The organism is Corynebacterium sp. (genome assembly GCF_030538285.1).
In the GTDB taxonomy this organism is placed as follows: domain Bacteria; phylum Actinomycetota; class Actinomycetes; order Mycobacteriales; family Mycobacteriaceae; genus Corynebacterium.
The window spans coordinates 24,651-80,133 of sequence record NZ_JAUNUG010000005.1 but is presented as its reverse complement, the minus strand read 5'-3'; the positions used below and the strand labels follow the sequence as shown (position 1 = coordinate 80,133).

General features: G+C 65.2%; 57 protein-coding genes and 1 tRNA gene (1 of these 58 running past the window's edge). 31 read left to right on the top strand and 27 right to left on the bottom strand.

Going from position 1 to position 55,483, the window contains the following annotated elements; genetic code table 11:
• Together Q4G50_RS03180 and Q4G50_RS03175 are read left to right on the top strand one after the other, a co-directional pair.
• A protein-coding gene (locus Q4G50_RS03180; protein ID WP_303376195.1) for a hypothetical protein crosses the window boundary here: on the top strand, positions 1-116 show its 3' end. 466 nt of this gene lie to the left of the window's left edge; only the last 116 of its 582 coding nucleotides appear in the window; its start codon lies beyond the left edge, outside the window; it ends in the stop codon at positions 114-116.
• Positions 109-498 (top strand): carboxymuconolactone decarboxylase family protein, encoded by a 390-nt coding sequence (locus tag Q4G50_RS03175; RefSeq protein ID WP_303376194.1) that lies wholly within the window; start codon positions 109-111, stop codon positions 496-498. Before Q4G50_RS03180 ends, Q4G50_RS03175 begins: the two co-directional genes overlap by 8 nt.
• Positions 499-501: 3 nt before the next feature.
• Here the strand turns inward: Q4G50_RS03175 and Q4G50_RS03170 are convergent, their stop codons facing one another.
• Positions 502-1,506, bottom strand: a complete 1,005-nt coding sequence (locus Q4G50_RS03170) for a bifunctional NUDIX hydrolase/histidine phosphatase family protein (RefSeq protein WP_303376193.1) — start codon at positions 1,504-1,506, stop codon at positions 502-504.
• 140 nt (positions 1,507-1,646) lie between these two features.
• Between Q4G50_RS03170 and Q4G50_RS03165 the strand changes: the two genes are divergently transcribed.
• Together Q4G50_RS03165 and Q4G50_RS03160 are read left to right on the top strand one after the other, a co-directional pair.
• Positions 1,647-2,627, top strand: a complete 981-nt coding sequence (locus tag Q4G50_RS03165) for an NAD(P)H-dependent glycerol-3-phosphate dehydrogenase (protein WP_303376212.1) — start codon at positions 1,647-1,649, stop codon at positions 2,625-2,627.
• Positions 2,628-2,649: 22 nt separating this feature from the next.
• Positions 2,650-3,729: a D-alanine--D-alanine ligase family protein gene (locus Q4G50_RS03160; protein ID WP_303376192.1), complete on the top strand. Its 1,080-nt coding sequence runs from the start codon at positions 2,650-2,652 to the stop codon at positions 3,727-3,729.
• On the opposite strand, the gene Q4G50_RS03155 is transcribed toward Q4G50_RS03160, so the two are convergent.
• On the bottom strand, positions 3,701-4,633 hold the full coding sequence (locus tag Q4G50_RS03155) for a DUF3515 domain-containing protein (protein WP_303376191.1): 933 nt from the start codon (positions 4,631-4,633) through the stop codon (positions 3,701-3,703). The genes Q4G50_RS03160 and Q4G50_RS03155 overlap by 29 nt on opposite strands.
• A gap of 28 nt (positions 4,634-4,661) precedes the next feature.
• On the opposite strand from Q4G50_RS03155, the gene Q4G50_RS03150 reads away from it, so the two are divergent.
• The 8 genes from Q4G50_RS03150 to Q4G50_RS03115 are packed head-to-tail and all read left to right on the top strand — an operon-like array spanning position 4,662 to position 11,848.
• Complete coding sequence (locus Q4G50_RS03150; RefSeq protein WP_303376190.1) at positions 4,662-5,627, top strand: thiamine-phosphate kinase; 966 nt, start codon at positions 4,662-4,664, stop codon at positions 5,625-5,627.
• Positions 5,627-6,271 (top strand): uracil-DNA glycosylase, encoded by a 645-nt coding sequence (locus tag Q4G50_RS03145; RefSeq protein WP_303376189.1) that lies wholly within the window; start codon positions 5,627-5,629, stop codon positions 6,269-6,271. The genes Q4G50_RS03150 and Q4G50_RS03145 overlap by 1 nt, the downstream gene beginning before the upstream one ends.
• An 11-nt stretch (positions 6,272-6,282) precedes the next feature.
• Positions 6,283-7,710: a DAK2 domain-containing protein gene (locus Q4G50_RS03140; protein WP_303376188.1), complete on the top strand. Its 1,428-nt coding sequence runs from the start codon at positions 6,283-6,285 to the stop codon at positions 7,708-7,710.
• A gap of 1 nt (position 7,711) precedes the next feature.
• Positions 7,712-9,817 carry an ATP-dependent DNA helicase RecG gene (locus tag Q4G50_RS03135; protein WP_303376187.1) on the top strand — a complete coding sequence of 702 codons (2,106 nt, stop codon included), beginning with the start codon at positions 7,712-7,714 and terminating at the stop codon, positions 9,815-9,817.
• A gap of 10 nt (positions 9,818-9,827) precedes the next feature.
• Positions 9,828-10,037, top strand: coding sequence for a biotin/lipoyl-containing protein (locus tag Q4G50_RS03130; RefSeq protein ID WP_303376186.1), 210 nt, complete (start codon positions 9,828-9,830; stop codon positions 10,035-10,037).
• Positions 10,034-10,606 (top strand): 16S rRNA (guanine(966)-N(2))-methyltransferase RsmD, encoded by a 573-nt coding sequence (rsmD, locus tag Q4G50_RS03125; RefSeq protein ID WP_303376185.1) that lies wholly within the window; start codon positions 10,034-10,036, stop codon positions 10,604-10,606. Before Q4G50_RS03130 ends, rsmD begins: the two co-directional genes overlap by 4 nt.
• Entirely contained in the window at positions 10,607-11,092 is a 486-nt protein-coding gene (gene coaD, locus Q4G50_RS03120) for a pantetheine-phosphate adenylyltransferase (RefSeq protein ID WP_303376184.1), read from the top strand.
• Between the two features lie 9 nt (positions 11,093-11,101).
• Positions 11,102-11,848 (top strand): sulfite exporter TauE/SafE family protein, encoded by a 747-nt coding sequence (locus Q4G50_RS03115; protein ID WP_303376183.1) that lies wholly within the window; start codon positions 11,102-11,104, stop codon positions 11,846-11,848.
• A gap of 1,287 nt (positions 11,849-13,135) precedes the next feature.
• Here the strand turns inward: Q4G50_RS03115 and Q4G50_RS03110 are convergent.
• On the bottom strand, positions 13,136-13,840 hold the full coding sequence (locus Q4G50_RS03110; RefSeq protein ID WP_303376182.1) for an SDR family oxidoreductase: 705 nt from the start codon (positions 13,838-13,840) through the stop codon (positions 13,136-13,138).
• Positions 13,841-13,864: 24 nt separating this feature from the next.
• Here Q4G50_RS03110 and Q4G50_RS03105 point away from each other — a divergent pair, with 24 nt between their 5' ends.
• Both Q4G50_RS03105 and Q4G50_RS03100 read left to right on the top strand, forming a co-directional pair.
• The gene (locus Q4G50_RS03105; protein ID WP_303376181.1) at positions 13,865-14,536 is read left to right on the top strand and encodes a TIM barrel protein; all 672 of its coding nucleotides are present in this window, start codon (positions 13,865-13,867) and stop codon (positions 14,534-14,536) included.
• Positions 14,533-15,045 (top strand): NUDIX domain-containing protein, encoded by a 513-nt coding sequence (locus Q4G50_RS03100; protein WP_303376180.1) that lies wholly within the window; start codon positions 14,533-14,535, stop codon positions 15,043-15,045. Before Q4G50_RS03105 ends, Q4G50_RS03100 begins: the two co-directional genes overlap by 4 nt.
• On the opposite strand, the gene Q4G50_RS03095 is transcribed toward Q4G50_RS03100, so the two are convergent.
• From Q4G50_RS03095 to Q4G50_RS03055, 9 genes are read right to left on the bottom strand one after another with little or no spacing between them, the layout of a single operon-like run.
• On the bottom strand, positions 15,042-15,806 hold the full coding sequence (locus tag Q4G50_RS03095) for an amino acid ABC transporter ATP-binding protein (protein WP_303376179.1): 765 nt from the start codon (positions 15,804-15,806) through the stop codon (positions 15,042-15,044). The two genes, Q4G50_RS03100 and Q4G50_RS03095, sit on opposite strands and share 4 nt — an antisense overlap.
• A 1-nt stretch (position 15,807) precedes the next feature.
• Entirely contained in the window at positions 15,808-16,713 is a 906-nt protein-coding gene (locus Q4G50_RS03090; RefSeq protein WP_303376178.1) for an amino acid ABC transporter permease, read from the bottom strand.
• A complete protein-coding gene (locus Q4G50_RS03085; protein ID WP_303376177.1) occupies positions 16,710-17,597 on the bottom strand; it encodes an ABC transporter substrate-binding protein in 888 nt (295 codons plus the stop codon). Before Q4G50_RS03085 ends, Q4G50_RS03090 begins: the two co-directional genes overlap by 4 nt.
• Positions 17,597-18,514 (bottom strand): DUF368 domain-containing protein, encoded by a 918-nt coding sequence (locus Q4G50_RS03080; RefSeq protein WP_303376176.1) that lies wholly within the window; start codon positions 18,512-18,514, stop codon positions 17,597-17,599. Before Q4G50_RS03080 ends, Q4G50_RS03085 begins: the two co-directional genes overlap by 1 nt.
• Before the next feature lie 19 nt (positions 18,515-18,533).
• A complete protein-coding gene (locus tag Q4G50_RS03075; RefSeq protein WP_303376175.1) occupies positions 18,534-18,785 on the bottom strand; it encodes a hypothetical protein in 252 nt (83 codons plus the stop codon).
• Between the two features lie 20 nt (positions 18,786-18,805).
• Positions 18,806-20,437 (bottom strand): NAD(P)-binding protein, encoded by a 1,632-nt coding sequence (locus tag Q4G50_RS03070; RefSeq protein ID WP_303376174.1) that lies wholly within the window; start codon positions 20,435-20,437, stop codon positions 18,806-18,808.
• Positions 20,434-21,528 carry a thiamine pyrophosphate-dependent enzyme gene (locus Q4G50_RS03065; protein WP_303376173.1) on the bottom strand — a complete coding sequence of 365 codons (1,095 nt, stop codon included), beginning with the start codon at positions 21,526-21,528 and terminating at the stop codon, positions 20,434-20,436. The genes Q4G50_RS03070 and Q4G50_RS03065 overlap by 4 nt, the downstream gene beginning before the upstream one ends.
• A 1-nt stretch (position 21,529) precedes the next feature.
• Positions 21,530-22,774 carry a hypothetical protein gene (gene porA / locus Q4G50_RS03060; RefSeq protein ID WP_303376172.1) on the bottom strand — a complete coding sequence of 415 codons (1,245 nt, stop codon included), beginning with the start codon at positions 22,772-22,774 and terminating at the stop codon, positions 21,530-21,532.
• Positions 22,767-23,348, bottom strand: coding sequence for a 2-oxoacid:acceptor oxidoreductase family protein (locus Q4G50_RS03055; RefSeq protein ID WP_303376171.1), 582 nt, complete (start codon positions 23,346-23,348; stop codon positions 22,767-22,769). The genes porA and Q4G50_RS03055 overlap by 8 nt, the downstream gene beginning before the upstream one ends.
• 135 nt (positions 23,349-23,483) lie before the next feature.
• On the opposite strand from Q4G50_RS03055, the gene Q4G50_RS03050 reads away from it, so the two are divergent.
• A complete protein-coding gene (locus Q4G50_RS03050) occupies positions 23,484-24,302 on the top strand; it encodes a GDSL-type esterase/lipase family protein (RefSeq protein ID WP_303376170.1) in 819 nt (272 codons plus the stop codon).
• A 25-nt stretch (positions 24,303-24,327) separates the two neighbouring features.
• On the opposite strand, the gene Q4G50_RS03045 is transcribed toward Q4G50_RS03050, so the two are convergent.
• From Q4G50_RS03045 to Q4G50_RS03030, 4 genes are all read right to left on the bottom strand, one after another.
• Entirely contained in the window at positions 24,328-25,278 is a 951-nt protein-coding gene (locus Q4G50_RS03045) for a substrate-binding domain-containing protein (protein WP_303376169.1), read from the bottom strand.
• Positions 25,275-25,496, bottom strand: coding sequence for a hypothetical protein (locus Q4G50_RS03040; protein ID WP_303376168.1), 222 nt, complete (start codon positions 25,494-25,496; stop codon positions 25,275-25,277). Before Q4G50_RS03040 ends, Q4G50_RS03045 begins: the two co-directional genes overlap by 4 nt.
• Before the next feature lie 12 nt (positions 25,497-25,508).
• Complete coding sequence (locus Q4G50_RS03035) at positions 25,509-26,735, bottom strand: Na/Pi symporter (protein WP_303376167.1); 1,227 nt, start codon at positions 26,733-26,735, stop codon at positions 25,509-25,511.
• 141 nt (positions 26,736-26,876) lie between these two features.
• Positions 26,877-26,950 (bottom strand) — tRNA-Leu (locus Q4G50_RS03030).
• 86 nt (positions 26,951-27,036) lie between these two features.
• On the opposite strand from Q4G50_RS03030, the gene polA reads away from it, so the two are divergent.
• Positions 27,037-29,661, top strand: coding sequence for a DNA polymerase I (polA, locus tag Q4G50_RS03025; RefSeq protein ID WP_303376211.1), 2,625 nt, complete (start codon positions 27,037-27,039; stop codon positions 29,659-29,661).
• Positions 29,662-29,744: 83 nt separating this feature from the next.
• Here the strand turns inward: polA and Q4G50_RS03020 are convergent, their stop codons facing one another.
• The 3 genes from Q4G50_RS03020 to Q4G50_RS03010 are packed head-to-tail and all read right to left on the bottom strand — an operon-like array spanning position 29,745 to position 31,497.
• Positions 29,745-30,338: an HAD family hydrolase gene (locus tag Q4G50_RS03020; RefSeq protein WP_303376166.1), complete on the bottom strand. Its 594-nt coding sequence runs from the start codon at positions 30,336-30,338 to the stop codon at positions 29,745-29,747.
• Positions 30,335-30,742: a hypothetical protein gene (locus tag Q4G50_RS03015; RefSeq protein ID WP_303376165.1), complete on the bottom strand. Its 408-nt coding sequence runs from the start codon at positions 30,740-30,742 to the stop codon at positions 30,335-30,337. Before Q4G50_RS03015 ends, Q4G50_RS03020 begins: the two co-directional genes overlap by 4 nt.
• A complete protein-coding gene (locus Q4G50_RS03010) occupies positions 30,739-31,497 on the bottom strand; it encodes a class I SAM-dependent methyltransferase (RefSeq protein ID WP_303376164.1) in 759 nt (252 codons plus the stop codon). The genes Q4G50_RS03015 and Q4G50_RS03010 overlap by 4 nt, the downstream gene beginning before the upstream one ends.
• A gap of 194 nt (positions 31,498-31,691) precedes the next feature.
• Here Q4G50_RS03010 and rpsA point away from each other — a divergent pair, with 194 nt between their 5' ends.
• From rpsA to coaE, 3 genes are all read left to right on the top strand, one after another.
• Positions 31,692-33,155: a 30S ribosomal protein S1 gene (gene rpsA, locus Q4G50_RS03005; RefSeq protein WP_303376163.1), complete on the top strand. Its 1,464-nt coding sequence runs from the start codon at positions 31,692-31,694 to the stop codon at positions 33,153-33,155.
• A 350-nt stretch (positions 33,156-33,505) separates the two neighbouring features.
• Positions 33,506-35,494: a glucose PTS transporter subunit IIA gene (locus tag Q4G50_RS03000; protein ID WP_303376162.1), complete on the top strand. Its 1,989-nt coding sequence runs from the start codon at positions 33,506-33,508 to the stop codon at positions 35,492-35,494.
• A gap of 10 nt (positions 35,495-35,504) precedes the next feature.
• Positions 35,505-36,101: a dephospho-CoA kinase gene (coaE, locus tag Q4G50_RS02995; RefSeq protein WP_303376161.1), complete on the top strand. Its 597-nt coding sequence runs from the start codon at positions 35,505-35,507 to the stop codon at positions 36,099-36,101.
• On the opposite strand, the gene Q4G50_RS02990 is transcribed toward coaE, so the two are convergent.
• The gene (locus tag Q4G50_RS02990; RefSeq protein ID WP_303376160.1) at positions 36,088-36,654 is read right to left on the bottom strand and encodes an NAD(P)H-dependent oxidoreductase; all 567 of its coding nucleotides are present in this window, start codon (positions 36,652-36,654) and stop codon (positions 36,088-36,090) included. The genes coaE and Q4G50_RS02990 overlap by 14 nt on opposite strands.
• A gap of 66 nt (positions 36,655-36,720) precedes the next feature.
• Here Q4G50_RS02990 and Q4G50_RS02985 point away from each other — a divergent pair, with 66 nt between their 5' ends.
• Complete coding sequence (locus tag Q4G50_RS02985) at positions 36,721-37,314, top strand: TetR/AcrR family transcriptional regulator (protein ID WP_303376159.1); 594 nt, start codon at positions 36,721-36,723, stop codon at positions 37,312-37,314.
• Here the strand turns inward: Q4G50_RS02985 and Q4G50_RS02980 are convergent.
• Complete coding sequence (locus Q4G50_RS02980) at positions 37,281-38,003, bottom strand: YdcF family protein (protein WP_303376158.1); 723 nt, start codon at positions 38,001-38,003, stop codon at positions 37,281-37,283. The two genes, Q4G50_RS02985 and Q4G50_RS02980, sit on opposite strands and share 34 nt — an antisense overlap.
• A 20-nt stretch (positions 38,004-38,023) precedes the next feature.
• On the opposite strand from Q4G50_RS02980, the gene Q4G50_RS02975 reads away from it, so the two are divergent.
• A complete protein-coding gene (locus Q4G50_RS02975; protein WP_303376157.1) occupies positions 38,024-38,386 on the top strand; it encodes a DUF4259 domain-containing protein in 363 nt (120 codons plus the stop codon).
• Between the two features lie 15 nt (positions 38,387-38,401).
• On the opposite strand, the gene Q4G50_RS02970 is transcribed toward Q4G50_RS02975, so the two are convergent.
• Positions 38,402-39,004 carry a hypothetical protein gene (locus Q4G50_RS02970; RefSeq protein ID WP_303376156.1) on the bottom strand — a complete coding sequence of 201 codons (603 nt, stop codon included), beginning with the start codon at positions 39,002-39,004 and terminating at the stop codon, positions 38,402-38,404.
• A gap of 261 nt (positions 39,005-39,265) precedes the next feature.
• Between Q4G50_RS02970 and Q4G50_RS02965 the strand changes: the two genes are divergently transcribed.
• A complete protein-coding gene (locus tag Q4G50_RS02965) occupies positions 39,266-39,754 on the top strand; it encodes an FABP family protein (protein WP_303376155.1) in 489 nt (162 codons plus the stop codon).
• Here the strand turns inward: Q4G50_RS02965 and Q4G50_RS02960 are convergent.
• Positions 39,751-40,323 carry a hypothetical protein gene (locus Q4G50_RS02960; RefSeq protein ID WP_303376154.1) on the bottom strand — a complete coding sequence of 191 codons (573 nt, stop codon included), beginning with the start codon at positions 40,321-40,323 and terminating at the stop codon, positions 39,751-39,753. The genes Q4G50_RS02965 and Q4G50_RS02960 overlap by 4 nt on opposite strands.
• Before the next feature lie 97 nt (positions 40,324-40,420).
• Between Q4G50_RS02960 and uvrB the strand changes: the two genes are divergently transcribed.
• The 3 genes from uvrB to Q4G50_RS02945 all read left to right on the top strand — a co-directional run bounded on the left by uvrB (position 40,421) and on the right by Q4G50_RS02945 (position 43,477).
• Complete coding sequence (uvrB, locus tag Q4G50_RS02955) at positions 40,421-42,508, top strand: excinuclease ABC subunit UvrB (protein ID WP_303376153.1); 2,088 nt, start codon at positions 40,421-40,423, stop codon at positions 42,506-42,508.
• 9 nt (positions 42,509-42,517) lie between these two features.
• On the top strand, positions 42,518-42,973 hold the full coding sequence (locus Q4G50_RS02950; RefSeq protein ID WP_303376152.1) for a universal stress protein: 456 nt from the start codon (positions 42,518-42,520) through the stop codon (positions 42,971-42,973).
• 63 nt (positions 42,974-43,036) lie between these two features.
• Entirely contained in the window at positions 43,037-43,477 is a 441-nt protein-coding gene (locus tag Q4G50_RS02945; RefSeq protein ID WP_303376151.1) for a universal stress protein, read from the top strand.
• Between the two features lie 133 nt (positions 43,478-43,610).
• Here Q4G50_RS02945 and Q4G50_RS02940 read toward each other — a convergent pair whose 3' ends face one another.
• The 3 genes from Q4G50_RS02940 to Q4G50_RS02930 form a co-directional block, all read right to left on the bottom strand.
• Positions 43,611-45,800, bottom strand: a complete 2,190-nt coding sequence (locus Q4G50_RS02940; protein ID WP_303376150.1) for a UvrD-helicase domain-containing protein — start codon at positions 45,798-45,800, stop codon at positions 43,611-43,613.
• A gap of 194 nt (positions 45,801-45,994) precedes the next feature.
• Positions 45,995-46,900, bottom strand: a complete 906-nt coding sequence (locus Q4G50_RS02935) for a DoxX family protein (RefSeq protein ID WP_303376149.1) — start codon at positions 46,898-46,900, stop codon at positions 45,995-45,997.
• A 58-nt stretch (positions 46,901-46,958) separates the two neighbouring features.
• Entirely contained in the window at positions 46,959-47,561 is a 603-nt protein-coding gene (locus tag Q4G50_RS02930; RefSeq protein WP_303376148.1) for an MBL fold metallo-hydrolase, read from the bottom strand.
• 73 nt (positions 47,562-47,634) lie between these two features.
• Here Q4G50_RS02930 and uvrA point away from each other — a divergent pair, with 73 nt between their 5' ends.
• Positions 47,635-50,484, top strand: a complete 2,850-nt coding sequence (uvrA, locus tag Q4G50_RS02925; RefSeq protein ID WP_303376147.1) for an excinuclease ABC subunit UvrA — start codon at positions 47,635-47,637, stop codon at positions 50,482-50,484.
• Here uvrA and Q4G50_RS02920 read toward each other — a convergent pair.
• Positions 50,460-52,256 (bottom strand): hypothetical protein, encoded by a 1,797-nt coding sequence (locus Q4G50_RS02920; protein ID WP_303376146.1) that lies wholly within the window; start codon positions 52,254-52,256, stop codon positions 50,460-50,462. The two genes, uvrA and Q4G50_RS02920, sit on opposite strands and share 25 nt — an antisense overlap.
• 53 nt (positions 52,257-52,309) lie before the next feature.
• On the opposite strand from Q4G50_RS02920, the gene Q4G50_RS02915 reads away from it, so the two are divergent.
• From Q4G50_RS02915 to rplT, 5 genes are all read left to right on the top strand, one after another.
• The gene (locus Q4G50_RS02915) at positions 52,310-52,945 is read left to right on the top strand and encodes a hypothetical protein (protein ID WP_303376145.1); all 636 of its coding nucleotides are present in this window, start codon (positions 52,310-52,312) and stop codon (positions 52,943-52,945) included.
• Between the two features lie 25 nt (positions 52,946-52,970).
• Positions 52,971-53,738, top strand: coding sequence for a hypothetical protein (locus tag Q4G50_RS02910; protein ID WP_303376144.1), 768 nt, complete (start codon positions 52,971-52,973; stop codon positions 53,736-53,738).
• A gap of 211 nt (positions 53,739-53,949) precedes the next feature.
• The gene (gene infC, locus Q4G50_RS02905) at positions 53,950-54,516 is read left to right on the top strand and encodes a translation initiation factor IF-3 (RefSeq protein WP_303376143.1); all 567 of its coding nucleotides are present in this window, start codon (positions 53,950-53,952) and stop codon (positions 54,514-54,516) included.
• Positions 54,517-54,553: 37 nt separating this feature from the next.
• A complete protein-coding gene (gene rpmI, locus Q4G50_RS02900; protein WP_085549674.1) occupies positions 54,554-54,748 on the top strand; it encodes a 50S ribosomal protein L35 in 195 nt (64 codons plus the stop codon).
• Between the two features lie 50 nt (positions 54,749-54,798).
• Positions 54,799-55,185: a 50S ribosomal protein L20 gene (gene rplT / locus Q4G50_RS02895; protein WP_085549673.1), complete on the top strand. Its 387-nt coding sequence runs from the start codon at positions 54,799-54,801 to the stop codon at positions 55,183-55,185.
• Positions 55,186-55,483: the final 298 nt, after the last annotated feature.

Below are 55,483 nucleotides of genomic sequence, written 5' to 3'. Positions count from 1 at the left end.
ACGGCACTCTGCCCGAGCACGTCTCCGAGATTGCCAGCGGCATCATCCTCACCCTGTCCGGGGTGATTCTCGCCGTGGTCCTCATCAGTCGCGGGTATTCTCACAGCCATGACTGACAACCGTTATGAAGAAGGTATCCGCATCCGCCGCGAGGTCATGGGCGACGAGTTCGTCGACGCCGCCTTAGACCGCAACGCCGGCACCGACGGCGAGGACCTCCAGCACCACATCACCGCCACCGTGTGGGGATCCGTGTGGACCCGCGAGGGTCTGCCCAAGCGGGACCGCAGCCTGCTCAACATCGGCATGCTCGTCGCCCTGCGCGCCACCGAGGAACTTCGCGGGCACATCCGCGGCGGCCTGGCTAACGGCCTGACCCGCGAGGAGATCACCGAGGCCATCATCCACGCCTCCGGCTACTGCGGGGCGCCCGCGGCACTATCCGCGATGAAGGTCGCGCAGGAGGTCCTGGAGAACGAACTGGGGCCGAAGAAATAGTCCCTACTTCGCCGGCAGGGGGCTGGTGAGGTAATCCGCCCCCGTCAGCTGGCCCTCATTGAAAGACAGCACCCACACGGACGCCTTCTTCGACTCGATCTCCACGAGCGGGAGGCGCCCGTTGGCGCTCAACCAGGCGATCATGTCCGGGATCGCGGTGCCCTGGGAAACAACGACGGAGGTGCCGCCGGCGTCGATAAGCTCTTGGAAACGCTGCTGGCACTTCGCGGGCTGCTCCACATACGCCTGATCGCCGAACATCTCATCGACCGTGATCTCCACGCCGAGCTCATCCGCCAGAGGAGCGGCCGTAGCCTGGCAACGCTCCGGCTCGGCGGAATAGACAGCCACCGGCTTATAGGGCAGGAGCATGGGCACAAGCATTTCCGCCTGACGGCGGCCCTTCTTGTCCAGCGGGCGCAGGTTATCATCGCCGTCCCAGTTGCGCCGCTGATGCGCGCGGCCATGCCGGATGTAGAGCACCCGGGAGGTGGCGGGCAGGCGGAAACGCTTCTCCGCCTTATCCAGCACATGGCGGTCAACCTCATAGGAAAGCCGTTCGCGGGCCTGCGCGATGGGCAGCCAGACCAGCTCATCGACTTCGTCGTTGGGGGTGAACTCACCGCCGAGGACCTCACCCGTCCAGTAGTAGACCACCTTGGTGCGGTCGCCGACCGGATAGGTCACCTTGCCCAGCAGCTTGCCTAGACGGATCTCATAACCGGTCTCCTCGAGGATCTCGCGGGCCGCGGTGGTGGGCAGCGACTCACCCGGATCGACCTTGCCTTTGGCCAGGGACCAGTCGTCGTAGGAGGGACGGTGAATGAGCGCGACCTCGACGGAATCCAGGTCAGAGAGGTCACCACGCCACAGGACAGCCCCCGCGGCAAGCATCGAACGGCGAAACTCCTTCGCCGGGTCAGCGGGGATAACCTGGTGCCGACCGTTGACCAGCAGCTCGGGAACCTGATCCTTGTCAACCTCGTGCGGCTGCTTATTCTTCGGCATGATTTTCCTCCGACGTCGGTTCCGGTTGTACTTCCCACCCATTTTTCCCCACCTCCGGCTGATTCGCAGCACCAACCCATCCTCTAAGCTAGTTTGCAGACGAAACGGATAAGGAGCAGCGCGTGGTCAACGTAGCGATCATGGGTGCCGGATCATGGGGTACCACCCTGGCGAAGGTTTTCGCCGACGCCGGTAACACCGTCACATTGTGGGCCCGCCGGACGGAGTTGGCCGAGCAGATCCGCACCACCCGCGCCAACCCGGATTATCTGCCTGACATCCGTCTGCCGGAATCGGTGGTGGCCACCGATGATGCTCAGCGGGCCCTGGATTCGGCCGCTGTCGTGGTGTTCGCCGTGCCGAGCCAGACGATGCGCGACAACCTCACCTCGTGGACGCCCCTGCTGCCTTCGGATGCCACCCTGGTAAGCATTTCCAAGGGCGTGGAAACCGACACCCACCTGCGGATGAGCGAGGTCATCGCCGAGATCACCGGTGCCGACACCGGACGCATCGCCGTGCTCTCCGGGCCTAACTTGGCCCGGGAGATCGCCGAGGAACAGCCCGCCGCCACCGTCATCGCCTGTGCCGATGAGAACCGCGCCAAGCTCGTCCAGGCGGCGGTGGCCACCCCCTATTTGCGCCCTTACACCAACACCGATGTCGTCGGGGTCGAGCTCGGTGGCGCCTGCAAGAACGTCATCGCCTTGGCCTGTGGTGTGGCCACCGGCCTCGGATTCGGCGAGAACACGCTGGCCACCATCATCACCCGCGGTCTGGCCGAGATCTCCCGCCTGGGGCATGCGTTGGGCGCGGATCAGCGCACTTTCGCTGGCCTCGCGGGTCTGGGCGACCTGGTGGCCACGTGCTCCTCGCCACTGTCGCGTAACCGTTCCTTCGGGGTCCGCCTCGGTGAAGGCGGCACCCTGGAGGAGGCGAAGAAGGCCACCCACGGGCAGGTCGCGGAGGGTGTGATCTCCTCGAACTCGGTGTTCCAGCTGGCCCAGGCTAACAAGGTGGAGATGCCGATCACCCAGGCCGTGTACGCCGTGTGCCACCGCGGGCTGGATGTGCGGGATATGATCGCCGAGTTGATGGGGCGCTCCAAGAAGGCTGAGTGAGGTCGCGGTAGGCTTCCTGGCTATGGAACAGCGCATCACAGTCGGCGTCATCTACGGCGGCCGCAGCACCGAGCATGAGATCTCCTGCGTGTCCGCAGGCGCGGTCATGAGCCACCTCGATCCCGAGAAGTACCAGGTCATCCCCATCGGCATCACGAAGGATGGCATGTGGACGGTCGGGGAGTCCGACTACTCTCGGCTGCAGATCCGGGACGGTGAGCTGCCGGGCGTCGAGAAGCGGGAAGAACTGGCGCTGTCGCTGGACCCCGCCGATAACGGCCTGATCCTCAACCTGGATTCCGGCCAGCCGCACATGCGTATCGACGTCGCCTTCCCCGTCCTCCACGGCCCCTTCGGCGAGGACGGCACCATTCAGGGCATGTTGGAGCTCATCGGCCTGCCCTATGTCGGTGCCGGGGTGCTGGCCTCGGCCTGCGGGATGGACAAGGAGTTCACCAAGAAGCTCGCCGCCGCGGAGGGACTGCCGATCACCGCGGAACTGATCCTGCGCGGGGCCGAAACCGACATCCCCGAGGTGGAAAAGCAGCGCCTGGGGCTGCCGGTGTTCGTCAAGCCGGCGCGCGGCGGATCCTCCATTGGTGTGTCCCGGGTCACCGAGTGGGAGCAGCTGCCCGCGGCTATCGCCAGCGCGCGTGAATCCGATGACAAGGTCATCATCGAGGCCGAGATCATCGGCGATGAGGTAGAGGTCGGGGTCCTCGAGTACCCCGACGGCTCACTCGTGGCATCCGTGCCGGCGAAGCTCAACGGCACCGGCGACTCGGAGGAGGGTTTCTACGGCTTCGAGACGAAATACCTCGACGATGTCGTCAGCCCCACCATCCCCGCGCCCTACGCCGAGGACGTCAACGACTCGCTCCGCGCCTTGGCGGTGGAGACGTTCCGGGCCCTGAACTGCCAGGGCCTGTCCCGCGTGGACTTCTTCCTCACAGCGGATGGCCCGGTGCTCAACGAGATCAACACCATGCCCGGGTTCACGCCGATCTCCATGTACCCGCAGGTGTTCGCCGCCTCGGGGGTGGCCTACGAGGAGCTTCTCGACGTCCTCGTGGCTACTGCTCTTGAGTCTGCTCGGCGATAACATCACCGAGCTGCACCAGTACCTCGCTGCTCACATCCTGCGGGGTGCTCACGGCGATGTCGGTTTCCCGGCCCAACGCGAACCAGGTGCCCGCGGTCGTGCCGGACGCCAGGACGGTGTCCTCGAACCAGACGATGTCGTTGACCTGGTTGAGCTGGATGCCCGGCTCGTAGTTCTCCGGCGGCGCGACACCGCAGCGCAGCACGATCGGCTCGCGACCATCGGCGGTCCAGGCGACGGTATGGTCCTCGGGGACATAAATGCGCTGGTAGTCGGTGGCGACGGTTTCCGGCAGGGCGGTGAGCAGATCCCCACACACGTCCGTGTCGCCGGAGGCCAGCTGGGACAGCGGCGCGGGGAAAGGCTCGTGTGAGGCGGTGGGCAGTGCGGCGACGGCCTCGCTCAGCTCGCTGATCGGCTCTTCCGCCCGGCCCAGGCCCTCGGCATCGGCGGTCACGGCCACCACCTGCTTGCGGTCGACGGTGTACCAGGTCTGCAGGGTGGATCCGGGGGTGGCGTCGGTGATGCGCAGCCACTCCACCCCGTCGACCTGTTCGGTCGGGGCGTAGGCGGTGTACTGCAGGGGAAGGTCCACGCCGCAGCGCAGGGTGACTCGCTCGGTGGAACTCGATGCCCAGGCGGCGACACCGTCGGGAGCGGGTTCAGCGATCTCGGCGCGGTCATGGCCGATGAGCTCAGCGGGGAGGGTGTTTATGAAGGATGCGCATTCGGGGGAGTCCGCCAGGGGGGCCGGCAAGTCGCTCATGGGGACCGGCTGCTTGGCGGCGCGGTCGAAGACGACTTTCGCGCCGATGACAACACCGAGAACCAGAGCGACCGCCAACACCAGGGAGAGGTAGATGGCGGTTCGACCGGAACGACTAGGTTGGTAAGCGGAGCTCATGTATGTGAAGTCTATCGAAAGGGTCCGCGTGACCAGCTTTCCCGCCCACTTTAGGGGCCCGACGCTCGGTGACGTCGGTGAACACCGCGCCATCGAGGTGATTGTCGCGGCGGCACCCTCGCGACGCAACGGTGATGATGCGGCGGTCCTCAGCCATGCTTCCCCGAATTCCCGGGCGGTGGCGACGACGGACATGCTCATCGAGGGACGTCATTTCCGGGTCGATTGGTCCACGCCGGAGGAGATCGGGCAGAAGGCGATAGTGCAGAATTTCGCCGATATTGAGGCGATGGGTGCGCGCCCCATCGCGGCTTTGCTGGCGGTCTCCGCCCCGGCGCATACCCCGGTGTCCTATCTGCGGGGGATCGCCGAAGGCATCCACTCGAAGGTGGGGGAGTATTCCGCGGAACTGGTCGGCGGTGACCTGACCGCAGGTAATGATCTGGTGCTGTCAGTCACGGCGATCGGCTCTCTGGGAGGTTCGCGCCCGGAGCTCACTCTGGATCGGGCGCGGCCCGGGCAGCGCGTCGTCGCGCACGGCATGCTCGGTTGGTCGGCCGCGGGCCTGGCCTTGTTGGATCGTTTCGGCCGTGACGTGCCGGAGAACTTGCGCCCGCTTATCGACGCCCACTGCGCCCCCCGCCTCACCCCCGGCCGCGGGGTGGTGGCGCGCGCGACTGGCGCCACCGCCATGACCGATAACTCCGATGGTCTCATCGTCGACCTCACCACCATTGCGCGACGATCCGGGGTCGGCATCGATCTGCATTCCGCCGACATCGCCCCACCCACGTTGCTGTGGGAGGCCGCCGAGCTTCTCGACGCCGACCCCTGGGAATGGGTCCTCACCGGCGGCGAGGACCACACTCTGCTGGCCACCACCGCCGGCGACCCGCCCTCCGGTTTCTCGGTCATCGGCCGGGTCATCCGCGGCGAAGGAGTCACCGTCGACGGCCAGGACCCCAAGTACGGCCACGGGTGGGTGAGCTTTTAATGGCACTGCCTGTACATGAATCCTGGAGGGCGGCGCTGGCGGGCGTCGAGAAGCAGATCCATGACCTGGGGGATTTCCTGCGCGCCGAACCGGCCTACCTGCCGGCCGGGGACGATATCCTGCGGGCATTCCAGGACCCATTCGACGAGGTCAAGGTGCTCATCGTCGGGCAGGATCCCTATCCCACGCCCGGACATGCGATGGGACTGAGCTTCTCGACGCGCCCCGGCATCCGCCCCCCACGCAGCCTGGTCAACATCTACCGGGAGCTCAAGGAGGATGTGGGTGTAGAACCGCCTGCCGACGGGGACCTCACCCCCTGGTCCCGGCAGGGAGTGCTGCTGCTCAACCGGGTGCTCACCGTGCGCCCTGGTGAGGCCGCCTCCCACCGCGGGAAGGGCTGGGAGGCGGTGACGGAGGCCGCCATTCGGGCGCTGACTTCCCGGGACAGACCGCTGGTGGCCATCCTGTGGGGCCGTGACGCCCAGTCGGCCGCCCGCTTCCTGGGGGATACCCCACGTATTGAATCCCCGCACCCCTCACCACTGTCTGCCTCCCGCGGTTTCTTCGGCTCCCGCCCCTTTTCGCGGGCGAATGCCTATCTGGAGTCTGTTGGAGCCGAACCGGTCGACTGGCGGCTGTAGACTACGGCGTTATGCCCTATCCGCGAGAGCTCGACGGTCCCCGCCTGCACACCTGGGCGGCGCGCGCCGTCGCCGAACTGTCCGCCCGCCGCGCGGAGATCAACGCTCTCAACGTGTTCCCGGTCCCCGATGCCGATACCGGCTCCAATATGACCCACACCATGGAGGCGGCGCTGAAGGAGGCCGACAAGTTGCCCGCGGGCACTGGAGCCCCGGAGGTGGCCGCCGCCTTGGCCAGCGGTAGCGTGCGCGGGGCGCGCGGCAACTCCGGGCTGGTGTTATCTCAGGTCTTGCGTGCCGTCGCCGATTCCGCCGCCCGCGGTCCCATCGACGCAGCCAGCATTGCGCGTTCCCTCACACTCGCTGTCTCCCTGGTGGACCGGGCGATCGCGGAGCCGGTGGAGGGCACCGTCATCACCGTGTTGCGGGCAGCCGCCGGGGCCGCGGAATCCGCGGAGGGGGACCTGCATGCGGTTGTCAGCGCTGCTTTCTCCGCGGCCCGCACCGCCCTGGCGAAGACCCCCTCCCAACTGGACGTCCTGCGCGAGGCGGGGGTCGTGGACGCAGGCGGCGCCGGTTTCGTGGTCCTCCTGGAGACCTTGATCGCCGAGATCGAGGGCACCCAGGTGCAGGCACAGGTGGATATCACCCCCAATGGACCGGCCCCCGAGCTCGAGGTGACCTTCTTCTTCCACGGCGATCTCGATCAACTGCAGTCACTGCTCGGGCCGCTCGGTGACAGCCTGGTCATCGCCCGCGCGGACGATACTTCCGGGCGCGTGCACATTCACTCCCGCGACGCGGGCAGGGTCATCGAGACCGCCTTCGGGGCCGGCGCCGTCACTGACCTGCGGCTGGAGGTGCTTCCCGACGCCCCCCAAGTCGAGGCCCCCCGCCGCGTCGTCGTCGCCGTCACCCCACCCGGCTCCGTCGCGGAGCTCTACCGGGAGGCCGGGGCAGTGGTGGTCACGCCGGGCGACAACGTAGTCACCGAGATCCTCGCCCAGGTGCGCACCTCCCGCGCCCAGGAACTGATCCTGTTGCCTAACGGCCTGCTCGATCGCCGCCAGTTGGTCTCTGTGGAACGCTCCACCCACGCCTTCGAGCAGACTTTCACCATTGTGCCCACCAGCCGCTTGGTCACCGGAATCGCGGCGTTGAGCGTCCACGATCCGGAAGCCCCCATCGGGGTGGCCGCCTACACCATGACCGAGGCCGCCACCGCGATGCGCACCGATATCATCTGCGATGCCACAGGCAGCATCGAGGACGCGACCGAGGCCGCCTGCCGTAATCTCCTGTCCGCGGGCGGCGAGCACGTTATCCTGCTGACGGGGACGGAACTGGACGTCGATAAGCTTGATGCGGCGCTCGACGTCGATGTCATGTCCTTCCCCGCCGACGGCTTGGGGCATCTGGTGGAGATCGGGGTGGAGTAGCATGCTCGGGTGGCGTGATGAACGGCTTCTGAAAGACGTGCTGCCCGCGAAAGAGGCGAAGGCGCTGGATAAGGCCTTCGGTTACACCACCTGCATGGAAGTGCTGGAGCATTTCCCGCGCGCCTGGTCACGGCACGGATCCGAAGTGCTGGCTGACGACGCCGATGAAGGTGACATCATCACCTGCGTCGGTGAGGTGCTGTCGATTTCCGATTATCACCGGGACAAGCGCATCATCACCCGCGTGGTGCTCAGTGACGGGCACACCCGTTTCGTCGCCTCCTTTTTCAACTCGGCTTTTGTCAAACGCATCCTGAGCCCCGGTAAACGGGCGATGTTCTCCGGTAAGCTGCGCTTCTTCCGCAACGAACCCCAGCTGCAGCACCCTGATTTCCTCATCCTGCCCGCCCCGGGAGAGCGGATGGCCGGCACCGGATCGCTGAAGACACTGTCGCTCTACGGTGAGCCCGATGAGCTTTTCGACGGCCTCGACTTCATCCCCATCTATCCCGCCACCGCCAGTATGGCCTCGTGGCGGATCATGGCGGCGGTGCGCCACATCCTGGAGACGCTGCCGCCCGTCGCCGAACCCCTCGGCGAGGTGCCCACTGGTCTGCCGAGCTTCGATGAGGCCATCCGCGGCGTGCACTTCCCCGGACCGGAAGGCCCCGAGCCGCATAAACAGCGCCTGAAATACAACGAGGCGCTCACGCTCGGGCTGGTCATGGCGTTGCGTCGCCTAGAAACCTTGCGTCGCGACGCCCCGCCCCTTAACCCCATCGACGAAGGCCACCGCACCGGCCTGCTGCGCGCCCTGCCCTATGAACTGACCTCCGGGCAGCTCGATGTCGTCGCCGAGATCGCCGCCGACCTTGACTCCGGTGACCCCATGAGCCGCCTGCTCCAAGGTGAGGTCGGCTCCGGCAAGACGATCGTCTCGCTGATCGCCATGCTGCAGGCCGTCGACGCCGGTCACCAATGCGCCCTGCTCGCGCCCACCGAAGTCCTCGCCGTGCAGCACGCCCGCACCCTCACCACCTTGCTTGCCGACGCCGGCGTCACCGCCACCGTCGTCGCCCTCACCGGATCCATGCCGGTACCCGTCAAACGCCAGGCGTTGCTGGACATCGTGTCAGGGCAGGCCGACATCGTGGTGGGCACGCACGCCATCATCCAGGACACCGTGGAGTTCTTCTCCCTCGGCCTGGTGGTGGTGGATGAGCAGCACCGCTTCGGCGTGGAACAGCGCGCCCGCCTGCGTTCCAAAGGCCGCGACGGGCTCACCCCGCACCTGCTCGTCATGACAGCGACCCCCATCCCACGCACCATCGCCATGACGGTGTTCGGCGATCTCGCCGTATCGACCCTGCGGGAGTTGCCCGGCGGTAGGCGGCCCATCGAATCCGTCGTGGTACCCGAGGCGCGTCCCACCTGGGTGCGCCGCGCCATCACCCGCATCGGCCAGGAGGTCGAAGCCGGCCGCCAGGCCTACGTCGTCTGCCCCCGCATCGAAGGCGACGGCGGAGTGCTCGAGGTATTTGACATCCTCGGCATGGGGCCCTTCCGCAACTTCACCGTCGGCTACCTCCACGGCCGCATGCCCGGTGAGGAGAAAGACCTCATGATGCAGCGTTTCGCCGCCGGGGAAATCCAGATCCTCGTGTCCACCACGGTCATCGAGGTCGGCGTCGACGTCCCCAACGCCACCGTCATGCTCATCCGCGAATCCGAACTCTTCGGCGTCTCCCAGCTCCACCAGCTGCGCGGCCGCGTCGGCCGTGGCGGGCACGCCTCCCTGTGCCTGTTCCACACCAAAGCCAGCCCGATTTCCGATGCCGGGCAGCGGATCGCCGCCGTAGCCGCGACCTCTGATGGTTTCGAGCTCGCCGAACTCGACCTGGAATACCGGCAGGAAGGTGACGTCCTGGGCACCAGCCAGTCCGGCGCCGCCAAAACCGTCCGCCTACTTAACCTGCTGCGCGATCTGGACATCATCGACCGCGCCAACACCGACGCCACCGCCCTCGTCGACCGCCACCCCCTCCTCGCGCAACGCCTCGTTCTGGAGATCGACCGCGAGGATCGGGAGTATCTGGAGAAAAGCTAGTCTTGAGGGCATGAATATCTGCGCCCCCTTCGCTGGCATCGTGCGTTTCCACGTCGCCGCCGGTGATCAGGTCACCACCGGTGACCCTCTGGCCACTGTCGAGGCCGTGAAACTCGAGGCCCCCGTGCTAGCCCCCGGCCCGGGGACCGTTTCCCGAGTGGCTGCGGAGGACTTCGCAGACGTGCTCGGCGGCGACCTGCTCATGGAGGTCAGCGAATGACCCGCATCATTTCCGGGGAGGCCCGCGGCCGGAAGATCAAGGTCCCGCCCGCCGGTACGCGCCCCACCTCCGACCGCGCGCGTGAGGGACTGTTCTCCTCACTGCAGGTCCGTTTTGGTTTCACCGATGCCCGCGTGCTCGATCTCTTCGCCGGCTCCGGCGCGCTCGGCCTGGAGGCTGCCTCCCGTGGGGCCGCTGAGGTGGTCCTCGTGGAGAACAACCCTGCCGCGGTGAAGATCATTGAGCATAACGCGGGCGTCGTGAAGCATCCTCACGTGACCATCGAGGAGATGAAGGCCTCCACCTACCTGGCGCACGCCCCGCATAACTACTTCGACATGGTGCTGGCCGACCCGCCTTATGAGCTCAGCGACGAGGCTGTCGTCGAAATGCTGGAGGCCCTACGCCCCGTGCTTGTCGACGGCGCCGCCGTCGTCATCGAGCGCCACGTCTCCTCCCCGGAGACCGCCTGGCCGGCGGAGTACACCCCGACCACCCAGAAGCTGAAGAAGCGTACCTACGGCATCGCCCGTATGGACATGGCCGTCTACCACCGAGAGGACGAATAAGTGAAAGCCGTCTGCCCCGGATCCTTCGATCCGGTGACCATGGGTCACCTCGACATCTACCGGCGTGCCGCCAGCCACTTCGATGAAGTCGTCGTGCTGGTCACCGCCAACCCCAACAAGCACTCCGGATTGTTCACCGTCGACGAGCGCATGGACCTCATCCGGCGTTCCACCGCGGATGTGCCCAATATCAGCGTCGACTGGTGGGGTGGTCTGCTTGTCGACTACACCAACCAACATGGGATCTCCGCGCTGGTGAAGGGTCTGCGCACCGCCCTGGACTATGAGTATGAGTTGCCCATGGCCCAGATGAACCGGCGTCTCTCTGGCATCGACACGTTCTTCCTGCTCACCGATGAAAAATACGGTTATATCTCTTCCTCCCTGTGCAAGGAAGTCGCCAAATACGGCGGCGACGTCTCCGGTCTGCTGCCCGAACCCGTCGTCGAAGCAGTCAAGGCGAAGTACGCCGCAGTAGGGGAGTAGTCTGAGCGGGTGCTCGCCGAACTCCTTCTGCTCCTCCTCATCGTTCTCGTCGGATCCGCCCTCCAGCGGATCTCCGGCATGGGCCTCGGTCTCGTTGCTGGCCCGGTCCTGGCGGTGACGATGGGCCCGGTGGAGGGCATCCTCGTGGTAAATATCCTCGCGTTCCTCAACGCCGCCGCCACGACTGCCACCGTCCGCGAGTACGTCGACTGGCGCAAGTTCGCCCTGATCGCCTCCGTCCTGGTCATCGGTGCTGTGCCCGGTGCGTTGCTCGTGCGGGAATTCTCCCCGGCGCTGCTGCAGGCCATCGTCGGTGCCCTGCTGCTGCTGGCGCTGGCGGCCACGACCTTCGGGCAGAAATACGTCCCGCCGGTAACCGGAAACGCCCCCGCCGTGGTGGCCGGTATCGTCGGTGGCTTCATGAACACCCTGGCCGGTATCGCCGGGCCCGCGATCACGGTGTACGCGCAGGCGTCACGCTGGGCGCAGCAGTCCTTTGCGGCCACGCTGCAGCCGATTTTCATGGTGGCCGGAGCCATTTCTTTTGGCATCAAGATTCTCCTCGGTGCGGGTGACCTCTCAGACACCAACTGGCTCGTGTGGCCCGTGGGCATCATCGGTATGGCGCTCGGCCTGTGGATCGGCGTCCGCCTCAGTAAGAAGGTCAGCCGACCACGGGCACGCACCCTCGCCCTCCTGCTCGCCACCGCCGGCGGCCTGACTGCTCTCGTGCGCGGCATCAGCGGCCTCGTTTAGCTGGCGCCGGCGCTCCTGCGCTGCCGCCCGGACCCGCTCGTTGCGGGCGTTACGGCGCTGCCGGAAAGTCTGCACCCACTGGCGGTTCTCGCTGGCCAGCGGGCCATCGGACTCGTTCTCCACCCAGCTGCCGTCGGCGAAGAGGAAGATGGCGTTGCCGGTCACGGGGCAGATGATGTAGCGGAAATGGCCAGCTGTCTTGAGGTTGTGGTGTCGGCGGCACAGCTTCCGCAGATTACGGGCGGTGGTTGGCCCACCGTCGTCGTAGTTGACGATGTGGTCGTTGTCGCAGAATTCTCCCGGGGCCTCGCAGCAGGGGAAGATGCACTGGTCATCGATGCCTTCGACGCAGGCCTCGATGTCCTCCGGAGTGCTGTATCCCCGGCTGACCTTGTCGTAGATGATGTCCATATCTCGGATGGTCGCGGCCTTCGCCTCCCACTCCGCGGTACGCTGCGGGTTGAGCCAGCCGGCCCGGGGCAGGTAGGTGGGGGCGCCGGGCACATCGTGGGCCCGGTAGAGGTTGAGGTTGACCGTGACCCCCTCGTCCTCCCCGGTGACCAGCAGCGCGTGTGCCTCCGCGAGGCCGATACCCCGCCTCCGGGCCAGAGCCCGCACCCGCTTATCGACAGCCGCCGCTGAGGCCGCGTCCAGTCGAGCGGACAGGTCGGCGGTTCCGTCGGAGTTGAACTCCACGTGGTAGGTGAGCTGGGGAAGGTCAGGGTCTTCCTGGTCGGTGGTGATCGAGCAATCAAGCTCGTTAACCATCGCCTGGATCCGCTTCTTCATCGCCTTTGGCGAGGGCAGCGGCTGATTAGCGCGGGTGGAGGTGAGGTATGCGGTGATCAGGGAATCCAGCTGCGGGAAGTACTCCCGGTCGGCCATGGCCAAGGCGGATTCAACGGTGCGCAGGCGCTTCATGTCGAGGTGATAGAGCTCCTCAACAAGCGCCCGCAGCTGCGGCAACTCATCGAGGGTGGCGAGGGCGAAGAGGTTGTGTTCGACCGTCCATTTGCCCTCACCCGTGGAACGGACGATGGGAGCGTAGACGGCGTCGGAATCGAGTTGGTTGTCAATGGCATCGGCCTGGCTGCGCCACAGGGTGTACTGAGCTTTGGTGACGGCGGTGGCAGCCACGGCCAGGGGGTCGTCGGGGTTGTTGACTGTGTAGTAGGCGGACACGGGACACACCTCCCAGGGTGTCGCTAGAGTGTTCGTATCGCACTCTAGAGTGTCCACCGGACATGGCTACCCCCGGGGGGTGGAGAAATGCCGCTCTACCTGAGGCTATCCTCGTCCCAGGTAGGGCATGCCCGCGGCAGTCATGGTCACCTGATCGACGCTGACTTCGGCCGGCATCGACGCCACCGCGACCAGCAGGCGGGCAGCCTCCGCGGCGTCGAACATCGGCTCAGAACCGGTGAAGGAACCGAGCAGGGCGGTCTGCGCATTACCTATGTCGAGCTCCGTGGCGGTAATCCCGTAGGGTCGGCCGTCGAGGGAGGTGGAGACCGTCAAGCTGGCCACCGCCGCCTTCGACGCGGCATAGGCGGCGACTCCCGCGCGTGGGGCATGCCCGGCAATAGAACCGTTGTTGATGATGCGCCCACCACCGTTAGCCGCCATCCAGGCAAAAGCGGCTTGGGTGCACAGGAACACGCCGGTGGTGTTCGTGTCGAAGGTACGGCGCCACTCGGTTGCATCAATGGTGTGCAGCTCGCCGGTGGGGCCGGGAACGCCAGCGTTGTTGACCAGCAGATCAAGGCGGCCGAAGTGACCGGTGACCTCGGAAAACGCCGCAGCCACGGAGGACTGCGAAGACACATCGCACTCCACCACCAGGGTCTGAGGCATCCCCGTGGCGGTCTCCTCCAGGGTTTCCCGGGTGCGGCCCAGCAGGGCGACGGACCAACCGTCGGCACCCAGGGCACGGGCGAACATTCTTCCCAGACCACCGCCGGCGCCGGTGACCACTGCAACCTTATTGTCCATGCCGACCATCGTAGAGTGGAGCCCATGATCACCGCGACGAACTGCTCCATCGGACGCACCACCTACCTCGAGGGCCTTGACGCGGCCCCGACGACCAAGGTCGAGCTGTGGTGGCCTTTTGCCTACCCGGACCCTTCCGACGAGGAGATTGACCGTGTCGTTGCGGAGCTCGAACGACGGAACAAGCAGCTCATAGCCCTCAACATGTTCGGTGGGGACCTGGCTGCCGGTGACCGGGGCATCCTGCATGAGCAGGACATGCCCGCCGCGCACCTAGACGCCATCGAGCGTTTCCACGAGAAAACCGGGGTGCGGCGTTTCAACCTGCTACTCGGGCGCGGTGGCACCCAGCTCACGGCAGACCAGGAACGCAGGTTTAACCTGGTGGCGCGGGACGTCGATAAGCGATTCGGGGGAGTGGCCATGGTGGAGCCGATCTCAGCGACCCCGGACTACCCCGTGACCACCGTCGAGCACGCGCGGCCGCTGCTGGAACACGGCGGGTTGCTGCTTGACCTTTATCACCTGGCGGTCAACGATGCTGTCGAGCTGAGTATCACGCCGGAGCATGTGCAGGTGGCGGATAATCCCGGCCGTGGCGCCCCGGGGACGGGGAGCCTGCCCCTGCAGGACTGGATCGATCAGCTCCACGCGCAGGGTTATGCCGGTGAGGTCGCCGGGGAGTGGCTCCCGTGAGCGAACAGTGGGATCTTCTCGACGCCAACCGCCTCCCCCTCGGCCGGACCGCCCAGCGTGCCGCCGGGCTGCACGCTGGTGAGCTACACGTTGTCGTGCATGTGTGCCTGTTCAACCCCCAGGGCGAGATGCTCATCCAACGCCGCACCGACACGAAACCGGACTGGCCGGGCCTGTGGGATTTCTCCGTCGGCGGCAGCGTCCATGCCGGCGAAAGCAGCCGCGAAGGCGCACTCCGCGAAGTCCGGGAGGAGCTCGGCCTGGACATAGAACTGGCCCGGCCCAGCTTCACGTTCAACTTCGAGTACGGTTTCGACGACTTCTACTTGCTGCGTATCGACGTCCCGTTGCCCCTACCGGCAGTCCCCAACGAGGAAGTCGCCGAGGTCCGCTGGGCGGACCGCGACGACGTGATCGGACTGCTGCGCGCGGGAGAATTCATCAACTACCGGGAATCCGCGGTGCGTTTCGTGTTCGACTTCCTCGACCAGAAAAATATCTTCGCCTAGAACAGCGAGGACAAGAACGCGCGGGTGCGGCCTTCCTGCGGGTTATCCAACACCTCGGCGGGGGTACCGGCCTCGATGACGCGGCCGCCGTCCATGAAGACGACAGTATCAGCGACCTCGCGGGCAAACCCCATCTCGTGGGTGACCACGAGCATGGTCATGCCGTCATCGGCCAGCTCGCGCATGACCCGGAGGACCTCGCCGACGAGCTCGGGGTCGAGGGCGGAGGTGGGCTCGTCGAAAAGCATGAGCTTGGGGTCCATCGCGACGGCGCGGGCAATCGCCACGCGCTGCTGCTGGCCACCGGACAGCTGCAACGGGTAGGCGTTGGCCTTGTGCGCCAGGCCAACCTGCTCAAGCAGTTCCAGGGCCCGCTTCTTGGCGGTGGCCACCGGGGTGCCCTTGACGTGGACGGGCGCTTCGATGATGTTGTCCAGCACGGTGCGGTGGGGGAAGAGGTTGAACTGCTGGAAGACCATGCCGATGTCGGCGCGCTGGCGGGCGGCCTCCTTCTCGGAGATCTCGTAGAGCACACCGTCGCGCTCGCGGTAGCCGATCAGATCACCGTCGACGTAGAGGCGACCGGCGGTGACCTTCTCCAGGTGGTTGACACAGCGCAGGAAAGTGGACTTGCCGGAGCCGGAGGGGCCGATGAGGCAGGCCACCTCACCGTGGCGTACCTGCAGGTCAATGCCCTTGAGCACCTCCAGGGAGCCGAAAGATTTGCACACCTGCTGGGCGTCGATCATGAGCTCGGACATGTCAGTTCTCCTTCACGACAGTGACGTTGCCGGGGACAGCACCCTCGGCGTCGGCGAGTGCGGCCAGCTGGCGGGCGGTGAGTTCGCGGCGCGCGCCCTTCTCGAAGTGCTTCTCCAGGTAGTACTGGCCCACCATGAGCACGGAGGTCACGGCCAGGTACCAGGTGGCGGCCACCAGCAGCATGGGCACCGGGTCGAAGAGTGCGGCGGCGATGTCCATGGAGCGGCCATACAGTTCCAGGGTGTAGGGCACGGCGACGACGAGCGAGGTGGTCTTGAGCATCGAGATCAGCTCATTGCCCGTCGGTGGGATGATGATGCGCATGGCCTGCGGCATCACGGTACGACGCATGGTCATGGTCCAGCTCATGCCCAGTGCCTTGGAGGCCTCCATCTGGCCCTCGGGGACCGAGGAGATGCCCGAGCGGACGATTTCGGCCATGTAGGCGGCCTCGTTGAGACCCAAGCCGAGGACCGCGAGGAGGAAGGCGTTCTGCAGCATGGTCTGCAGATCGATCTCCGCGAAACCGACGTTGATACTTTGATAAAGCGAGCCGAGCAGACCCCAGAACACCAGCTGGACGTAAACCGGTGTGCCACGGAAGACCCACAGGTACACCCAGGCCACACCGCGCAGTACCGGGTTCGGCGACATGCGCATGACGGCCAGCGTCGCGCCGAGGACCACGCCGATGAGCATGGCCAACACAGTCAGAGCCAGGGTGTGCAGAGCGGCGGTGGCCACGCGCGTGTCGAAGAGGTACGCCCGGTAGGTGTCCCAGCCGTAGGCTTCATTGCGCAGCGCGCCGATGATGAACCAGGCGAACAGGGCCAGCACGATGGTCGCGAGAATCCAGCGACCCGGGTGGCGTAGCGGCTTCGCCTGGATAGGAGCGGGGGTGCTCATGCGATCTCCTTCTCGTTGATCATGGCGCGGTCGATGAGACCGGTGGTCACGCCCCACTGGGCGAGGATGCGTTCGTAGTCGCCGGTATCGATGAGGTGTTGCAACGCCGCCGCCATCGCTGGGCCGAGCGGGGAGTCCTTCGGTACGGCCCAGCCGTAGGGGGCGGCGTCGAACATGTCGCCGGTCAGTTCCAGTCCACCTTCGGAGCGCTCGACGGCCCAGGCGGTGACGGGCGAGTCGGCGGACAGGGCATCGGCGCGGCCCATGAGGGCGGCGAGCGCCGCGTTGTCGGAGGTGTCGTAGGCGAGGATGGTGATGGGATCTTCCCCCGCCTCCTCACAGGCCGCCGACTTCGGGCGGACATCATCAGTGTCGGACACCGTGGTGCGCTGCACCGCGACCGTCAGGCCGCAGGCGTGATCCGGATCGACCGTTTCGCCGGTGGGCTGGGCCCATTGGATGCCCGCGTAGAGGAAGTTGACGAAGTCGAAGTTCTGCCGCCTTTCCTCATTATCCGTGAACCCGGAGGTGCCGACATCCAGGGTGCCAGCCTGCACAGCGGGCAGAATCATGGCGAAATCCTGGTCAACCGGTTGGAACTCCAGGCCCATGACGGCAGCGGTGGCCGCCGCCAGGTCCATCTCCAGGCCGATGATGGAGCCGTCGGAATCCTTTAACTCGAAAGGCGCGAAGGGAGGGTTGGTGCCGCCGGAGAGCACACCATCCGCGGCGACCGCTTCCGGCACCAGCGCGGCAATTTCGGGGACCTCCGCGGGGACGATCGGCTCCCAGCCTTCCGGATGCCCGTCCTCGACGTTGGTGACACACGCACTGATGCTTATCGACGCCGCGACCGTCACCGCCGCCAGCATTGTGCGGCGCATTATGCCGGTTGCTCCGTGTTGATGATTTCGGACTCGCGGCGGGTGTTGGCCACGCGATCAGCGATGATGAAGGTGGCCACAACCGCGCCACCGAGCACGACGAGGCCGAGGACGGCCAGCACATTGTCGCCCGGGGAGAGCAGATCGGCGTTGGCGGACTGCCAGGGCCACAGGGAACGCAGGGAACCGAGCATGAGGCCGGCCATCAGGGTCAGCGTGACGGTGCGGTGCTTCTCCAGTGCCCAGGTGAGGATCTTGACGAACAGGGCGATACCCACCAGCGCGCCCGCCGCGAAGGTGGCGATTACCGGCCATTCCCTGTTGGACAACGCCCCCATGATCGGGGTGTAGAGTCCGACGGCCAGCAGCATGTAGGAGCCGGAGATACCCGGCAGGACCAGTGCACACACGGCGATGGCGGCGGCGAAGAAAACGATCGGCAGAGCGGGATCCTCCCGCGGGGCAGAGACGAAGCTGGTGCCCAGAAAGCCGATCACCGCAGCACCGAGGAAGAGCGGGATGACCATGCCTGCCCGGCGACGCAGGTCGCGGGGGTCCATCATGGCCAGCGGCACCCAAATGGAGACGGCGACCATGCCGAGGAAGAGAGCGCGGGCGTACTCGGGGGAGTTCTCCACGAAGTTATGCAGCACGGTCGACAGGGAGAACACTGCAAGCACCATGCCGACGCCGACGGCGATGAGGAAGAACCAGTCCACCTTGCCGAACTCGCGGCGCAGCAGCTGGTTGCCGGTGTTGAGGGCGCGCTCGTAGATACCGACTACGAGCGCGACAGTGCCGCCGGAGATACCCGGCACGAGCTCCGCCATGCCGATGAGGCCGCCGCGGATGACATTCGCCAGGATGTGCAGCGGGGTGCGCGGCGTCTTGGCGGGGTAATGATGGGTGGTCGTCATGGCCACTCACATTACGGCACTACCTCAGGTTGGACGCGACAGCCTGGATGATGGTGCCGATCACAGCTACGGCGACCACGCCGACGAGCCAATCGCGGCCGACAAGCAACGCGCCTTCTTTCTTCTCCTCATCATTGTTGGAGGAGAGCATCTCGAATCCGGAGGAGCCGCTGGTGACTTCCTCCGGCACATCCGAGCTGGCATGAGCGGCCGGGGCCACCGAGAAGGTCAGGGCGGTGGCAGTGGTGAGGGCAATAAGAGTCTTTCGCACGGGAGAAATCATACTGCAGATCAATTCTCCTCGGGGATCATGGAGATCGCCCCGCATGGACATTCCTCGGCGCAGATGCCGCAGCCCTTGCAGTAGTCGTACTTGAACTCATATTCACCGGCAGCCAGTTTGGTCACCGCGTTGTCGGGGCACACCCCGAAGCAGTTGTCGCATCCGAAGCAGTTGCCACACGACATGCAGCGGCGGGCCTCCAGCAGGGCGGAGTCCGCGTCGAGGCCTTGTACCACCTCGTCGAAGGTGTCGGCGCGGCGGGCACCCTCCAGGCGTTCGCGCACCTGGTGGGGAGCCTCAGAGTAGTACCAGGTCTCCATGCGATCCAAAGTCGCGTCTGCAGGCTTGATTGCGGGGGTGTAGGGGACATCGCGCAACCAACCGTCGATGTAACGGGCGGCCTTCTTACCATGGCCGATGGCGACGGTGACGTTCTTCTCACTCGGCACCATATCACCGCCGGCGAAGACCCCGGCGCGCCCCGTCATCATCTGCTCATCGACCTGGACTACACCACGGTCGATCTCGACTCCCTCGGTGCGCTCCAGCAACGTGAGGTCGGATTCCTGGCCGAGTGCCATCACCAGGGAATCCGCCTGCAGATCCTCGTACTCGCCGGTGGGGGTGAGGTTGCCATCCTCATCGATGGCCATCTTCTCGACCTTCACCGTGCCCTCGTCGACGTGGTTGACTGTCGACAGCCAGCGCATGGTGATGCCCTCCTCCTCGGCCTCCATGACCTCCGAATCATGGGCCGTCATCCGATCGCGGGTGCGGCGGTAGAGGATGACCGACTCAGTGGCGCCCAGGCGGCGGGCCGTGCGGGCAGCGTCCACCGCCGTGTTGCCACCGCCATAGACCACCACGCGGCGACCCAGCAGGGGAGCCTCCCCGGACTCCGTACCGCGCAATAGGTCGACAGCATTCAAGATGGTGGCCGCCGAGCCAGCCGGCACCTCCACATTGCGTCCCAGCTGGGCACCGACGGCGGTGAACACGGCGTCGAAAAGCTCTAGTTCGGCGTCGACATCGGTGACAGTGACGCCCTGCTCGAAGGTGACGCCGAGGGCAGCGATGCGGGCGATCTCGGCGTCGAGAATGTGCCGCGGCAGGCGGTAGGAGGGGATGCCGTAGCGCATCATGCCACCGGGTTTATCACCTTGATCCCGCACGGTGACCTCATGGCCCAGGCGCGCCAGATGGTAGGCGGCGGACAGCCCGGAAGGACCGGAACCGACAACGAGCACCTTCTTGCCGGAAGGATCCTTGAGCGCTTCGACCTGCCATCCTTCCTCGATGGCGCGATCGCCGAGGAAACGCTCGATGGCGTTGATGCCGACAGCCTCGTCGACCTCCGCGCGGTTACATGCGGTCTGGCACGAGTGGTAGCAGACGCGCCCCATGACCGCAGGCAGCGGATTGTTCACCATGATCTCGCGCCACGCGGCCTCATAGTCACCCTCCTCCGCGTGGTAGAGCCAGCCCTGGATGTTCTCACCGGCGGGGCAGGCCTTGTTGCACGGTGGGAGAAGATCGACGTAGACGGGACGTTCGCTGCGCCAGGAGCCGGTCTTGTTGGCCAGCGACGAACCGGTCTGCAACGTGATGGCGAAGGGCATGCCCAGGTTCTGACTGCTCACTTGTCGTCTCCTTCGTACTTGATGAACTCATCCAGTGACTGCTCGTCGATGAGGTTGTAACGGCGGATGTTGCGGTCGGCGACCGCCTGCAGGCGCTCAATGACCTCCGGTGCGCCGCCCTTGCGGAACAGATGCGCGTATCGACGCTGCAGCTTCAGGTACTCCTCCACCGGTGCCGGCCGGCGGATCTTCTTCACCGACGTGACCTCGCCGTACTCCGCCTCGAACACCGGGAACAGGCCGGTCTGGGTGGCCAGGCGGGCCAACTTGATGGTGTCCTTTGACGCCGAACCCCAGCCGAGTGGGCAGGGTACGAAAACATGCAGGTAGCGAGCGCCGCGCATCTCCATCGCGCGGGTCACCTTGTACTCCAGGTCATGCAGATCGGCGACGGTGGCGGTGGCGACATAGGGAATCTCGTGCGCCATGGCGATCCGCGGCAGGTTCTTGCCCTGCCCGAAGACATTGCCCGGCTCCGGGCCCACCGGCTGGGTGGTCGCGGTGCGCGCGGCCGGCGGGGTGGCGCCGGAGCGCTGCACGCCGGTGTTCATGTACGCCTCGTTGTCGTAGCAGATGTAGAGGACATCGTCATTACGCTCGAACATGCCGGACAGGGGCCCGAAGCCGATGTCGACGGTGCCGCCGTCACCGCCTTGGGCGACGACGCGGACATCCTCGCGTCCCTTTGCCTTGAGCGCCGCGGCCACACCCGTAGCGACGGCCGGAGCATTGCCGAACAGCGAGTGGATCCACGGCAGGTTCCAGGACGTCTCCGGATAGGGGGTGGAGAAAACCTCCAGGCAGCCGGTGGCATTACACGCGATGAGCTGGCCGTCGGTGGTGGCGACCGCGGCGTCGAGGGCGTAGCGGGCACCGAGTGCCTCGCCACATCCCTGGCAGGCGCGGTGACCGGAGGTCAGCGAGTTGAAGCGGTCCGGGCCCGACTGAATCGACAGTAACTTGTCCTCGATAAGTCGATTACCGACGGCGAAAGAGCCCACCTGATAGAACTTCGTGTCCTCCGAGCCGGGGATTTCCGTTTCCGGGAAGCTTGGCATGGGCAGGGCTGTGGTGTAGCGAAAATCAGACATGTCAGTTCTCCCTCGCGGCTAGGTCGCGGAGCATGTTCTCCGGAATGGCACCGGAGCGGCGTTCGGTGTTCTCGCGGTTAAGCTCGGCGTCGACAAGCTCGTGATCAAGGTCCAGGAAGGTCGTATCCTCCACCTCGTCGACGACAGCCTTGTCGAGGTAGGCGTGCAGCGAATCCTTCGTGATGTCACGGCCGCCGAGCCCGGCGATGAGTTCGTGGCAGATAAAGCGCTTGCCCCGCATTGCGGCGCGGCAGTGCGAGGAGACGATGCCGCCGATGCCGACGGAAAATGCCTTCTCCAGCACGATGAAACGCGTGCAGTTGCTCAGCGCCGCGCGGACCGCGGCGGCGGGGAAGGGGCGGAAGGAAACCAGTGAGAGCACGCCGATCTTCTCGCCCCGCCCGCGGCGCTCATCGATAACATCGCGCAGCGTGCCGGTGACCGACCCTAGACACACGATGATCGTCTCAGCGTCCTCGATGCGGTAGTGATGCATGAGCCCACCGGAATCGCGGCCGAAGATCTCGGCGAATTCCGCGCTCACCCGCGGGATCACATCCAGGGCCTGCAGCTGCTTGTGATGGGCCAGGTAGCGCACCTCAGTGAATGCTTCGGGGCCGACCATCGCACCAATGGAGATCGGGGCGGCCGGGTCCAGCACCTGGCGCGGTTCATAGGGAGGAAGGAACTTATCGACGTCCGTCATTTCCGGGATATCCACCTGCTCCATCGCGTGGGTGAGGATGAAACCATCCATGCACACCATCACCGGCAAGGAAAGCTCCTCGGCGATCTTGAAGGCCTGGACGTGCAGGTCGGCGGCCTCCTGGTTATCAGTGGCATACAGCTGTAACCACCCGGAGTCGCGCTGAGACATGGAATCAGTCTGGTCGTTCCAGATGTTGATCGGCGAGCCGATGGCGCGGTTGGCCACCGTCATGACGATCGGCAGACCCAGGCCGGAGGCGTTGTACACCGCCTCGACCATAAACAGCAGGCCCTGCGAGGCAGTCGCAGTGTACGAGCGGGCGCCTGCCGCCGACGCGCCGATGGAGGCGGACATCGCCGAGAACTCACTCTCGACGTTGACGTACTCGCAACTGCCCAGCTCTCCCTTCTTACTCATCGCGGATAGGGCCTCCACGATGTGGGTCTGCGGGGAAATCGGATAGGCGCAGATGACCTCCGGACGGCACGCGGCGACGGCCTGGGCCACCGCCTGGGAACCCTCGATCTGCTTAAGCATGGCTTGCCTCCTGCTGCTTGGATACGACCAGGTCATAAGCCGCCCGCGCGGCAGCGACATTCATCTCGCCGACCTTGCCCGGGAAACGGGCCATGATGGCGTGGGCCACCGACTCCATCCGGTAGAGACCGGTCAACGCCGCCACCCCGCCGAGCAGCACTGCATTCGGCACGGTGCGGCCCGTGTGCTCGCGGGCGATGTCGGTGGCCGGGAGCGTCATGAAATGCCCCGCGGGCTGGCGGGCCTGCAGATCGCTGAGCCCCAGTTCAGCGCTGCGCTTCGAGGAATTGATGAGTACATAACCTTCCTCCGTCAATCCCGAGATGACATTGAGGATCGGCAGCAGCGTGCGGTCCTGCACCACCACTAGATCCGGGTGCAGCACCGGCTCCCGCGTGCGGATCGGGGTGTCGCTGATGCGGCAGTACGCCACCACAGGAGCCCCCGTGCGCTCCGATCCGAAGGAGGGAAACGCCTGCGCGTGACGCCCCTCCTGGAAAGCCGCCATCGCAATGAGGTCGGATGCGGTGACCACGCCCTGCCCGCCTCGACCGTGAATTCTTACTTCGACCATATGGTCCACTCTAAGAGCCGGGCCCCCGAAATGTGCGGCAACTGCGCAGGAGAGGGAAGCGGAGGAGTGTGTTTTTCGCCGCTGACTAAGAGAATGTGAAAGTAGTTGTCAGTTCAACCCTCCTGGGAGTAATCCATGCTCCGATTCCGCCGCCTGGCCACCCTGCTTGCCGCCGCCCCCGCCCAGGCCCAGCCGGGCAACGCCGTCGTCTTCGGTGACTCCTATACCGCCATGCCGGACCAGTTCTACAACCACTATCGGAGCAGCTCGTTGTCCTCTGACATGGTGCCCGCGGATTACCCGCGCGCCTCGGGCGGCTGTCTGCAATCCCCCCACAACTGGCCCCGCAAGATGGCCCGGCAGACGGGTGTTCCCGTCGTGGACCGCTCCTGTACCGCCGAGACCTCCCGATCCATGCTGGGGAAGATCGACGCCGCCATCCGGGAAGGCGATCTTACCGGCGGTACCCGCGCCGTCTACCTGGCCATCGGCGTCAATGACTGGGGCCCCTTCGGCCGCAGCGAAGGCGCGGACTCCAGCAACGTGCCGTCGATGACCGAGCGCTTCTCCCACAACCTCTCCATCGCCGCCGCCAAGATCCGCAGCGTTGCGCCGGGTGCCCGCATCATCGTTGCCGGCATGCTGGAGGTGACCAATGGCACCGGCCTGTGCCCCATCCAGGTCATCCCGAACCTGCCGCTGGGCATCCCGGTCCCGGGTCATCAGGTGGAAAACAACATCCGTGAAATGCAGCGCGTCGGCGCCGAGCGCAACGGCATGATCTTCGTGGACTACTACGCGATGACGCGCGGCCACAACACTTGCGCCCCCGATGCCTCCCGTTACATCGCTGGCGTCATCGACTTCACCAGCCCGGGCTACACCATGTCGCTGCACCCCACGGACCTGGGCAATGAGGTTTTGGCCCGCAACAACGGCGCCGCGATGCTCTAAAACGCGCACCTTGCTGGCGTCGGGGTTAGAGCAGCTCTTCGATGTCGGCCTCGGCGGGATCCACACCATCGAGAAGCGTCCCGGTGACGCGCTCCTCAAATCGAGCGCGCACCTTGTCATAGGTCTCTGCCTCGAATCGGTAGTAGTACACCAGCGGCAGATGATCGTAGACCTCGTCGAGGTAGCCGGTGACAAACTCCTCCACGTCCGCGCGTTCCTCGAGCGCCGGGACCGAGACGTAGAGGAACAACGGGCGGGTGAGTGCCTGGTAGGAGCCGTCCTGCACGCCGGCCAGAGACGGCTCAACACCGTCCACGGCCAGGGTTGCCATGACGTTGCGGTCTGCTTCGTCGGCGGCCAGATAGTTACCGATACCCATGAACCCGAGGGCATTACTGTCGTCGGCGATCCACCCGGTGAGCTCATCGATGTCGTCGGTGGAACGGTAGTCATCGCGGATGGCTCCGGCCTCACCATTGACGGCGCCGGTGAAATAGTCGTAGGTACCGGAACCTGCGGGGCGCCCCACCAGGACAATCTCCTCGTCGGGCCACTCAGTGCGCACGTCTGACCAGGTGGTGACCTGGGAATCCGGCGCCCAGATTTCCCTCAGCTCTGCCAGGGTGATGTCTTGGACGGCGCCGTTGGCGGAGTTGCGCACCACGGACAGAGCATCGAGCGCGATAGGCAGCTCGATGAACTCAATATCATTGTCGGCGCAGAGGTCAACGTAGTCCGCAGGGATCGGCACGGAGGCGTTGTTGAGGTGGGAATCGCCCCGGCAGAACTCCTCGAAACCGTCGAGGGTGCCGTCGGTGGTCTGCTCGATGGCCACCTGCTCGGCGCGGGCCATGTGCGCGGTAATGGGCGCGACCGTGGAGGAACCGGTGATACGGATGGGGTCGTCGCTTGCGGTGCAGCCGCTGAGCATCAGGGTGGCGGCGATCAGCGCGGCGGTGGCACGGTGGGACATCATGCCTCCTCCTCGTCCTTGCGGCCGCGCAGATCAGTCATCAGTTCGTCGATGAACAAACGGATGTTGAGCCACCGGCTGCTGGTCGCGGCGAACAGCTCGGGCAGACGCTCGATCTCTTCGCGCTGGCGCTGCTCCTGCAGTTCCTGCAGACGGCGTTCGGTGTCGGCGAGGATCTCCTCGAGCTGCTCTTCCAGGGTGAGCTTGGGATCAGTGGTCATGGTGGGCTCCTTCTAGAAAATCACGGTGAGGAAGATGAGCAGGGCCGGCAGTGCCAGGAAGACGCCGAGGACCCACCCGGCTATGTAGAGCTTGTTCTCGGCTCCCAGCCGGGCCAGGGTGGTGGCGCCGAAGATGGGGATGTTGCGCAGGAACGGCAGACCATAGATCAAAACCGTGGCGAAAAGGTTGAACAGCAGGTGCACCAGAGCTGCCTGGATCGCCAGGCGTGCTTCCACACCGGTGAAGGCGAAGGCCGCAATGAGGGCGGTGATGGTGGTGCCGATGTTCGCGCCCAGTGTGAAGGGGTATACCTGCTTGAGGGAGAACGTGCCGGAACCGGCCAGCGGCACCATCAGCGATGTCGTCGTGGAGGAGGACTGCACCATGACGGTGATGAGGGTGCCGGACAGGATGCCGGACAGCGGGCCACGGCCGATGGCGTTGTGAAGGACCTTCTTGGCCTTGCCCACCATGACGACCTTGAGCAGCACGCCGATGAAGTTGATCACCGCGAGGATCAGGCCGATGCCGATGACGATCAGCAGGATGCCACCCCACGGGGCGGGCAGGAGATCACCGATCATGCCGATGAGGTCGGCCAGCGGATCGGTCACGGTGGTCACCGCGGTGCCGATGCCGGCGAAGATGGTGGCGAAAAGCCCACCATCAGAACCGGCGAGTCCATCGGCGAGGAAAGTGGAGGTGCGGTCGAGGATGCCGAACATCATCTCCAGCGGCAGGAAGATGACCACTGCCAGGAGGTTGAAGAAGTCGTGCACGGAGGCGGCGGCGAAGGCGCGTCGGAAGTCTTCCTTCTGGCGGACCATGCCCAGGGAGACCAGCGTGGACGTCAGTGTCGTACCGATGTTCGCGCCCATGAGCATGGGGATGGCGGTGGCCATGGGCAGACCACCGGCGACCAGGCCGACGGTGATGGAGGTGACAGTCGACGAGGATTGGATAAGCGCGGTCGCCAGCACACCGATCATCAGGGCGATGAGCGGGTTGGAGGCGAAGGCGAACAGTTCCTCCGCCTGGCCGCCGGTGGCTGCCTTGAATCCATCACCGATCACGCTGACGGCCGTGATGAGCAGGTAGATGCCCAGGGCTACGGCGACCCAGTTGGCGATGTCGAGGGCCTTGCCCTGCAGTCCGAAGCGTTCCAGGGGGCTGCGCGCTGCGGCCTCGACCTGGTCTGCGGGAACCTCGGGGGCGTCCGGCATAGTGGGGGTGGACACGTCATTGTCTCCTGTGGTGTGCGCGGGTCGGGGGTGGCCCGACGTGGAGCGCTCTCACTCTAGGATCAGGTGGTGTCCACGAGGAAACCCCCTGGTGAACCGGTAGTTGACCAGGGGGTAATTCTGCGTGAGTTAAAAGGGTGCCCCCGGTGGGATTCGAACCCACACTGTACGGGTTTTGAATCCGTTGCCTCTGCCAGTTGGGCTACGAGGGCGTGCCTAATCATCTTAATCCATGCTCCCCCTGCTCCGGCAATCAGGCTGGCTACACTGGGATGGCGTGACTGAGAACAACCGCCTTTTGCTCATTGACGGGCACTCGATGGCCTTCCGTGCCTTCTATGCTCTGCCCGCCGAGAACTTCTCGACGACCGGGGGACAGCACACCAACGCCGTCTACGGTTTCCTCTCCATGCTGGCTAATATCCTCGCCGAGGAACGTCCGAGCCACATCGCGGTGGCTTTTGACGTCGGGCGCCAGACTTTCCGTACGGAGATGTTCCCCGAGTACAAGGCGCAGCGTGAGGCTTCGCCGCCGGAGTTCAAGGGGCAGGTCGACATCCTGCAGGAGATCCTGGAGGACCTGGGTATCCAGACTCTGAGCATGGCGAATTACGAGGCGGATGACATCCTCGCCACGCTGACCACCGCCGCGCAGCCCCTGGGTTTTGAGACGCTGATCATCACCGGGGACCGCGATTATCTGCAGCTGGTCTCCGATGAGGTCACGGTGCTGTATCCGATGCGCGGGGTGTCCACGCTGCATCGTTTCACCCCGGCCGCGGTGGAGGAGAAGTATGGGCTCACCCCGGCGCAGTACCCGGATTTCGCGGCGCTGCGCGGAGACCCGTCCGATAACCTGCCCAACATTCCGGGCGTGGGGGAGAAGACGGCGACGAAGTGGATCCAGCAGTACGGCACGCTGGATAACCTGCTGGAGCATGCCGCGGAGATCAAGGGCAAGGCCGGCGATAATTTTCGCGAGCGCCTCGACCAGGTGCGTCTCAACCGCCAGCTCACGCACATGCTCACCGATATGGAGCTGCCCGTCGGCCCGGATCAGCTCACCCAGCGTCCCGCGGATGTGGCGCAAGTCGCCGCGCGTTTCGATGACCTGCAGTTCGGCGCCAACCTCCGCGAACGGATCCTCGCGGTGGTGCCCACGGAAGGCACGCTGGAATCCACCTCCGAAGAGCTTATCGACGTCACCGTCGACGACCAGCCCCTCTCCGAGTGGTTGCCCGCCCGCGCGGGGCAGGGCCTGGCCTTGTTCGCGGTCGGTGACGCGCGCCCGAATCAGGGGGATGTGCAGGCGGTGGCGATCGTCGATAAGCAACGACATGCCGTCAGCGCCGAAGTCGCCGAACTCGACCCGGCCGACGATAAGGCCCTGGCCACGTGGCTGGCGTCGGAGGACCCGAAGTACCTGCACGGCGCGAAGGCGGCGTTCCACATGTTCGCCGGTCGCGGGATGGAGCTCGGTGGCGTCACGCACGACACGGCCATCGCGGCATACCTGCTGCGCCCCGGCCAGCGCACCTATGAGCTCAAGGATGTCTACCAGCGCCATCTGCAGCGCCAACTCGCCGAGCCGGAGGGGCAGCTGTCTCTGCTGGGCGATACCTCGCTAGTGGATTCCGCGGCGGCCGTACTGGAGCTGTCGGAGGAGCTGGCCAAGCAGCTGCAGGAGATCTCCGCCTATGAGCTGTACGCGGATCTGGAGATCCCGCTCTCCGCGATCCTTGCCCGGATGGAGGCGACCGGTATCGCTGTGGACGTGGACACGCTGGAGGATCAGCTGGCCACGTTCATCGAGCAGGTCAAGGAGGAGGAAGCCGCCGCGCGGGAGCTGGCAGGCGACCCGAACCTCAACCTGTCGAGCCCGAAGCAGCTGCAGGTGGTGCTTTTCGATACCTTCGGCATGCCCAAGACCAAGAAAACCAAGACGGGTTATTCCACCGCCGCCGCCGAGATTGAGGCGCTGGCTGCGAAGAACCCGCACCCTTTCCTGGATCATCTGCTCGCGCACCGTGAGTACCAGAAGATGAAGACCACGTTGGAGGGCCTGATCAAGACGGTGCAGTCGGATGGGCGCATCCACACCACTTTCAATCAGACCGTCGCCTCCACCGGGCGTCTGAGTTCCACGGATCCCAACCTGCAGAACATTCCGGTGCGCACCCCGGCGGGCCGGCGGATCCGTTCGGCGTTTGTCGTCGGCAAGGGCTATGAATGCCTGCTCACCGCCGACTACTCCCAGATCGAGATGCGTGTCATGGCGCATCTGTCTGAGGACCCCGGGCTCATCGAGGCCTACCGGGATGGCGAGGACCTGCACAATTACGTCGGTTCGCGCGTGTTCGACGTCCCCATCGACGAGGTCACCCCTGAGCTGCGGCGTCGCGTGAAGGCGATGTCCTATGGTCTGGTCTACGGCCTGTCCGCCTTTGGGCTTTCCCAGCAGCTGTCGATCCCCGCTGGGGAAGCGAAGGGCATCATGGAGAACTACTTCGAGCGCTTCGGCGGGGTGAAGCGTTACCTCGCCGAGGTGGTGGAGCAGGCACGCAAGGACGGCTATACCTCGACGCTGTTCGGACGGCGGCGCTATCTGCCGGAGCTTACGTCCGATAACCGCGTCGCCCGCGAGAACGCCGAGCGCGCCGCGTTGAATGCGCCGATTCAGGGCACGGCGGCGGACATCATCAAGGTCGCCATGATCCGCGTCGATCGCGCGCTTATCGACGCCCGCGTGAAGTCCCGCGTCCTCCTTCAAGTCCACGATGAGCTGGTGGTTGAGATCGCCCCCGGCGAGCTGGGGCAGGTGCGTGAGATCCTCGAGCGCGAGATGGATTCGGCGATCACCCTCCGCGTCCCGCTGGAGGTCTCGGCCGGGTCCGGGGCGAACTGGGACGAGGCGGCGCACTAGATCGGGGGTGGCCTGATTCTCTTACATCAAGATTTTACTGACCTGGGGTTATGCCGCCCGGCACCCTCGCGGACGTAAGATTTTCAGGGATCCAGGTGGGTCAGGTCCGGAATGATCTCGAAGCCCGCCAATTGCTCCGGGGAGTGGGAGGTCGCCACGGCGATGACGCGGCAGCCGGCGCGTGCACCAGCCTCGAGCCCTGCGGGGGCATCCTCCACGACGACGCACTCGGCGGGGTCCGCCCCGAGGTGGCGGGCCGCGAGGAGATAGCCGGCCGGGTCGGGTTTGCCCACCTCCACATCCTCCGCGGTGACCAGCACGTCCGGCACCGGTAATCCGGCGGCCGCGAGGCGGGCGCTCATGAGTTCGCGACCTCCCGAGGTCACCGCCGCCCAGCGCTCGCGGGGGAGTGAGGCCAAGAGTTCTGCAGCGCCCGGCAGCGCCACGACCGAGTTGAGGTCAGCCATCTCGAGGGCGAGCAGGCGGTGGTAGGCGGCGTCGATACGCTCGGGAGGCAGGAAGTCCGCGAGGGTGTCCTTCGCCCGACGACCGTGGCTGACCTGCAGGATAGCCTCGCCGTCGACTCCGTTCTCGGCGGCCCAGATGCGCCAGGCGCGCTCGACGGCCGGGGTGGAGTCGACGAGCGTGCCATCGATGTCGAAGAGCCAGTAGGTCATAGCGCGGTGTAGTACTCGTGAAGCTGGGCAGGATCAGACTGCACGCCTTCGATCTCGTCGAGGATGAGGTGCCAGCCGAGGGCGTAGTCGACGGCCTCCTCGCCGAGCAGTCCCTCGTGGGTGAGCCGGATGTTGCCTTCGCCGATTTTCCAGGTGACGAAGGACTCCGGCAGGCCCGGCCAGGTCCACGTGTGCACCAGGGCCCGCGGCGGATCGGAGTGGGTGACCTCGCCGGTGGCACGGCCCTCGTCCCCGAAGTCGTAGATGACAGTGTCATCGTCGACGGGCGCGGTCACGGCCTCCCAGAGTTCTTCCACGGAACCCGGCAGGGTACGGTCGAAGCGGATGGTGCCGTCGGTGATGGAACCGGCGCCAGCGGGTGTGATGTCAGGACTCAGGTTCATGCCCCCGAGCCTAGTTGCGCCACGAAGATCGCGGTGCCGGGGAAGATGCGACCCCGCTCCGGAGACCACTGGCCCCAGTTCTGTTTCAGGTGCTCCGGCCACTCCGGTTCGATGAGATCGACGAGGTGGAACCCGGCCGTATCGAGGGCCCGAACCCAGTCGCCGAGGGTGCGGTGGAACTCCGCGTAGGTGACAGTGCCGTTGGCGTCGTGCTCGACGTACTCCCGCTCGAAGTAGCTGATCTGGGCCTCGAAAGCCTGCGGATCATCGGGGAAGATCCACCGCATGGGGTGGTTGACCGAGAACACCAGGCGGCCGCCGGGGCGAAGGACGCGGGCGACGTCGATAAGCACCGCTGTAATGTCGGGGACGAAGGGGAGCGCGCCGAAGACGGAGAAAGCGACGTCGAAGGAGTCGTCGCGATAGGGGAGTGCCTGGGCGTCGGCCTGGGTCAGCGGGACGCGACCGTCGGCGTGGGCGAGCATCGCGGGCGAGAGGTCGAAGCCGGTGACGAACGCGCTGGAATGCCGCGCCAGCCACGAGGCACAGGGCGCGGAACCGCAGCCGATCTCCAGCACGGTGAGCCCGGAGACGTCGCCGAGCAGGCGGGCCTCGGATTCGGCGAGCATCTCCGGACACCAGTGGAATCCGTCGAGGTAGGAGGCGTGCCGGTCATGATAGTCGGCGGCGTCGAGGTCCCACCACGAACGGTTCGCACGAGCTGCCTGTGAGGCGGATGTTTCCGGTGTGATCATGGACTTCCGTCGCTTCCCGTGGTATTTGCCCTTGACTGGTCAAGGCACTAGTGTGTATTGGGCGTGTCTGTGTCTTGCGGTGCAGTGGACTGTAATAGGAGGGTCCGCGCATGCGCGGGGTGAGATCGGACGAAGCCGAGAGATACGTTCCTGTCCACTTTCTATCTCCTATCCAATTCGGAGCAACTGAACACATGCCCAACACCACTACACCTCAGGTTGCCGTCAACGATATCGGCACCGCTGAGGACTTCCTCGCAGCAGTCGACGCCACGATCAAGTACTTCAACGATGGTGACATCGTCGAGGGCACCGTCGTCAAGGTCGACCGCGATGAGGTTCTGCTCGACATCGGCTACAAGACCGAGGGCGTCATCCCGTCCCGTGAGCTGTCCATCAAGCACGATGTTGACCCGGACGAGGTCGTCGAGGTCGGCGATCAGATCGACGCACTGGTCCTCACCAAGGAGGACAAGGAGGGTCGTCTGATCCTCTCCAAGAAGCGTGCACAGTACGAGCGCGCCTGGGGCGCCATCGAGGAGCTGCAGGAGAAGGACGAGCCGGTCACCGGTACCGTCATCGAGGTCGTCAAGGGCGGCCTCATCCTGGACATCGGCCTCCGCGGCTTCCTGCCGGCCTCCCTCGTCGAGATGCGTCGCGTCCGCGACCTGGATCCGTACATCGGCCAGGAGCTCGAGGCGAAGATCATCGAGCTGGACAAGCACCGCAACAACGTGGTCCTGTCCCGTCGCGCATGGCTCGAGCAGACCCAGTCCGAGGTCCGCTCCGAGTTCCTGCACCAGCTACAGAAGGGTCAGGTCCGCAAGGGCGTTGTCTCCTCCATCGTCAACTTCGGCGCCTTCGTCGATCTCGGCGGTGTCGACGGCCTGGTGCACGTCTCCGAGCTGTCCTGGAAGCACATCGACCACCCGTCTGAGGTTGTCACCGTCGGCGATGAGGTCACCGTTGAGGTTCTCGACGTCGATCTCGACCGCGAGCGCGTCTCCCTGTCGCTGAAGGCGACCCAGGAGGACCCGTGGCGCGTCTTCGCCCGCACCCACGCTGTGGGCCAGATCGTCCCGGGCAAGGTCACCAAGCTCGTCCCGTTCGGCGCGTTCGTCCGCGTCGAGGAGGGCATCGAAGGCCTCGTCCACATCTCCGAGCTGGCTCAGCGCCACGTGGAGGTCCCGGACCAGGTCGTCACCGTCGGCCAGGAGGCCATGGTCAAGGTCATCGACATCGACCTCGAGCGTCGTCGTATCTCCCTGTCCCTCAAGCAGGCTGACGAGGACTACACCGACGAGTTCGACCCGTCCAAGTACGGCATGGCCGACTCCTACGACGAGCAGGGCAACTACATCTTCCCGGAGGGCTTCGACCCGGAGACCAACGAGTGGCTCGAGGGCTTCGACGAGCAGCGTCAGGCCTGGGAGGCCCGCTACGCCGAGGCAGATCGTCGCCACCAGCTGCACACCGCTCAGATCGAGCGTCACCGTGCCGCTGCCGCCGAGGCTGCCGAGCAGGCTGCCACCAACTACTCCTCCGAGTCCGAGGACGCAGCTCCGGCGTCCACCGAGGCTCCGGCAGAGACCACCGGTGGTTCCCTGGCTTCCGACGAGCAGCTCGCTGCTCTGCGCGAGAAGCTGGCCGGCAACTAATTTAGCCGCCTGAAAGGCCCCGTCCTTCCCCTTGAGTGGGGAGGGCGGGGCCTTTCTGCGTCCCCTGCGTTCCTAGCGGGAAGGGTCGAAAGCAGTGCCTTTAGGGCGGGTGGCGGCCTGCTTTCGACCGCGTCAATTCGATGTGCAGACTGGTCATGACCAGTGTTCGGCGACACATCTTATGATCCCTTGTGTTCTTTTCCGGTTGAGGCCTATGATGGGCATAATGCCAATACTCCGGGATAAACCGGACAGGATCCACGGCCCATCGGACATGAAGTGGTCATGACAACAGCCCGGACGGAGCAGACGGCAGCCACGTAGCTCTGACATCCGAAAGGGAAGCGTCCATGGCATCAACGACCACAACGGCGCAACACATCATCAAGGAGATCGGCGGGGCCGAGAACATCACCTCGCTGACCCACTGTGCGACCCGACTCCGCATGCAGCTGGCCGACCAGTCGCTCGTCGACCAGGAGGCGCTGGAATCAGATCCGGCTGTCCTCGGTGTCGTCAAGCAGGGCACCACCGGCCTGCAGGTCATCATGGGGGGCGGCGTCGCCGAGTTCTATCAGGCGATGCTCAAGGAACCGGGCGTCCAGCAGGACGGCGGGACGAAGGCGGCGTCGACAAGCAAGGAATACGGGGGAGTGCGCGGCAAGTACTCCTATGTGGACTATGCGTTTGAGTTCCTGTCCGATACCTTCCGGCCAATTCTGTGGGCGCTGCTGGGTGCCTCGCTGATCATCACCTTGCTCGTGCTGGCCGACACCTTCGGCCTGCAGGATTTCCGCGCGCCGATGGAGGAGCAGCCGGACACCTATGTGTTCATGCACGCGATGTGGCGCTCGGTGTTCTACTTCCTGCCGATCATGGTCGGCGCGACCGCGGCCCGCAAACTCGGCGCCAACGAATGGGTCGGCGCCGCCATCCCCGCCGCGCTGCTCACGCCGGAGTTTCTGGCGATGGGTTCCGCCGGCGACACGGTGACGGTGTTCGGCCTGCCGATGGTGCTCAACGATTACGCCGGCCAGGTCTTCCCGCCGCTCATCGCCGCGATCGGGCTGTTCTGGGTGGAGAAGCTGCTGAAGAAGATCATCCCCTCCGCGGTGCACATGGTGTTCGTGCCCTTCTTCTCCCTGCTCATTATGATCCCGGCGACAGCCTTCCTGCTCGGTCCCTTCGGTATCGGCGTGGGTAACGGCATTTCCGCCCTGCTGGAGAATGTGAACAACTTCTCGCCGTTCATCCTCTCCATTCTTATCCCGCTGCTCTACCCGTTCCTGGTGCCGCTGGGTCTGCACTGGCCTCTCAACGCCATCATGATCCAGAACATCAATTCCCTGGGCTACGACTTCATCCAGGGCCCCATGGGCGCATGGAACTTCGCGTGTTTCGGCGTGGTCACCGGTGTCATGATCGTCTCCCTCAAGGAGCGCAACAAGGCCATGCGCCAGGTCTCCCTCGGCGGCATGATGGCCGGCCTGCTGGGCGGTATCTCCGAGCCGAGCCTCTATGGTGTGCTGCTGCGCTTCAAGAAGACGTACATGCGTCTGCTGCCGGGCTGTTTCGTCGGCGGCGTGGTGATGGGCATCTTCAACATCAAGGCCTACGCCTTCGTGTTCACCTCCCTGCTGACCATCCCGGCGATGGATCCGTGGTTGGGTTACGTCGTCGGTATTGCCGCCGCGTTCTTCACCTCCATGTTCCTGGTAATCTTCTTCGACTACCGCGGTAAGGAGGAGAAGGCTGAGGCTCTCGCCCAGATTGAGGCGGAGCGCACCGCCGCTTCCGAGGCGGAGGAAGAGCGTATCGACGCCGCGTCCGCCCCGGTCGCCGGTGCCGCCGCCGCTGGTGGTGTTGCGACGCTGACGAAGACCGAGATCGCGGCCCCGCTGGAGGGGCGCGTGGTGGCGCTGAGCGAGGTTCCCGACGCCGCGTTTGCTGGCGGCGCCCTGGGTAATGGCGTGGCCATTGAGCCGAGCGGCGATACGGTCGTCGCCCCGGCTGATGCCCAGGTGCTCACCGTGCAGAAGTCCGGCCACGCCGTTGGCCTGCGCCTGGAAAATGGTGTGGATCTGCTCATCCACATCGGCATCGATACCGTCCAGATGGGTGGCGAGGGTTTCGAGGTGCTCGTGGAGAAGAAGCAGCAGGTGAGCGCCGGTACGCCGCTCATCCGCTTCGACCGTGCCGCCATCGAGGCCGCTGGCTACCCGGCGATCACCCCGGTGCTGGTGTCCAATACCCGCAAGTTCGCCTCCGTCGAGGGCCATCCGGATGCCGCGGCGGGCGAGCCGATCATCACCGTCACGCCGAAGGAGGAACGCGCCTAGTATCGGGCGCATGAAGATCATCGGACTCACCGGCGGGATCGGCAGCGGGAAAACTTCCGTTGCCGATCTCCTGCGTTCTCATGGCCTGCCCGTCATCGACGCCGACCAACTCGCCCGCGATGTCGTCGAACCCGGCCGGCCCGCCCTCGCGGAGCTGGCCGAGGCTTTCGGCACCGACATCCTGGCAGCGGACGGCACCCTTAACCGCGGCGAGCTCGCCGCCCGCGCCTTCGCCTCGGAGGAGGCGACGCGGCGACTCAACGACATCACGCATCCCCGCATCATGGCCCTGCGCGATGAGCTTATCGACGCCGCCCGCGACGCCGGTGAGCCCGCCATCATCTACGACATGCCGTTGCTGGTGGAAAAGGGCCAGCACGAGGACATGGACCTGGTTGTGGTGGTGCACGTGGACGTCGAAAAGCGGGTTCAGCGACTGGTGAACGGCCGCGGATTGGGGGAGGACGATGTACGCCGCCGCATCGCCGCGCAGGCCAGCGACGAGGAGCGTCTGGCGGTGGCCGATGTGGTCATCGATAACAACGGGGCACGGGAGGAACTGGAGGCGCAGGTTCAGACGCTCGTTGATCAGGTCACTGTGCTGTAGCGTCCTGATGCGCCAGCGCGGCGACCTGGTCGATCCATTCGGCGCGCTGATCCGGGGTGCTCTTGCGGACGGGTGCCAGGAATGTGAATCCCTTCTGCTTGATGCCGCAGAAGGCAAGCGTGCCGGCTCGTAGCGAGCGCAGGCGCGTGTCCGGCATGAACCACGAGAGAATCCCGGGAGTGTCCGACGTGGCAATCACGCGTCCGGTCCGTCCTGCGAGGAGACCTTCCGGAAAGCCGTTGGGCTTGTATCGGTAGTCCTCGCCCCGCAGCAGTGTGCGGTCGAGGAAACCTTTGAGTAGTGCGGGGATGGAACGCCACCACACGGGGGTGATGACGACGATGTGTTCTGCCGCGCGAATTGCCGCGCGGGCGTCGACGAGGTCCGGCTCCAGCTCCATGTCGCGCGTGTATCCGTAGCGCATGTCAGGGTTGAAGTCGAGGTCACGCACGGCGATGAGCCGGGCGTCACCGTGGGCTTGTGCGTAGGTGGCAGCGAGGGTAGCGCACAGGGAGTCGGGGTTCGGGTGGGCGTCGATGACGAGGGTGAGCATGGCGATGGTCCTATCTTGACGGTGTCAACTTGGTGGACAGTGTCAAGATTACCTAATGTGGGACTCATGTCAACCGGTTCGTATCACCACGGTGACCTCGCTACCGCACTCGAGTCCGCAGCCATGGGGCTCCTGGAGTCGCAGTCAGCGGCGGCCCTCTCCTTGCGAGCCATCGCTCGCGCAGCGGGCGTCAGTCACAACGCCCCCTACCACCACTTCGGTGACCGCACAGGCCTACTCAAGCGACTCGCCGAGATGTCCCAGCAGGAACTCCTCGATGGCCAACGCCGCGCCGTGGACAAGGAAGCCGGTGGGGCAGTAGAACGCCTGTTGGCCTGCGGTGAGGCCTACGTCCACTACGCCGTGAGACACCCCAACCGTTTCTCCGCGATCTTCAACCCTGAGATCTGCGAACCGGGGTCCCCGACCCCCGGCATGGCGCCACTCATCGCGGCCAACGAAAATCTCCTGTCCTCCCTGGTCGAAGAAGTATGGCCGGGAGCTGCGCCGACCCGGGCCGCAGCGATGTGGAGTGCCATCCACGGGCTGGCCACGCTGGTTGTCGCCGGGCACCTCCCCGAGGATGCGGTCCCAGGCATTCTGGCTGACCTCCTCCCTGAGACCTCTCATTCCGGAAACCAGAACACCGCGTCGCGGTAGGTCCACTTCGGAACGCGCATGCCCTCCGGTGGGTCATCCGGGGAGCCGAGCCCCGCGACCCCTGAGCCGAAAGCGAGGGTGAAGTCCACGACCGCCCGTGGCAGATGGTTCTCCGAGGTCACGACTATGACGGACGTGGCCGCGGGCAGCAACTCGCGGGCGAAGCGGGCACTGTCGACGGTGGAGGTGGACCGGTCCTCGACCCGGGCGACGGTGATGCCGTGACGGAGAAGCCAGTCACGCATCGCGTGGGCCTCGGTGCCGCCGGGGCCCGTGGGGCCACCGGTGACCACGACCTGCACCGCGGGGCGGGCCTGCGCCAGCTGCCGAGCCGTCTCGAGTCGGTGGATGAGGTTGGAGCGCAGAGTACCGTCCTCGTTGAGGCGCTCCCCGAGGACGATGATCGGGGAGTCGACCGCGACCGCCTCCGGGTCGACGACTGGGGAATGGAGGGCGTCGAGTGCCAGGGTGACCTGCCCGTGATGGGCAGGAGGCAGCGCTACGAGCGCCGCGCTCCGGAATTCATCGTCTCCCGCGTAGTCCGCGGAGAAGGCGGCCGCGGCCGGGAGGGGGTCGTCCGGAGCAGCGATCGAAGACAGCGAAAAGCTGGATGCCTGCGCCGGGGCGCCGGAGAGCAGAGCGGTGCTGAACAGGGCCGCGAACAGGGCCCGCGGGACGTCGATAAGCATGGCGACTACAGTGGTGCAGCATGGGAACCTGGAACACCGGACCGTTCGACAACGATGACGCCGCGGAACTGCTCGCCGACATCCGTGAGGGCCACATCTACTTTGATGAGGTACTGCCCGGAGTCAACAACCGCTACATCGAGGCGGACCAGGGCGCGATGATCATCGCCCTGGCACACCTGGCTGCCGGTGACGTGCCCGAAGGCATCGACGAATCGCACCTGCAGACCCTCCGCACCCCGGAGACCCGCGAGCGCCTCCGCCAATGCCTCGAGGCCGTGCTTTCCGACGGTGCCGTCTCCGAACTGGCCGGACAGTGGGCTGAAAGCGGCCAGGAGGAACTGCTCGAATGGAAGGCAAAGTCACACGTGCAGTTGGTGTAGCGGCTGCGCTTTGAGCTACACCAGTTCAGAGGTTTCAGTCGCATGTACTAGGGAGGAACTGGCGAAGTAGCGCAACCCTCCCTTTACGAACGCGGAACCGCGACCTTCCTTGTAATGGTGGATGGGACTGGCGGATAGGGTGCGGAGCGTCTCGTAGGCAGACTCCTCGGTGAGGATGTAGACCTCATAGTTCTTGCCCGCGGGAAAACCGTTGTTGAGCCCGAAGCTCATGATCTTCCCGAAGCTGACCGCCTCAGGATCGGGGGACTTCTTCAGTTCGGAGGCTACGGAATGGTTCCAGGTAGTGGGAACCTCGATGCGGATGATCTCGGGAAAGAAGGGTTCAATCCTTCTCCCGTGGTAGAAGCCCAAGTAGCGGACAGGCCCGATCTTTCGGCTCGTTTCATTGATCACAGCCGACACCCGTTGGTAGGCGAGGAATGTCCCTTTACTGGAATCGCCCAGTATCGCCGTGTCCATCGGGGGCTGCACCGGTCTCTGAGCTGCAATTGAACTCACCTGTTCGATCTCAAGAATCCATTGCCCCGCGTCGTTGTCGATCCACTTGGCCAGTTTGGCGATCTTCTTGATCTCGACATTCGGGTCGAATCTGAGCACGGAATCGTGATGGGCGCATCGATTTCGGATCTCGAAAAGATCCTCTACCACCGTTAGCACCGATCTACGGTCACCCTGGGAGTAGGGGAAGGCATGGTAGCATTCGGGTCACGCCGCCTCTGGTCCTTCCGGTACCAAGCGGTGAGGACCCGGATGTAGCCTCTGACGCCGCCTGCGTTAATGCTTGCCGGGTCCTCTTCGATGCTGTTTCGGCCGCCTTTTCCTGAACGTGCGGTCAGTTTGTCGCCTATCATCGTGCCCATGAACCTTCACCCGCTTGTGCAGCCCCTCGAATCCATCGTGAGCACCTGGAAGGGCCTCGGCCGCGGCCACTTCCCGACGATCTCCGACTTCGACTACACCGAGACGATCTCTTTCGACGCGATCCCCGGCAAGCCGTTCCTGCGCTACGAGCAGAAGACCGCCAGCCCGGAGGGTGCGCCGATGCACACCGAGCTCGGCTTCCTCCGCCCGGTCGGGGAGAACCGCCTCGAGTTCGTCATCGCCCAGCCCACCGGTCAGACCGAGCTGCTTCAGGGCACCTACGAGGAGGAGGAGAACGGCAACCTACGCCTCCACTTCGCACAATCCGAGATCCTCAACTCTCCGACCGCCAAGCAGGTCGACGCCACGACCCGCACCTACGTCTTCAACGCGCTGCGCTCCTCGGTGCACACCGAGTTCGACATGGCCGCCGTCGGGCAGGAGATGCAGCAGCACCTGGTGAGTGACCTGTCGAAGTTCTTCTAACCGAGCTCGACGCCCTCGGTACTGACGGCGAAGCTGTAGAAGTCCACTGCACACATCACCCGGGTCTCGCCTTCCGCCACTGCGCAGGAGACGGGGCCCGTCTTAATTCGCTGACCCGGTTGCAGCGGCTGCGTGTTCTCCGTCGCCATGAAGATGCGGTTGACGTTGTGCGTGGTGGCCGGCTCGCCCTGGTGCACAGATACGGCGTTGAAGTCGCCCTCACCCTGGTGGGTGCACATGGCCAGCACGGATTCCTCCGAGTACATCTCGCAGTACGTGCCGTCCGGGCCGACGAACTGCCAGCCCGGCTGCTGCGGCATGGTCAGGCTCGAGGCGAAGGGTGCGGCGTCGGTCTCCGGGACCGCCGCGATCTTCTCGACGAACGCGCTGCCCGGAATACCGAACTCGTTATCCTGCCCAGTGGGGGTGGGGGAGAGCGTGACCTCCTCCGTCACCGTTACCTCGACCGTCTCCGGGGTGGCATCGGTGCTGTCGTCGACGCAGGCGGCGAACGTCGTCGCCAGGAGAGCGACGCCGAGAATGCGGGGCACTGCTGTGATGTGGCTCATGTCGCCACGGTAACCTGGTGTGGGCCTGTCCGGAAGGGGCCTGGGTGGGAGAAGGCGGGCGTCGATAAGCATTCCTACGAGCGAGTACCCTGGACGCATGGCTTTTGCAGCAGAACAACCCGTCCTCTCGCACTCGGAGCACCGCCCGGTGGGCGAGATCGAGCGCAGTGACGGGCAATTCGAGGTCATCTCCGACTACCAGCCGGCGGGTGACCAGCCGACCGCGATCAAGGAACTCGACGAGCGGCTCTCGCGCGGCGAGCGTGACGTGGTCCTGCTCGGTGCAACGGGTACGGGTAAGTCGGCGACGGCGGCGTGGTTGATCGAGAAGCAGCAGCGCCCGACGCTGGTCATGGCGCCTAACAAGACCCTGGCAGCGCAGCTGGCGAATGAGCTACGGCAGCTGTTGCCGAACAACTCGGTGGAGTACTTCGTCAGTTATTACGACTACTACCAGCCGGAGGCGTATATCGCGCAGACGGACACCTACATTGAGAAGGACTCGTCGATCAATGAGGACGTGGAGCGTCTGCGTCACTCGGCGACGTCGTCCCTCCTGAGCCGTCGCGACGTCGTGGTCGTCTCCTCCGTGTCCTGCATTTATGGCCTGGGCACCCCACAGTCCTACCTCGACCGCTCGGTGGTGCTCGCGGTGGGGGAGGAAGTCGAGCGTGACCGTTTCCTGCGCCTGCTGGTGGACATCCAGTATGACCGCAATGACATCGCTTTCCAGCGCGGCACCTTCCGAGTGAAGGGCGATACCGTCGACATCATCCCTGCGTACGAGGAGCTGGCGGTGCGCGTTGAGTTCTTCGGTGACGAGATTGATGCCCTGTACTACATCCATCCGCTGACCGGTGATGCGATCCGCCAGGTGGACGAGGTTCGGATCTTCCCGGCGACGCACTACGTCGCCGGGCCGGAGCGCATGGAAAAGGCCGTCGCGGACATCAAGGAAGAGCTCGCCGAGCGTCTCGCCGATCTGGAGAACCGCGGCAAGCTGTTGGAGGCGCAGCGCCTGCGTATGCGCACCGAATACGACCTGGAGATGATTGAGCAGGTCGGCTTCTGCTCGGGCATCGAGAACTATTCGAGGCATATCGACGGCCGCGGCCCCGGCACCGCGCCCGCCACGCTCATTGACTATTTCCCCGAGGACTTCCTCACTATTATCGACGAGTCGCACGTCACCGTCCCGCAGATCGGCGGCATGTTCGAGGGTGATATGTCGCGCAAGCGCAACCTGGTGGAGTTCGGTTTCCGCCTGCCGTCCGCCATGGACAACCGCCCGTTGACGTGGGAGGAGTTCGAGGCGCGCGTCGGTCAGACCGTCTACCTCTCCGCGACCCCGGGCAACTACGAAATGGCGGCCTCCGGTGGCGAGTTCGTCGAGCAGGTCATCCGCCCGACCGGGCTGGTCGACCCGAAGGTCACCGTCAAGCCGACGCAGGGCCAAATCGACGACCTCATCCATGAGATCCGCGAGCGCACCGCCAAGAACGAACGCGTCCTGGTGACCACCTTGACCAAGAAGATGGCCGAGGACCTCACTGACTATCTCCTGGAGAACGGCGTCAAGGTCCGCTACCTGCACTCAGATATCGACACACTGCAGCGCGTCGAGCTGCTCCGCCAGCTGCGTCTCGGCGAGTTCGACGTCCTCGTCGGTATCAACCTCCTGCGCGAGGGCCTCGATCTGCCGGAAGTGTCGCTGGTGGCCATCCTGGATGCCGACAAGGAAGGTTTTCTGCGCTCGGCTACCTCGCTCATCCAGACCATCGGCCGCGCGGCCCGAAACGTCTCCGGTGAGGTCATCATGTACGCCGACAAGATCACCGACTCGATGCAGCACGCCATCGAGGAGACTGAGCGGCGCCGCGAGAAGCAGATCGCCTACAACGAAGAACACGGGATCGACCCGCAGCCGCTGCGTAAGAAGATCGCCGACATCCTCGACCAGGTCTACGAGACCTCGGATTCTGGCGAGGTGGGGGATGTGGCGGTCGTCGAGACGCGGAACGTGGAGGACATGCCCGCTGAGCAGGTACAGAAGCTTATCGACGATCTCACCGCCCAAATGGGCGCCGCCGCCCGCGAGCTCAAGTTCGAGCTGGCCGGGCGCCTGCGCGATGAAATCCTGGAACTGAAGAAGGAGCTGCGTGGCATCAAGGACGTCGGGATGTAAGGTGTTCGTATGATCAATTACACCAAGATCGCTGTGGGGACCGATGGTTCCGATTCCTCCCTCGAAGCCGTCCGCGCCGCCGCCAGCCTGGCCCGCGCCTACGACGCCGAGCTGATCATCATGGCCGCCTGGTACTCGGCCTCGGGTTCGCTGCTCAATTCCCCGCACTCCGACGTGTCCTCCCTCCCGATCGTGGAGGAGGATGTCGCCGACGAGCACCTCCGCGACGCGCAGAAGGTCGCTGAAGAAGAGGGTGCCACCCGCATCGAGCTGCGCAAGATCTCGGGTGCCCCCGCCGCCGCGCTCACCAAGGCGGTCGCGGAGCTGGGTGTGGAACTGCTGGTCATCGGCAATAAGGGCGTGAATACGCTCTCGGGACGTGTCTTCGGCAACATCCCCACCGAGGTCGTGCGTAACTCCACGGTCAACGTCATGCTCGTGAATACGGCACAGCGCCGGTTTTAGACGACAATCGTTGTTAAACTGGCGGGCAACGAATTACTCCCGAGGAAAGGTTCCGACAGGTCCATGAGCACTTACCAGAAGATTGTTGTCGGCACGGACGGCTCCAAGTCCTCCCTGCTGGCTGTGGAGCGCGCTGGCGCCATCGCTGCCGCTTTCGACGCCACCCTCATCATCGGTTGCGCCTACTACGAGAACGACGAGGACGCGTCCAAGACCCTGCGCCAGGATTCCGTCACCATCCTCGGTGACGAAACCGCACAGAAGAACCTCGCCGCCGGCGAGGAGGCAGCCAAGTCCGCTGGCGCCACCAAGATCGAGAAGGCCGTCCGCCCGGGCACCCCGGTCGAGGCGCTCATGGCTATCGTCAACGACAACAACGCGGACCTGCTCGTCGTGGGTAACCGTGGCATCAACTCCCTGACCGGCCGCCTGCTGGGTTCCGTCCCGGCCGATGTCGCCCGCCAGTCCGACTGTGACGTCATGATCGTCCACACCGTCGACTAAAAAGCTTATCGACGCCCGCTTCAGCGGCCCCGGAACCTCGTTCCGGGGCCGCTTGGCGTTATGTCACCGCTCTTACGGGGCCTTTGCGTACTTACCGGTGGTTCAAACCACCGGTAAGTACTCAACGCCCCTGTTACTCGTGGGGCACCGGCCACTCACCCACAACAGTCAGCGTCTGCGTCGCGCGGGTGACCGCGACGTAGAAGTCCTGCCAGCCCTGGGGCGATTGCTCGACGATGCGAGCGGGGTCGAGGACGATGACGTGGTCGAACTCCAGGCCCTTGATCTCTGAGACGTTGGAGGGGGTGATGACCTGGGTGAGGCCGTCGTCACGCACCTCGGGGATGGTGCCGGCGGGCAGCCACGCGACCTCGTGCCCCGATTCGCGGATGGCTACCGCCGGCGTCGCCGTAGGGTCAATGACGCCGAGCACCTCGTTGGCCACCTCCATGATCTCCACGGGGGTCCGGTAGTTGACCGTGAGCTCGTGGTGGCGGAAACGTGTGCCCACGTAGGGCTCCAACGTGGCGGCCCAGGTGTCGACGCCGGCGGGGGAGCCGGTCTGCGCGGTGTCGCCGACCAGCGTCATCCAGCGGGCGGGGCTGCGGCGGAACACCATCCGCCATTCCATGGGGGAGAGTTCCTGTGCTTCGTCGACGATGACGTGGCCGTAGGCCCATTGCAGGTCCTCGCGGGCGCGTTCGGCGGTGGAGCGGGAATCGCGGATGAGCTGGCGTTGGGCGAGGGTGCGGGCGTCGATGACGTCACCGGCGGCGAGGTGCTCGGCGTCGAAGATGTCGCCGAGGTCATCGTCGTCGACGGAGGCCGAGGACTCGAGGATGTCGAGCAGATCCTGGGCGTCCTCGATGTCGTCCTCGGTGGTGGCGGCATCCTCGTCGAGGTCGGAGAGGCCGATGAGGACGGCGAGCTCGTCGAGCAGCGCGGCATCGGAGGCCGCCCACGGCGAGCCTTCCGGACGGAGCAGAGCCGCCCGGGTCTCGTCGTCGTAACCTGCAGCAGCGACATCGATCGCCTCCGGGGATTCCAGCAGCCCACGCAGCACGCCTTCCGGGGTGAGCTCGGGCCAGAAATCCTCCACGAGCTTCTCGACGCCCGCCTCCTCCGCCAGATCATCATGCAACTGATCGATGTCCGCCCGGGAAAGCAGGTTTGCCCCGCCCAGGGGGTCGGCGCCGATGCTCTCGGCGAGCTGCTCCGCCAGTAGGTCGATGAGGTGCTCGGCGAAGACGGCCCGGGCCTCGTTGTGGGGGCGGCGCGAGCGGCGGGCGCGGGTGCGGGCGGCTTTGACGAGGGGGGCGTCGATAAGCAGGCGAAGCGAGCCGTGGGTGAGTTCGACGGGGGCGTCGGGAAGTATCTGGTACGCGCGGACGGCTTCGCGGAGGATGGTGACCATCTCCTCCGAACCCTTGACCTCGCGGGTCAGGAGGGATTCCGGGGCGGTGCCGGACACGCCGGGGTAGAGGTCGCCGATCGTTGAGAGCACGACGCCCGTTTCGCCGAGTTCCGGGAGCACGCGGGAGATGTACTCGAGGAACGTTGAGTTGGGGCCGACGATGAGCACGCCGGTCTTCGATAGTTGTTCGCGCGCGGTATAGAGAAGGTAGGCGACGCGGTGCAGCGCGACGGCCGTTTTGCCGGTGCCGGGGCCGCCTTCGACGACCATGACGCCGCGGGTGTCGTCGCGGATGATGAGGTCCTGCTCCCGCTGGATCGTCTCCACGATCGACTTCATGTGGCCCGTGCGGGCTGCCTGCATCGCCTGGAACAGTGCTGATTCACTGCCGACGCCCGCGCGATCGTCCCCGGCACCGGGGCCTGAGAGCCACTCATCGTCGATACCGGTGACCTCCCGGCCCGTCGTGCGGATGTGGCGGCGCAGGTGCACGCCCTCCGGCTGCGCGGTGGTGGCCAGGTAGAAGGGGCGGGCCATGGGGACGCGCCAGTCCAACAGCAGGGTGCGGTAGCCCTCCTCGCGGACATCGAGGCCCATCCGGCCTATGTAGCGGCGATCCAACTCCGGGTGGCCGGGGACCGGATTCTCGGGCTCGGTGGCCGGATCCTCGATGTCGATGCGCCCGAAGACCAGACCCAGCTGAGCCAGGTTCAGGCGGTCGAGCTTGGCGTTGAGGCCGTGGTACTCGGTTTCGCGGCGGATGAGTGCGTCTGCGTCGGGGTTGGCGGGGTCAACCTCCAGCTGCACCTGGCGGAGGCGTTCGTTGGCGGCGGCGACCTCGGCGTCAAGACGCGCGAAGAGGTCGTCCACATAATCCTGCTCGTGGGCGATCTCGTGGTTGGTGCTCACCTGGGTCTACCTCCTGAAAAGAACGGATCATCCAGGATAGCGCGAATCGTCACACCTCGGTGTTCCCACGTCACTTTCACCCGGGCCATCTTGCGACCTGGGACAATACCGAGCAGCCGGAAAACCCACGTGGGAACACCGAGGTGATACCAAAAGAGAAACCCCCGCTGGAGCGGGGGCCTGACTAAAAGGGTTTAGATGCCGAGCTTCTTCTGGGCCTTGCCGATAGCCTTGTCGGCGCGGGACTGCAGCTTGTCGGCCTTCTTACCGGCCTTCTTGGCGGCGCGGCCGGACTTCTTCTCGGCGGTGGCGAGAGCATCGTCTGCGCGCTTCTGGGCCTTGGAAGCGGCCTTGACGAAACCCTTGCGGGCGGTCTTGGCGTTATCCTCGGCGGCGGCCAGCCAGTCGTCCTTGTTGTCCTGGAAGTAGTCGGACACCTTGTGGGCGGCGCCGGCGGCGGCGGTGGTGGCAGCCGCGGCGGTCGCGGTGGCGGTGTCCTTCCAGTCGTCCTTGTTGTCCTCGTAGTAATCCTGCGCGCGGGTGGCGTACTCGGTGACCTTGTCGGTGGCGTCGTCGAACCAGTCGCGGGCGGAGTCGGTGAACTTCTCGGTCTCCGACTTGGTGGGCAGAGCTGCCTGGACCTTCTTGCCGGTGACCTCAGCGGCCTTGTTGGCACGCCACTTCAGGCCGGGCTTGCCAGCGGTGTCGGCGGAGGTGATGAACAGGCCGCCGAGCAGGGCCAGGTTGGTGAGGAAACCGGAGCGGCGGGCGCTGCGCTCCGCGGCGTCCTGGGTCTCCCAGAAGGCGTGGCGGGAGATCATCGTCGGCACGGCGACGGCGGCGAGGACGGTGGCAGACACGCGCGGCATGAAACCGACAGCCAGGGCCGCGCCGGAAGCGATCTTGGTGCCGCCGACCGCGCGGACGACCAGCTCCGGGTCGCGCGGGACGCGGCGGGCGTACTCACGGGGGAGGATCGCGCGGGCGCGCTTGATCAGGGTCTCCGCCGCCTCGACGTGCTCAGAGGTGTTGAGCAGGCTGTCGGCGCCGTCGGCGATATAGACCGAGGCGATCATCGGACGGGCGATCTTGCGGATCATCGTTGTTCTCCTTGATTCATGCGGCAGTTTGTACTTCATCTACTCTAGCGAGGAATTGTCACCAGCGACGCTCCCACCAATCGTCCAGGTGGGGGCGCTCGGCGCCGAGGGTGGTGCCTTCGCCGTGGCCAGGGTGCACGAGGGCGTCGTCATCGTAGGTGTCGAAAATTCGCTGGGTCACATCCTTGAACAGGCGGACAAAGTCGCTTTCCGAGGTCGTTTTTCCCAGTCCTCCCGGGAAGAGGCTGTCGCCGACGAACAGGTGAGTCTGCCCGTCAATCTCCGCGGCCAGCGCCACCCCGCCGGGGGTGTGACCGCGGAGGATGGCAATGGGGAACTCATACCCCGCGAAAGGGAGGGTGTCGCCGTGATTGAGTTCCACGTCGGCGTCGGCCGACAGGGCGGGGGAGTCGAGGAAGGAGGCGTAGTGGGTCGCGTTGGTGGCCGTGAGCACCTCGGGGAGTGCCCGGTGGTGGTCCGGATGGCGGTGGGTGGTGAGGACGGCGGTGATTTTCGCACCGGCCTGCTCCGCGAGGTCGAGGAGGGCGGGGGCGTTGTCGGCGGCGTCGATAAGCAGGGCTTCGTCGCCTGCGACCAGGAGGTAGCAGTTGTTGTCCATCTCTGAGACGGAGATCTGATGGAGTGAGAGGTTGTTGGTCATGTCACCCAGAGTAGCGATGGACGGCCAATCGGTAGTATGTTCGAGGGAGTATCTTCAAACGGGAGGAATCTTAGTGGCGGACCGACTGGTCGTGCGTGGAGCGCGCGAGCACAACCTCAAGGGCGTGGACATTGACCTGCCCCGCGACACGATGGTGGTTTTCACCGGCCTGTCGGGTTCGGGCAAGTCCTCGTTGGCGTTTGACACGATCTTCGCGGAGGGGCAGCGCCGCTACGTCGAATCGCTGAGTTCCTATGCCCGCATGTTCCTCGGGCAGATGGATAAGCCGGACGTTGATTTCATCGATGGGCTTTCTCCGGCGGTGTCGATCGACCAGAAGTCCACGAACCGTAATCCGCGCTCGACGGTGGGCACGATCACGGAGATCTACGATTACTTGCGTCTTCTCTTCTCCCGCGCTGGCACGGCACATTGCCCGGTGTGTGATGAAAAGATCACCCGCCAGACCCCGCAGCAGATCGTCGACCAGGTGCTCTCCCTGGAGGAGGGCCTGAAGTTCCAGGTCCTGGCGCCGGTGGTGCGCACCCGGAAGGGCGAGTTCGTCGACCTGTTCAAGGATCTCGCGGCGCAGGGTTTCGCGCGTGTGCGGGTTGACGGTGAGGTGTACCAGCTCTCGGAGCCGCCGACACTGAAGAAGCAGATCAAGCACGATATTGACGTGGTGGTGGACCGCCTCCAGGTCAAGGAATCCCAGAAGCAGCGCCTCACCGACTCGGTGGAGACAGCCCTGGGCCTGGCAGATGGTCTCGTGGCGCTGGAGTTCGTCAGCCGGGCCGAGGATGATCCGGAGCGCTATGTCCTGTATTCGGAGAAGTTGGCCTGCCCGAACGGCCATGCCCTCGACATCGACGAGTTTGAGCCGCGCGCGTTCTCCTTCAACTCGCCTTATGGCGCCTGCCCGGCGTGTGACGGTCTGGGGACCCGCACCGAGGTGGACATCGACCTGATCATCCCGGACCCGGACGCCCCGGTCATCCGCGCGGTGCAGCCGTGGACCGCGAGCCCGAACGCCAGCTACTTCGAGAAGCTCATCGAGGGCCTGGCCAAGGCTCTCGATTTTGACCCGGCGACCCCGTACAGCGAGCTCACCCCGGCGCAGCGTAAGGCGTTGGTGCACGGGTCCACGACGGAGGTGGCGGTGCGGTATAAGAACCGTTATGGCCGCATCCGCAACTGGACTGCCCCCTTCGAGGGCGTCATGGGTTATCTGCACCGCAAGATCGACACGGTGGAAAGTGAGTGGTCGAAGGATCGTTTCCTCGCCTACACCCGCGAAGTCGCGTGCCCGACGTGTCAGGGCGCGCGCCTCAAGCCGGAGATCCTGGCCGTGCGCCTGGAATCGAGCTCGCAGGGAGCGTTGTCTATTGCGGGTTTGACGGAGCTGTCGATCGAGGACGCCAGCGAGTTCCTCGACACCCTGGTACTGGGCCGCAAGGAGGAGATGATTGCGGGCGCGGTGCTCAAGGAGGTGCAGGCCCGCTTGCAGTTCCTGCTTGACGTCGGCCTGTCCTATCTCACTCTCAACCGCGCCGCGGGTACCTTGTCGGGCGGTGAGGCGCAGCGTATTCGCCTGGCCACCCAGATCGGTTCGGGCTTGGCGGGGGTGCTCTATGTCCTGGATGAGCCGTCGATTGGCCTCCATCAGCGCGATAACCAGCGGCTCATTGCCACTTTGAAGCGCCTGCGGGACATCGGTAACACGCTCATTGTCGTCGAGCACGATGAGGACACGATCCGTGAGGCGGATTGGCTCGTCGACATTGGGCCGAAGGCCGGTGAGTACGGCGGCGAGATCGTCTACCAGGGCGAGCCTGCCGGCATTTACGATGCCGAGGGTTCCATCACGGGCGATTATCTGGCAGGCCGCCGGGTGCTCGGCGTCCCTGCTTCTCGACGTCAGGTCGACCCCGCACGCCAGCTCACCGTCGTGGGAGCCCGGGAAAATAATTTGCAGGGTATCGACGTGTCCCTGCCGCTCGGCGTGCTCTGCTGCGTGACGGGTGTCTCAGGTTCGGGAAAGTCGACTCTGGTCAACCAGATCCTGGCCAAGCATCTGTCCAACGAGCTCAACAAAGCCCGCCAGGTGCCGGGTCGCGCCAAGCGGGTGGACGGTACCGAGCACCTGGACAAGCTCGTCCAGGTCGATCAATCACCCATCGGCCGCACCCCGCGCTCGAATCCGGCCACGTACACGGGTGTGTTCGACAAGATCCGCAAGCTTTTCGCCGAGACCACCGAGGCGAAGGTCCGCGGCTACAAGGCGGGCCGTTTCTCCTTCAACGTCAAGGGCGGGCGCTGCGAGGCCTGTCACGGTGACGGCACTCTGAAGATCGAGATGAACTTCCTGCCCGATGTCTACGTTCCCTGCGAGGTGTGCGATGGGGCCCGCTACAACCGCGAGACCCTCGAGGTGCGTTATAAGGGCAAGACCATCGCCGAGGTCCTCGATATGCCGATCTCGGAGGCCGCTGTCTTCTTCGAGCCGATCAGCTCGATCCATCGCTACCTCCAGACGCTTGTCGACGTCGGCCTCGGCTACGTCCGCCTCGGACAGGCCGCGACCACGTTGTCCGGCGGTGAGGCCCAGCGCGTGAAGCTGGCCTCCGAGCTGCAGAAACGTTCCCAGGGACGCACGATCTACATTCTCGATGAGCCGACCACCGGCCTGCACTTCGAGGACGTGCGCAAGCTCATGCTGGTTATCCAGGGGTTGGTGGACAAGGGCAACTCGGTGATCATCATCGAGCACAACCTGGATGTCATCAAGGCTGCGGACTGGATCGTGGACATGGGGCCGGAGGGTGGCTCCGGCGGCGGTCAGGTCGTGGCTGAAGGCACCCCGGAACAGGTGTCGAAGGTGGCTGGCTCCTATACCGGTCAGTTCCTGTCCGAGGTGCTCTGATCCTCGCGCCGCCGGGCCCTCAGGGAGGCCATCGCCAGCAGCGCGATGCCGGAGGCCAAAAAGGCCAGGGCCCGCGGCAGTCCCTCCAGGGCTCCTAAGTCAAAGAACACCAGCTTGACCACGCCAGCGACCGCCAGCACCATGCCCGACCCCAGCGATGCCCGATCACTGAGACCGGGCGCGGCCAGCAGGATCCACGCCGCCAGGACCATCCACAGCACGCTCACCGCGGCGTGGCCGATGAGATAGCCCAGCCACATGCCGTGGGTGGCGGCGATGATGTTGCCCAGCCACGTGGCGGCGGTGACGACTGTGACCATCGACAGGTGCAGGCCCACCACGGCCAGCGCCACCTGCACCCGCACGGGCATTGCGGCCAGCGGGCGGCGGTGGGTGAGGATCACCCCCAGGAACACCGCGATCAATGCGGCCTGCACGAGCGCGATGTGGTCGGTGAGCCACAGCGGCGACTTGGTCAGGACATTGCGCGAGAGGGTGAAGGTGACAATCAACGCCGCACCCAGCCAGAACGCCCACGGCCACACCCGGGACTCCTCCTGGGCGTCCAGCCAGATGACGGCGAGGATGGCGCCGATGAAGAAGAGGGCGACGACGATGGTGGCGTCGATAAGCGGACCCGCTCCGAACGGTGGCGTCAACCACCACACCAGCACGAAAGCGACCGCCGTGGCGCACACGCCCACGACCCCGAGCAGGTGATTGTGCCGGTAGCCGAGCCAGGCCAGTCCGACCGTGGCGGGCACCAACAGCCAGATCGCCCACGTGCCGGCGGCCGCCGGGGCCGACAGCGCCAACAATCCCAGCGGGGCCAGGAAGACGGTGATGACGTCGGTGCGCTCGTCCGCAGCCGGGAAACGCAGGCCAACCGCCGCGAAGAGCAGAGCCGACACCAGGCCGATCACCGCCACAGTCAGCGCAGTGGCGGAGGTGGCGTCGGCGTAGACCGCGAGGATGTCCGTCACCACCCAGCCCTGCAGCAGCGCTGCCATCACGGCCGCGACCGCCCGCACCAGCCCGTGGCGCGGATGGAAAACCAGCAGTGACAGCGGCAGGAACATCAGTAACCACGTGGTGGGGATGTGGGCGCCGTAGAAGGCGGGGACGATGAGGATGGTACTCAGCGTCATGATCAGAGCCACTGTAGTAAGGCCGCGGGCGGCGGTGATCGCCAGCAACGCTAACCAGACCGCCAGGAGTACCGTGACCGCCAACCAGTCCGGCCACCAGCGCAGGATATTGAGCAAAGCCCACAGGATCACCGTGCTTACCAGCCACGATGTGACGACCAGTGCGGTCACGCCGGCTGCTGCGCGGTGACGCGAGCGATCCAGCCACAGTCCGGCAGCCAACAATCCGGCGGCCAGCAGAGAGGAGAGCAGTACCCGGCCCAGCGGGCCGAGCAGACCGGCCTGGATGGCCAGCGCCACCGCCAACCCCACACCCGCGACGGTGATCAGTGAACCGGCGACGGCCACCGCGCGGATGACCTTCGTCTCCGTCGGCACCGGCGGCTTCGCCGGCGCCATCAGTTTCGGCGGGGTCGGCGGCACCGGGTACGTGGCGGCCGCCGGCGGGGGAGGCGGGCCCAGCGGCACCGGCGACAACGTAGGGGTGGGGGCAGGGGCTGGGGCGGTTTGCCGGGCGACAAGATCGGTGAGGGAGCGGCGGGCGTCGGCAAGCGCGGCCTCAGCGGCCTCAATCCTGCGCAGCGTGAGCTTGAGCTCCATGGCATCCCGGGCATGATCGGTCATGAACTTCACCCTATTACTCCGACAGGTTCGGGGCGAGACCTAGGATGAAAAGCATGAATCCGCAGGATCCGGAGACCTCCTCATTCCCGGCGCAGTACCCGCCACCGCAGCAGATCCCGCCGCAGGCACCGCCCCGCCGGGACCGCTCGGGGCTGGCAGTCGTCCTACTGGCCTTGCTGTTCCTCGGTGCCGTGGCACTGGGCGTGTGGATGTACAACGCCTTCCTGCGCAGTGACCAGGAACCGGCCCCCACTGCCGCACCCACCCCCACGACCGTGGTCACCGTCACCCCCACGACCACCAGTGACAGGCCGACCACGACCGTCACCTCCACCTCCGAACCGGAGCCAGAGCCGGAACCCACCACGGAGGAGACAACCACCGAGGAGCCCACCACGCCGCCACCGCCGGCCTACCGCGCCCCCGACGACGCGGTGCAGTGCGCCGCCAACGTCAACTGGCGGATATTCCGGGCCAATGACCAGACCAGCTGCGCTTTCGCGGAGAATGTCGCCATCGGGATGGCCGGGCACGCCGGGGACGACACCGCCCATGAGATCCGTGTGAACAGCCCGGTCACCGGCCAGAACTACCTCATGAGCTGCTACCCGCAAGGCGACAACACCTTTATCTGCGAGGGCGGGGACCAGGCCGTGGTGATCCTCGAGGACCGCGCCGTACGTGACTAATCAACGCCCGGTATAGTTCCCGCCTGTGAAGACAAGGTGGATGATGCCTGCGTTGCTATGCCTGGGGCTGGCGGGTTGTGGGGTTGAGGGGGACGTCGATAAGCAGGAAGCGCCGGAACAACCAGCCATTGACCTGCAGGCGGAGCTTATCGACATCGCGCGCGCGGCCGCCGCTACAGGCGGACGCGTTGGCATCGCACTCGCCACCGGCGACGAGGTCATCCACGTCGGCCTCAGCGGGGAGTCGTGGGCGTGGTCGACGATCAAGGTGCCGCTGGCGATCGAGGCCGAGCGGCGCGACGTCGCCGGCGAACTCATCGACCCCACCATCACCCTCTCAGACAACAACACCTCCTACCAGCTCGCCCGCAACATCGACTTCGACCTGAGCGAACTGCCGCACGTGCCCGAACTTGACCCGCTACCTGGAGAAACGCTCTGGCCGTTGCGCGAGCAGGCACAATTCGCCGCTGAAATCCCGTGCCTGGATACCGGCGGCAGCACCTATGCGGCGATGGCGGAAATCGTCGACTGGCAGAGCTACGGCCTCGCGGAAATTGACGGCGCCCGCTTCAAGGGTGGCTGGGGTATCGACGCACCGCACCAGTACTCCATCCGCCAGCTCGCCACCGTGCCCGTCGACGGCGGCTACATCGGCATCGCCGTGCAGACCTACCCGGACGACGCCTCGCACGACCAGGGTATGGCGGTACTCGACGTCATCGGCCAGAAACTGGACCAGCTTATCGACGCCCACGACCTCACCCCGGCAGCGATTTGCAATGCGTACTAGTACGCATTAATGTACTCCCCACTACCACCCGTGCACCTTCTCCAGGAGCTCGGGCCACAAGCGGAGATCATCCCACCTCATGCCGCCGGCGCGTCCGGTTGGATACAGGTCAAGAGTAGGTCAGTCCCTTCAGGGCTGTCTTATTTGAGAGATCTCCCGCCTTCGGTAACATCCGGCAGGCGGGTTTTTCTCGTGGAGGAAATCCTCGCAAGTGGCACGGTACGTTTCACGAAACCCGCTACTTGAGGAGTCACACATCAGCGCTGAAGCTCGCATTAATGAGCGTATCCGAGTTCCCGAGGTCCGCCTTGTCGGCCCGGGCGGTGAGCAGGTCGGAATCGTCCGCACGGACGATGCCCGCAAGCTCGCATACGAGGCAGACCTCGACCTGGTCGAGGTGGCCCCGAACGCAAAGCCGCCGGTCGCGAAGATCATGGACTACGGAAAGTTCAAGTACGAGCAGGCCCAGAAGGCCCGCGAGTCCCGCAAGAACCAGCAGCAGACTGTGGTCAAGGAGCAGAAGTTCCGTCCCAAGATCGACGACCACGATTACGAGACGAAAAAGGGCAACGTGATCCGCTTCCTGGAGAAGGGATCCAAGGTCAAGGTCACCATCATGTTCCGCGGCCGCGAGCAGTCGCGCCCGGAGCTCGGCTTCCGCCTCCTTGAGCGCCTCGCAGAGGACGTCAAGGACCACGGCATCGTCGAGACCCGCGCCAAGCAGGACGGCCGCAACATGACCATGGTGATCGGACCGCTCCGCAAGGGCAAGAAGTAGACACCGTTTTCAACCGGGATTTAAGGACTTAATTCTCATGAAGCAGAAGACCCACAAGGGCACCGCCAAGCGCGTGAAGATCACCGGCTCCGGCAAGCTTCGCCGCGAGCAGGCCAACCGCCGCCACCTCCTCGAGGGCAAGCCGTCCACCCGCACCCGTCGCCTCAAGGGCACCGTGGATGTGGCCCCGGCTGACACCAAGCGCATGAAGCGCCTCCTCGGCAAGGCTTAAGACAAGCCGCCTCCCCACCCCACATCTCAAACGTTTAAGGAAGTATCACCGTGGCACGTGTCAAGCGGTCCGTCAACGCCAAGAAGAAGCGTCGCGCAATCCTCAAGTCCGCCAAGGGCTACCGCGGCCAGCGCTCCCGCCTCTACCGCAAGGCCAAGGAGCAGTGGCTGCACTCCATGACCTACTCTTACCGCGATCGCCGCGCGCGTAAGGGTGAGTTCCGCAAGCTGTGGATCCAGCGCATCAACGCCGCTGCCCGCATGAACGACATCACCTACAACCGTCTCATCCACGGCCTGCGCCTGGCTGAGATCGATGTCGACCGCAAGATCCTCGCCGAGCTGGCCGTCAGCGACTTCGCTGCCTTCTCCGCTCTCTGCGAGGCCGCCAAGGCTGCTCTGCCGGAGGACGTCAACGCCCCGGTCGCCGCTGCCTAAAGCCGCTTATCGACGCCCCGCCGGTCCGCCGGCGGGGCTTCGCTGATTCTCGGTCGAGTTTCTGCCAAATGTCAGACGGGCCCTGGGGCTTAGGTCCGGAGTCCAGGTCCTACCGGTGGTGGGGTGTCTGACGTTTCGCAGAGCCCGCTCACGGTCTGCCAAATGTCAGACGGGCCCTCAGTCTTAGGTCCGGAACCGCAGGCCTACCGGTGGTGGGGTGTCTGACGTTTCGCAGAGCCCGCCCACGGTCTGCCAAATGTCAGACGGGCCCTCAGTCTTAGGTCCGGAACCGCAGGCC

Bases quoted from the DNA above. Each gene is read 5' to 3' on its own strand.
- Q4G50_RS03000 (WP_303376162.1), top strand. From the start codon at position 33,506: ATGGCATCAACGACCACAACGGCGCAACACATCATCAAGGAGATCGGC.
- Q4G50_RS03155 (WP_303376191.1), bottom strand. From the start codon at position 4,633: ATGAGCTCCGCTTACCAACCTAGTCGTTCCGGTCGAACCGCCATCTAC.
- Q4G50_RS03065 (WP_303376173.1), bottom strand. From the start codon at position 21,528: ATGTCTGATTTTCGCTACACCACAGCCCTGCCCATGCCAAGCTTCCCG.
- coaE (WP_303376161.1), top strand. From the start codon at position 35,505: ATGAAGATCATCGGACTCACCGGCGGGATCGGCAGCGGGAAAACTTCC.
- Q4G50_RS03140 (WP_303376188.1), top strand. From the start codon at position 6,283: ATGCCCTATCCGCGAGAGCTCGACGGTCCCCGCCTGCACACCTGGGCG.
- uvrB (WP_303376153.1), top strand. From the start codon at position 40,421: ATGGCTTTTGCAGCAGAACAACCCGTCCTCTCGCACTCGGAGCACCGC.
- Q4G50_RS03045 (WP_303376169.1), bottom strand. From the start codon at position 25,278: ATGATGTCCCACCGTGCCACCGCCGCGCTGATCGCCGCCACCCTGATG.
- Q4G50_RS03135 (WP_303376187.1), top strand. From the start codon at position 7,712: ATGCTCGGGTGGCGTGATGAACGGCTTCTGAAAGACGTGCTGCCCGCG.
- Q4G50_RS03105 (WP_303376181.1), top strand. From the start codon at position 13,865: ATGATCACCGCGACGAACTGCTCCATCGGACGCACCACCTACCTCGAG.
- Q4G50_RS03160 (WP_303376192.1), top strand. From the start codon at position 2,650: ATGGAACAGCGCATCACAGTCGGCGTCATCTACGGCGGCCGCAGCACC.
- rpmI (WP_085549674.1), top strand. From the start codon at position 54,554: ATGAAGCAGAAGACCCACAAGGGCACCGCCAAGCGCGTGAAGATCACC.
- Q4G50_RS03080 (WP_303376176.1), bottom strand. From the start codon at position 18,514: ATGACGACCACCCATCATTACCCCGCCAAGACGCCGCGCACCCCGCTG.
- Q4G50_RS02935 (WP_303376149.1), bottom strand. From the start codon at position 46,900: ATGATCCGCAAGATCGCCCGTCCGATGATCGCCTCGGTCTATATCGCC.
- Q4G50_RS02915 (WP_303376145.1), top strand. From the start codon at position 52,310: ATGAATCCGCAGGATCCGGAGACCTCCTCATTCCCGGCGCAGTACCCG.
- Q4G50_RS03130 (WP_303376186.1), top strand. From the start codon at position 9,828: ATGAATATCTGCGCCCCCTTCGCTGGCATCGTGCGTTTCCACGTCGCC.
- Q4G50_RS02965 (WP_303376155.1), top strand. From the start codon at position 39,266: ATGAACCTTCACCCGCTTGTGCAGCCCCTCGAATCCATCGTGAGCACC.
- Q4G50_RS03145 (WP_303376189.1), top strand. From the start codon at position 5,627: ATGGCACTGCCTGTACATGAATCCTGGAGGGCGGCGCTGGCGGGCGTC.
- Q4G50_RS03015 (WP_303376165.1), bottom strand. From the start codon at position 30,742: ATGAACCTGAGTCCTGACATCACACCCGCTGGCGCCGGTTCCATCACC.
- Q4G50_RS02920 (WP_303376146.1), bottom strand. From the start codon at position 52,256: ATGACCGATCATGCCCGGGATGCCATGGAGCTCAAGCTCACGCTGCGC.
- Q4G50_RS02985 (WP_303376159.1), top strand. From the start codon at position 36,721: ATGTCAACCGGTTCGTATCACCACGGTGACCTCGCTACCGCACTCGAG.
- Q4G50_RS03175 (WP_303376194.1), top strand. From the start codon at position 109: ATGACTGACAACCGTTATGAAGAAGGTATCCGCATCCGCCGCGAGGTC.
- Q4G50_RS03055 (WP_303376171.1), bottom strand. From the start codon at position 23,348: ATGGTCGAAGTAAGAATTCACGGTCGAGGCGGGCAGGGCGTGGTCACC.
- Q4G50_RS02945 (WP_303376151.1), top strand. From the start codon at position 43,037: ATGAGCACTTACCAGAAGATTGTTGTCGGCACGGACGGCTCCAAGTCC.
- porA (WP_303376172.1), bottom strand. From the start codon at position 22,774: ATGCTTAAGCAGATCGAGGGTTCCCAGGCGGTGGCCCAGGCCGTCGCC.
- Q4G50_RS02980 (WP_303376158.1), bottom strand. From the start codon at position 38,003: ATGCTTATCGACGTCCCGCGGGCCCTGTTCGCGGCCCTGTTCAGCACC.
- rpsA (WP_303376163.1), top strand. From the start codon at position 31,692: ATGCCCAACACCACTACACCTCAGGTTGCCGTCAACGATATCGGCACC.
- Q4G50_RS03165 (WP_303376212.1), top strand. From the start codon at position 1,647: ATGGGTGCCGGATCATGGGGTACCACCCTGGCGAAGGTTTTCGCCGAC.
- Q4G50_RS02960 (WP_303376154.1), bottom strand. From the start codon at position 40,323: ATGAGCCACATCACAGCAGTGCCCCGCATTCTCGGCGTCGCTCTCCTG.
- rsmD (WP_303376185.1), top strand. From the start codon at position 10,034: ATGACCCGCATCATTTCCGGGGAGGCCCGCGGCCGGAAGATCAAGGTC.
- Q4G50_RS02950 (WP_303376152.1), top strand. From the start codon at position 42,518: ATGATCAATTACACCAAGATCGCTGTGGGGACCGATGGTTCCGATTCC.
- Q4G50_RS03085 (WP_303376177.1), bottom strand. From the start codon at position 17,597: ATGCGCCGCACAATGCTGGCGGCGGTGACGGTCGCGGCGTCGATAAGC.
- Q4G50_RS03020 (WP_303376166.1), bottom strand. From the start codon at position 30,338: ATGACCTACTGGCTCTTCGACATCGATGGCACGCTCGTCGACTCCACC.
- Q4G50_RS03110 (WP_303376182.1), bottom strand. From the start codon at position 13,840: ATGGACAATAAGGTTGCAGTGGTCACCGGCGCCGGCGGTGGTCTGGGA.
- Q4G50_RS03010 (WP_303376164.1), bottom strand. From the start codon at position 31,497: ATGATCACACCGGAAACATCCGCCTCACAGGCAGCTCGTGCGAACCGT.
- Q4G50_RS03170 (WP_303376193.1), bottom strand. From the start codon at position 1,506: ATGCCGAAGAATAAGCAGCCGCACGAGGTTGACAAGGATCAGGTTCCC.
- Q4G50_RS03095 (WP_303376179.1), bottom strand. From the start codon at position 15,806: ATGTCCGAGCTCATGATCGACGCCCAGCAGGTGTGCAAATCTTTCGGC.
- Q4G50_RS02990 (WP_303376160.1), bottom strand. From the start codon at position 36,654: ATGCTCACCCTCGTCATCGACGCCCACCCGAACCCCGACTCCCTGTGC.
- Q4G50_RS03040 (WP_303376168.1), bottom strand. From the start codon at position 25,496: ATGACCACTGATCCCAAGCTCACCCTGGAAGAGCAGCTCGAGGAGATC.
- Q4G50_RS03050 (WP_303376170.1), top strand. From the start codon at position 23,484: ATGCTCCGATTCCGCCGCCTGGCCACCCTGCTTGCCGCCGCCCCCGCC.
- Q4G50_RS03090 (WP_303376178.1), bottom strand. From the start codon at position 16,713: ATGAGCACCCCCGCTCCTATCCAGGCGAAGCCGCTACGCCACCCGGGT.
- Q4G50_RS02930 (WP_303376148.1), bottom strand. From the start codon at position 47,561: ATGACCAACAACCTCTCACTCCATCAGATCTCCGTCTCAGAGATGGAC.
- Q4G50_RS02975 (WP_303376157.1), top strand. From the start codon at position 38,024: ATGGGAACCTGGAACACCGGACCGTTCGACAACGATGACGCCGCGGAA.